The sequence below is a fragment of the Ornithinibacillus xuwenensis genome, from assembly GCF_039614845.1.
Classification (GTDB): Bacteria; Bacillota; Bacilli; order Bacillales; family Amphibacillaceae; genus Ornithinibacillus; species Ornithinibacillus xuwenensis.
Genome location: NZ_JBDIML010000002.1, coordinates 575,130 through 632,800, shown reverse-complemented (window position 1 = coordinate 632,800; position 57,671 = coordinate 575,130). Strand labels below are relative to the sequence as shown.

Annotated in this window: 59 protein-coding genes (2 of these 59 cut by a window edge); 2 read left to right on the top strand and 57 right to left on the bottom strand. The window is 38.1% G+C overall.

All coding sequences use genetic code 11. The features are described from left to right. From spoIID to ABC228_RS08795, 32 genes are all read right to left on the bottom strand, one after another. Positions 1–248: the 5' portion of a stage II sporulation protein D gene (gene spoIID / locus ABC228_RS08950; RefSeq protein WP_345824777.1), read on the bottom strand. The gene continues 913 nt to the left of window position 1, outside the view; 248 of the gene's 1,161 nt are visible here — the first part of the coding sequence; the start codon lies at positions 246–248; its stop codon lies off the left edge, out of view. A 1,462-nt stretch (positions 249–1,710) separates the two neighbouring features. Next, a complete protein-coding gene (locus tag ABC228_RS08945) occupies positions 1,711–2,721 on the bottom strand; it encodes an ABC transporter ATP-binding protein (RefSeq protein ID WP_345824776.1) in 1,011 nt (336 codons plus the stop codon). Beyond that, entirely contained in the window at positions 2,718–3,674 is a 957-nt protein-coding gene (locus ABC228_RS08940; protein ID WP_345824775.1) for a C40 family peptidase, read from the bottom strand. The genes ABC228_RS08945 and ABC228_RS08940 overlap by 4 nt, the downstream gene beginning before the upstream one ends. Before the next feature lie 39 nt (positions 3,675–3,713). Beyond that, entirely contained in the window at positions 3,714–4,814 is a 1,101-nt protein-coding gene (locus tag ABC228_RS08935) for a mandelate racemase/muconate lactonizing enzyme family protein (RefSeq protein ID WP_345824774.1), read from the bottom strand. Further along, on the bottom strand, positions 4,811–5,734 hold the full coding sequence (locus ABC228_RS08930) for a S66 peptidase family protein (protein ID WP_345824773.1): 924 nt from the start codon (positions 5,732–5,734) through the stop codon (positions 4,811–4,813). The genes ABC228_RS08935 and ABC228_RS08930 overlap by 4 nt, the downstream gene beginning before the upstream one ends. Before the next feature lie 235 nt (positions 5,735–5,969). After that, positions 5,970–7,634 (bottom strand): peptide ABC transporter substrate-binding protein, encoded by a 1,665-nt coding sequence (locus ABC228_RS08925; protein WP_345824772.1) that lies wholly within the window; start codon positions 7,632–7,634, stop codon positions 5,970–5,972. A gap of 17 nt (positions 7,635–7,651) precedes the next feature. Then, complete coding sequence (locus ABC228_RS08920; protein WP_345824771.1) at positions 7,652–8,653, bottom strand: ABC transporter ATP-binding protein; 1,002 nt, start codon at positions 8,651–8,653, stop codon at positions 7,652–7,654. A gap of 9 nt (positions 8,654–8,662) precedes the next feature. Further along, positions 8,663–9,616 (bottom strand): ABC transporter permease, encoded by a 954-nt coding sequence (locus ABC228_RS08915; protein ID WP_345824770.1) that lies wholly within the window; start codon positions 9,614–9,616, stop codon positions 8,663–8,665. A 1-nt stretch (position 9,617) separates the two neighbouring features. Then, on the bottom strand, positions 9,618–10,550 hold the full coding sequence (locus ABC228_RS08910) for an ABC transporter permease (protein ID WP_345824769.1): 933 nt from the start codon (positions 10,548–10,550) through the stop codon (positions 9,618–9,620). A gap of 121 nt (positions 10,551–10,671) precedes the next feature. Beyond that, positions 10,672–11,481, bottom strand: coding sequence for a serine hydrolase (locus ABC228_RS08905; RefSeq protein WP_345824768.1), 810 nt, complete (start codon positions 11,479–11,481; stop codon positions 10,672–10,674). Between the two features lie 24 nt (positions 11,482–11,505). Beyond that, positions 11,506–12,330, bottom strand: coding sequence for a M55 family metallopeptidase (locus tag ABC228_RS08900; RefSeq protein WP_345824767.1), 825 nt, complete (start codon positions 12,328–12,330; stop codon positions 11,506–11,508). A gap of 680 nt (positions 12,331–13,010) precedes the next feature. Beyond that, positions 13,011–14,321 (bottom strand): UDP-N-acetylglucosamine 1-carboxyvinyltransferase, encoded by a 1,311-nt coding sequence (gene murA, locus ABC228_RS08895; protein WP_345824766.1) that lies wholly within the window; start codon positions 14,319–14,321, stop codon positions 13,011–13,013. Between the two features lie 34 nt (positions 14,322–14,355). Beyond that, the gene (locus tag ABC228_RS08890; RefSeq protein ID WP_345824765.1) at positions 14,356–15,069 is read right to left on the bottom strand and encodes a YwmB family TATA-box binding protein; all 714 of its coding nucleotides are present in this window, start codon (positions 15,067–15,069) and stop codon (positions 14,356–14,358) included. Positions 15,070–15,168: 99 nt separating this feature from the next. Further along, positions 15,169–15,402 (bottom strand): DUF1146 family protein, encoded by a 234-nt coding sequence (locus tag ABC228_RS08885; protein ID WP_345824764.1) that lies wholly within the window; start codon positions 15,400–15,402, stop codon positions 15,169–15,171. 378 nt (positions 15,403–15,780) lie between these two features. Next, positions 15,781–16,179, bottom strand: a complete 399-nt coding sequence (locus ABC228_RS08880; protein ID WP_345824763.1) for a F0F1 ATP synthase subunit epsilon — start codon at positions 16,177–16,179, stop codon at positions 15,781–15,783. Between the two features lie 72 nt (positions 16,180–16,251). Next, positions 16,252–17,664, bottom strand: a complete 1,413-nt coding sequence (gene atpD, locus ABC228_RS08875) for a F0F1 ATP synthase subunit beta (protein WP_345824762.1) — start codon at positions 17,662–17,664, stop codon at positions 16,252–16,254. A gap of 31 nt (positions 17,665–17,695) precedes the next feature. Further along, positions 17,696–18,550, bottom strand: a complete 855-nt coding sequence (gene atpG / locus ABC228_RS08870; RefSeq protein ID WP_345824761.1) for an ATP synthase F1 subunit gamma — start codon at positions 18,548–18,550, stop codon at positions 17,696–17,698. Between the two features lie 96 nt (positions 18,551–18,646). Then, positions 18,647–20,158: a F0F1 ATP synthase subunit alpha gene (gene atpA, locus ABC228_RS08865; RefSeq protein ID WP_345824760.1), complete on the bottom strand. Its 1,512-nt coding sequence runs from the start codon at positions 20,156–20,158 to the stop codon at positions 18,647–18,649. Between the two features lie 18 nt (positions 20,159–20,176). After that, positions 20,177–20,722 (bottom strand): F0F1 ATP synthase subunit delta, encoded by a 546-nt coding sequence (locus ABC228_RS08860; RefSeq protein WP_345824759.1) that lies wholly within the window; start codon positions 20,720–20,722, stop codon positions 20,177–20,179. Next, a complete protein-coding gene (gene atpF, locus ABC228_RS08855) occupies positions 20,719–21,234 on the bottom strand; it encodes a F0F1 ATP synthase subunit B (RefSeq protein WP_345824758.1) in 516 nt (171 codons plus the stop codon). Before atpF ends, ABC228_RS08860 begins: the two co-directional genes overlap by 4 nt. Before the next feature lie 125 nt (positions 21,235–21,359). Then, positions 21,360–21,578, bottom strand: coding sequence for a F0F1 ATP synthase subunit C (gene atpE / locus ABC228_RS08850; protein WP_345824757.1), 219 nt, complete (start codon positions 21,576–21,578; stop codon positions 21,360–21,362). A gap of 91 nt (positions 21,579–21,669) precedes the next feature. Beyond that, positions 21,670–22,392 carry a F0F1 ATP synthase subunit A gene (gene atpB / locus ABC228_RS08845; protein WP_345824756.1) on the bottom strand — a complete coding sequence of 241 codons (723 nt, stop codon included), beginning with the start codon at positions 22,390–22,392 and terminating at the stop codon, positions 21,670–21,672. Positions 22,393–22,409: 17 nt separating this feature from the next. Continuing rightward, positions 22,410–22,784 (bottom strand): ATP synthase subunit I, encoded by a 375-nt coding sequence (locus tag ABC228_RS08840; RefSeq protein ID WP_345824755.1) that lies wholly within the window; start codon positions 22,782–22,784, stop codon positions 22,410–22,412. 3 nt (positions 22,785–22,787) lie between these two features. Further along, positions 22,788–22,916, bottom strand: coding sequence for an AtpZ/AtpI family protein (locus tag ABC228_RS19130; RefSeq protein ID WP_345824754.1), 129 nt, complete (start codon positions 22,914–22,916; stop codon positions 22,788–22,790). A gap of 544 nt (positions 22,917–23,460) precedes the next feature. Further along, positions 23,461–25,677, bottom strand: coding sequence for a S8 family serine peptidase (locus ABC228_RS08830; RefSeq protein ID WP_345824753.1), 2,217 nt, complete (start codon positions 25,675–25,677; stop codon positions 23,461–23,463). 182 nt (positions 25,678–25,859) lie between these two features. Beyond that, positions 25,860–26,972, bottom strand: a complete 1,113-nt coding sequence (gene wecB / locus ABC228_RS08825) for a non-hydrolyzing UDP-N-acetylglucosamine 2-epimerase (RefSeq protein WP_345824751.1) — start codon at positions 26,970–26,972, stop codon at positions 25,860–25,862. A gap of 27 nt (positions 26,973–26,999) precedes the next feature. Then, positions 27,000–27,629, bottom strand: coding sequence for a uracil phosphoribosyltransferase (gene upp, locus ABC228_RS08820; RefSeq protein WP_345824750.1), 630 nt, complete (start codon positions 27,627–27,629; stop codon positions 27,000–27,002). A 357-nt stretch (positions 27,630–27,986) separates the two neighbouring features. Next, positions 27,987–29,222, bottom strand: a complete 1,236-nt coding sequence (locus tag ABC228_RS08815) for a serine hydroxymethyltransferase (protein WP_345824749.1) — start codon at positions 29,220–29,222, stop codon at positions 27,987–27,989. A gap of 66 nt (positions 29,223–29,288) precedes the next feature. Beyond that, positions 29,289–29,864, bottom strand: a complete 576-nt coding sequence (locus ABC228_RS08810) for a TIGR01440 family protein (protein WP_345824748.1) — start codon at positions 29,862–29,864, stop codon at positions 29,289–29,291. A gap of 214 nt (positions 29,865–30,078) precedes the next feature. Next, a complete protein-coding gene (gene rpiB, locus ABC228_RS08805) occupies positions 30,079–30,534 on the bottom strand; it encodes a ribose 5-phosphate isomerase B (RefSeq protein WP_345824747.1) in 456 nt (151 codons plus the stop codon). 42 nt (positions 30,535–30,576) lie between these two features. Further along, a complete protein-coding gene (locus ABC228_RS08800; protein ID WP_345824746.1) occupies positions 30,577–31,869 on the bottom strand; it encodes a methyl-accepting chemotaxis protein in 1,293 nt (430 codons plus the stop codon). 21 nt (positions 31,870–31,890) lie between these two features. After that, positions 31,891–32,493, bottom strand: a complete 603-nt coding sequence (locus tag ABC228_RS08795; protein ID WP_345824745.1) for a low molecular weight protein arginine phosphatase — start codon at positions 32,491–32,493, stop codon at positions 31,891–31,893. 403 nt (positions 32,494–32,896) lie between these two features. Between ABC228_RS08795 and ABC228_RS08790 the strand changes: the two genes are divergently transcribed. After that, positions 32,897–33,094 carry a DUF2187 family protein gene (locus ABC228_RS08790; RefSeq protein WP_345824744.1) on the top strand — a complete coding sequence of 66 codons (198 nt, stop codon included), beginning with the start codon at positions 32,897–32,899 and terminating at the stop codon, positions 33,092–33,094. Positions 33,095–33,158: 64 nt separating this feature from the next. Here ABC228_RS08790 and ABC228_RS08785 read toward each other — a convergent pair whose 3' ends face one another. Together ABC228_RS08785 and ABC228_RS08780 are read right to left on the bottom strand one after the other, a co-directional pair. Then, entirely contained in the window at positions 33,159–33,707 is a 549-nt protein-coding gene (locus ABC228_RS08785) for a manganese efflux pump MntP (protein ID WP_345824743.1), read from the bottom strand. A gap of 142 nt (positions 33,708–33,849) precedes the next feature. Beyond that, positions 33,850–34,290, bottom strand: a complete 441-nt coding sequence (locus tag ABC228_RS08780; RefSeq protein WP_345824742.1) for an RrF2 family transcriptional regulator — start codon at positions 34,288–34,290, stop codon at positions 33,850–33,852. 140 nt (positions 34,291–34,430) lie between these two features. On the opposite strand from ABC228_RS08780, the gene hmpA reads away from it, so the two are divergent. Continuing rightward, entirely contained in the window at positions 34,431–35,657 is a 1,227-nt protein-coding gene (gene hmpA, locus ABC228_RS08775) for an NO-inducible flavohemoprotein (RefSeq protein WP_345824741.1), read from the top strand. A gap of 72 nt (positions 35,658–35,729) precedes the next feature. Here hmpA and ABC228_RS08770 read toward each other — a convergent pair whose 3' ends face one another. The 23 genes from ABC228_RS08770 to meaB form a co-directional block, all read right to left on the bottom strand. Further along, positions 35,730–36,764, bottom strand: coding sequence for an L-threonylcarbamoyladenylate synthase (locus ABC228_RS08770; protein ID WP_345824740.1), 1,035 nt, complete (start codon positions 36,762–36,764; stop codon positions 35,730–35,732). A 224-nt stretch (positions 36,765–36,988) separates the two neighbouring features. Continuing rightward, complete coding sequence (locus ABC228_RS08765) at positions 36,989–37,390, bottom strand: GNAT family N-acetyltransferase (protein ID WP_345824739.1); 402 nt, start codon at positions 37,388–37,390, stop codon at positions 36,989–36,991. Positions 37,391–37,508: 118 nt separating this feature from the next. Next, positions 37,509–38,117: a stage II sporulation protein R gene (spoIIR, locus tag ABC228_RS08760; RefSeq protein ID WP_345824738.1), complete on the bottom strand. Its 609-nt coding sequence runs from the start codon at positions 38,115–38,117 to the stop codon at positions 37,509–37,511. 301 nt (positions 38,118–38,418) lie between these two features. Beyond that, the gene (locus tag ABC228_RS08755; protein WP_345824737.1) at positions 38,419–38,718 is read right to left on the bottom strand and encodes a hypothetical protein; all 300 of its coding nucleotides are present in this window, start codon (positions 38,716–38,718) and stop codon (positions 38,419–38,421) included. Positions 38,719–38,783: 65 nt separating this feature from the next. Next, positions 38,784–38,978: a hypothetical protein gene (locus ABC228_RS08750; protein ID WP_345824736.1), complete on the bottom strand. Its 195-nt coding sequence runs from the start codon at positions 38,976–38,978 to the stop codon at positions 38,784–38,786. A gap of 27 nt (positions 38,979–39,005) precedes the next feature. Further along, the gene (locus ABC228_RS08745; RefSeq protein WP_345824735.1) at positions 39,006–39,194 is read right to left on the bottom strand and encodes a DUF4177 domain-containing protein; all 189 of its coding nucleotides are present in this window, start codon (positions 39,192–39,194) and stop codon (positions 39,006–39,008) included. A 78-nt stretch (positions 39,195–39,272) separates the two neighbouring features. Beyond that, complete coding sequence (locus ABC228_RS08740) at positions 39,273–39,494, bottom strand: hypothetical protein (RefSeq protein WP_345824734.1); 222 nt, start codon at positions 39,492–39,494, stop codon at positions 39,273–39,275. A gap of 191 nt (positions 39,495–39,685) precedes the next feature. Next, positions 39,686–40,543, bottom strand: coding sequence for a peptide chain release factor N(5)-glutamine methyltransferase (gene prmC, locus ABC228_RS08735; RefSeq protein ID WP_345824733.1), 858 nt, complete (start codon positions 40,541–40,543; stop codon positions 39,686–39,688). 1 nt (position 40,544) lies between these two features. Further along, positions 40,545–41,615 (bottom strand): peptide chain release factor 1, encoded by a 1,071-nt coding sequence (gene prfA, locus ABC228_RS08730; RefSeq protein ID WP_345824732.1) that lies wholly within the window; start codon positions 41,613–41,615, stop codon positions 40,545–40,547. Positions 41,616–41,910: 295 nt separating this feature from the next. Beyond that, entirely contained in the window at positions 41,911–42,864 is a 954-nt protein-coding gene (locus ABC228_RS08725) for an NERD domain-containing protein (RefSeq protein ID WP_345824731.1), read from the bottom strand. A 306-nt stretch (positions 42,865–43,170) separates the two neighbouring features. Then, positions 43,171–43,791, bottom strand: coding sequence for a thymidine kinase (locus ABC228_RS08720; RefSeq protein ID WP_345824730.1), 621 nt, complete (start codon positions 43,789–43,791; stop codon positions 43,171–43,173). A 181-nt stretch (positions 43,792–43,972) separates the two neighbouring features. Further along, the gene (locus ABC228_RS08715) at positions 43,973–44,218 is read right to left on the bottom strand and encodes a type B 50S ribosomal protein L31 (protein WP_345824729.1); all 246 of its coding nucleotides are present in this window, start codon (positions 44,216–44,218) and stop codon (positions 43,973–43,975) included. A 169-nt stretch (positions 44,219–44,387) separates the two neighbouring features. Further along, positions 44,388–45,668 (bottom strand): transcription termination factor Rho, encoded by a 1,281-nt coding sequence (gene rho / locus ABC228_RS08710; RefSeq protein ID WP_345824728.1) that lies wholly within the window; start codon positions 45,666–45,668, stop codon positions 44,388–44,390. Between the two features lie 424 nt (positions 45,669–46,092). Beyond that, positions 46,093–47,064 (bottom strand): class II fructose-bisphosphatase, encoded by a 972-nt coding sequence (gene glpX, locus ABC228_RS08705; protein ID WP_345824727.1) that lies wholly within the window; start codon positions 47,062–47,064, stop codon positions 46,093–46,095. A gap of 92 nt (positions 47,065–47,156) precedes the next feature. Beyond that, positions 47,157–48,446, bottom strand: coding sequence for a UDP-N-acetylglucosamine 1-carboxyvinyltransferase (gene murA / locus ABC228_RS08700; RefSeq protein ID WP_345824726.1), 1,290 nt, complete (start codon positions 48,444–48,446; stop codon positions 47,157–47,159). A 136-nt stretch (positions 48,447–48,582) separates the two neighbouring features. Continuing rightward, complete coding sequence (gene fsa / locus ABC228_RS08695) at positions 48,583–49,230, bottom strand: fructose-6-phosphate aldolase (RefSeq protein WP_345824725.1); 648 nt, start codon at positions 49,228–49,230, stop codon at positions 48,583–48,585. A gap of 116 nt (positions 49,231–49,346) precedes the next feature. After that, positions 49,347–50,201, bottom strand: a complete 855-nt coding sequence (gene fba / locus ABC228_RS08690; RefSeq protein ID WP_345824724.1) for a class II fructose-1,6-bisphosphate aldolase — start codon at positions 50,199–50,201, stop codon at positions 49,347–49,349. 141 nt (positions 50,202–50,342) lie between these two features. Beyond that, on the bottom strand, positions 50,343–50,702 hold the full coding sequence (locus ABC228_RS08685) for a response regulator (protein WP_345824723.1): 360 nt from the start codon (positions 50,700–50,702) through the stop codon (positions 50,343–50,345). A gap of 232 nt (positions 50,703–50,934) precedes the next feature. Beyond that, positions 50,935–52,545: a CTP synthase gene (pyrG, locus tag ABC228_RS08680; protein WP_345824722.1), complete on the bottom strand. Its 1,611-nt coding sequence runs from the start codon at positions 52,543–52,545 to the stop codon at positions 50,935–50,937. Between the two features lie 262 nt (positions 52,546–52,807). Next, entirely contained in the window at positions 52,808–53,332 is a 525-nt protein-coding gene (gene rpoE, locus ABC228_RS08675; RefSeq protein ID WP_427902217.1) for a DNA-directed RNA polymerase subunit delta, read from the bottom strand. 429 nt (positions 53,333–53,761) lie between these two features. Next, positions 53,762–57,004, bottom strand: a complete 3,243-nt coding sequence (gene icmF / locus ABC228_RS08670) for a fused isobutyryl-CoA mutase/GTPase IcmF (protein WP_345824852.1) — start codon at positions 57,002–57,004, stop codon at positions 53,762–53,764. Then, positions 56,982–57,644 (bottom strand): TetR/AcrR family transcriptional regulator, encoded by a 663-nt coding sequence (locus ABC228_RS08665; protein WP_345824720.1) that lies wholly within the window; start codon positions 57,642–57,644, stop codon positions 56,982–56,984. The genes icmF and ABC228_RS08665 overlap by 23 nt, the downstream gene beginning before the upstream one ends. A 4-nt stretch (positions 57,645–57,648) precedes the next feature. After that, positions 57,649–57,671 carry the 3' end of a methylmalonyl Co-A mutase-associated GTPase MeaB gene (gene meaB / locus ABC228_RS08660; protein WP_345824719.1) on the bottom strand. 910 nt of this gene lie beyond the right edge of the window, so only the last 23 of its 933 coding nucleotides appear in the window; the start codon falls outside the window, past its right edge — the gene reads right to left on this strand; the stop codon is at positions 57,649–57,651.

Genomic DNA, 57,671 nt, shown 5'->3' with positions numbered 1-57,671 from the left:
CTCCCGGAAATGAATGGAACAACAACCAAGGATGGAACGACTAGAATAATAAATACTATTCCAAAAATAAATGTGGTTGGCAACCCCCATCTTATTCGCCCATTATTCATACCCACATTCTTCCTTGGAAGCTTTTGTCTTGGGTTTGTTGGCATTTTCTTTTGAAATCTTTGGTGATTGAATGTACTTTTTTTCTTCTTGATTTTTTGAATTTGTTTGCTTGTATAGTTACGGTTTCTCAAAAGCATCCTCCTTTGCAGGCTTATTCGATTATTTTTTTCATCTTATCTAGCATTCCTACTATTAAACTTATACAGATAGTCAAAACAATAGAACTAGAATTTTAAAAATCTATTGAATGAAAATTTAATAGGACAAGCAAATTCAATAATACAAAGGTGAATGTTAATTCTTGTGTTGTAGAGTTGTAATTTGGAGATAGTTGGTACTATTTTGGAATACCACTTTGGATTTAGGAGGATATGGATCTTGAATACTTTTTTCATCTTGTATATGAAGCTTCATGACAACCCCTCTCATGTACTTTTTACTGTGGAATTTTGTTTGAAACACGCATGAGTACCACTCTCATGCACTTTTTGCTGGGGAATTTTGCTTGAAACATGCATGAGAACCTATCTCATGCGCTTTTTGCTGGGGAATTCTGCTTGAAACATGCATGAGAACCCCTATCATGCGCTTTTTGCTGAGGAATTTTGCTTGAAACATGCATGAGAACCCCTATCATGCACTTTTTGCTGGGGAATTCTGTTTGAAACATACATGAGAACCTATCTCATGTGCTTTTTGCTGGGGAATTCTGTTTGAAACATACATGAGAACCCCTCTCATGCACTTTTCACCGCGGAATTCTCTCCAAAACATGCATGAGAACCCCTCTCATGTACTTTTTACTCCGGGTTTCTTCTCAAAACATGCATGAGAACCCCTCTCATGCACTTTTCACCGCGGATTTCTCTCCAAAACATACATGACAACCCCTCTCATGTACTTTTTGCTCCGGATTTCTCTCCAAAACATACATGACAACCCCTCTCATGTACTTTTCACCGCGGATTTCTCTCCAAAACATACATGAGAACCCCTCTCGTGCACTTTTTGCTCCGGATTTCTTCTCAAAACATACATGACAACCTCTCTCATGCACTTTTCACCGCGGAATTCTCTCCAAAACATACATGAGAACCCCTATCCTGCACTTTTCACCGCGGAATTCTCTCCAAAACATACATGACAACCCCTATCATGTACTTTTCACCGGGGATTTCTCTCCAAAACATACATGAGAACCCCTCTCGTGCACTTTTTACTCCGGATTTCTTCTCAAAACATACATGACAACCTCTCTCATGCACTTTTCACCGCGGAATTCTCTCCAAAACATACATGAGAACCCCTATCATGCACTTTTCACCGCGGAATTCTCTCCAAAACATACATGACAACCCCTCTCATGTACTTTTCACCGCGGAATTCTCTCCAAAACATACATGAGAACCCCTATCATGTGCTTTTCACCTCCAATTTCTCCTCAAAAGCATACATGAGAACCCCTATCATGTGCTTTTCACCATCAAATTCTCCCCAAAGCACAACCTCTCCTCTCATGCACTACTCTCAAACAACAACCATAGCTAACGGAATTAAACGCTCAAACAAAAAGGCACCCATGTAATGGATGCGCAACTATTATCGAATATGAACAATCGGTTCTGGCTTATGCTGTTTTTTCACATTTTCATTATATAAGTGGCATGCAACAAAATGATTATTCTCCACTTCCTGCCAATCTGGTTTTTCTTTTGAGCAGATGTCCATTGCAAATGGACAACGTGTTCGGAATACACATCCGCTTGGTGGATTTATCGGACTTGGAAGTTCTCCTTGTAGTATTATTCTCTCTCGTGATTCTTCAATATCTGGATCAGGAATTGGAATTGCTGAGAGTAATGCCTGCGTGTATGGATGTAAAGGGTTGGAATACAGACTATTACTCACAGTTAATTCCACCATATTCCCCAAGTACATGACCCCGATACGGTCTGATATTTGTTTTACCATTGACAAGTCATGTGCAATAAATAGAAATGTTAATCCTTTTTCTTCTTGTAGTTCCTTTAGGAGATTTACAACCTGTGCTTGAACCGACACATCTAGTGCGGAAATTGGTTCGTCTGCAATAATGAAATCTGGATTAAGTGCTAGAGCCCTTGCTATACCAATGCGCTGACGCTGTCCTCCACTAAACTCATGCGGATAACGGTTGGCATGATCACGATTCAACCCTACCTCTTCTAGTAATTCGTAGACTCTTTCGTTCTGTTCTTTTTTACTTTTATAGAGCTTGTGGACTTCCATTGGTTCTGTAATTACCTCCCGAACCGTTGAGCGGGGGTTCAGAGATGCATAGGGATCCTGGAAAATCATTTGCATTTTCTGACGTAGCTTCATAAGATCCTTTTCATGAAGCGCATGAACATTATTTCCATTAAATAAAACATCGCCTTCCGTCTTATTGTACAGGCCAATAATAGTTCTACCTATGGTTGATTTACCACATCCTGATTCTCCAACAAGTCCAAATGTCTCCCCTTTGTTAACATGGAACGTAACATCATTTACTGCCTTTAACAATCGTCCTTTTCCTAAGTCAAAATACTTTTTTAAATTCTTTACTTCTAATAGCTTCTCCTCTGTCATTCACACACACCTCCTGTTTCCCAGTAGCGTCTTGCCATACAAAGCTCTTTTTCATATTTCGTATTTGCTAGAGTTGTAACCTCAATTTGCTTTCCTGTCTGGGGGGAGTGTAACATTTGCCCGTCTCCATAATAAAAACCAACATGATGAATATTCCCCTTTCCTTCCTGATAAGCGAAAAACAGTAAATCTCCAGGAGACAATTCATCGAGCGGTATCTCCTTTCCGTTCGCAGCTTGATCAGAAGCATCTCTACTAATCGTATAACCATTTGCCTTGTGCATCGCATAGGCGAAGCCTGAACAATCATACCCAAACGAACTCATACCACCCCAGAGATATTCCAATCCGATAAACCGCTCTCCTGCTGTAATGATACTTGATCCACTTCCTGACTCTTTGCCTTTCTCAGTTTCAAACAGGGTAATATCACGACGGGGTAAGAATAGATTTCCATGTGGTGTTACGACTTGTATTCGCTGTTTATTGGAATCCATCATCGGGAGGCAGGTCATATAGCTTAGCTTTAATACTTTTTCACCAGTTTCTGTTTCAAGCCATGTATGGTTTGCAGAAACCGCTGCCATGATAGGTTTGTTCCAATCTCCTTGATGTACTTTACTTAATTGTTTTAGCGGAACCCACCCAGGATAGCCATCTTCAGCTTTTTTAGATGGCTGACTTGGAATCGTAACGTTAGCCCATTCTCCTTTAGTTTCTGTTACGATGGCAATTTCTCCATATAATAGCTGTGATTGAACTCTATTTTCGTCACATAGTGCTAGCTTATCGTCATAGGATTGTCTAGCTAACCATTGATCTATATCTGTCGGATTGGAAGTAGCGGATTGATCCAGCTCACGAGCTGAAGTTGGATTGGTCCATACAGTAGCTACCTGTACATTTGTCACGTAAAATGAATCCAAATATTGAGCAAACGTTTGTTTGAACATAATAGACTGCTCCTTTCAAGTTTGATACGATTTTATTACTCACGATTCTTTAACTACATATTCCTCATTCAAGCCCCGAATTCCTAGGCCTTTATTCTGTCCTAATTCTATTAAACTCTTATGATAGGTAACGCCACCCTCTATTAAGTCTCCTGCTAACATCAGTGGAGCATCAAAATCATAGTATTTGACATTGGGCTGGCTCGCTGCAAAATGCGCTGCAGCTGTGATACCGATTTTAGATTCAATCATGCTGCCTACCATACATGTAACACCATAAATATTTGCGAGTGTTGCTATTTTCAATGCTTCATGAATTCCTCCTGCTTTCATCAGTTTAATATTGATTAGATCTGCTGCGCCTAATTCCAATACTCTTCTAGCATCATTTGAAGAGAATATTGATTCATCAGCCATGATTGGAATAGTAGTGTTGTCTGTAACATATTTCAGTCCCTTCAAATTAGAGGCTTTCACTGGTTGTTCTATAAACTCAATCTTCAAACCTAAATCTTCCATTTTTCCAATTGCTTTTACCGCTTGCTTGGCATCCCAGCCTTGATTTGCATCAAGACGAATCATAATGTTGGGACCTACTTGTTCTTGAATGGCGTGAATTCGTTTAATATCTTTATCAATATGATCCTTTCCAACCTTTGCTTTTAAAATTGTAAACCCGTCATTTACGTAGTTACTTGCGTCTGAAGCCATTTCCGCTGGACTATTCACACTGACTGTATAATCTGTGTGAAGCTGATGATGATATCCACCTAAAAACTGTGCAAGACTACTATTATAGTGTTGAGCAATACAGTCATAGATTGCCATATCTATTGCTGCCTTCGCACTTGTATTGCCAACCACAGAACCATGAATTACTTCAAATATTGCCTCACGATCAAGGCATGATTTCCCAATTAAAACAGGCTTCAATATTTCAGTTAGCGTATAGTCAATGCTAGCCAATGAGTCACCTGTAATAACATGGGTTGGTGGTGCTTCACCCCACCCGATAATATCGTTATCACAGGTTACTTTTACCACAATAGCCTCCGCAATTGTTACGGTACGAAGTGCTGTTTTAAATGCTTTTTTTAATGGGACTGCTGTATGAAATGTTTCAATTTGCTTAATTCTCATGTATTAGCCACCCCCGGAGAAATCAATAGGTTTTTTTTATATGTATTAATGGTCGCATGAACACCAAGTGGAATTGCAAAATGAGGAAAACAATGACCAATTTTAAATCCAGACATAACAGGGCATGTTAAGCATCCAAAATAATCCAGAAATACGTCATATAATGTTAAAGAAGGCAGCTTTTTAGGCTCTGAATTGGCAAAATCACCAATCACAATTCCTGCCACTTGATCTAGCTTACCAGCTTGTTTCAATTGATTTAGCATTGCATCAACTCGATATGGCACTTCATCAATGTCTTCGATTAATAAAATATTGTGTTCTGTATCAATCTCATATTCCGTTCCCAACGTATTAACAATTAAAGAAAGATTACCACCGACAATCTGACCAGTAGCTTTCCCTTCCACTAATACATCAAGGTTGGAAATAGCTTCCGTATAGTATAGCTCTGTCGGGTAAAATAATTGCTGAAACATACTCGCTGATAGATTATCAAATTTAGAATCTGCTACATCCGATGAAAGCATCGGACCATGGAAGGTAACAAGCCCAGTTTTATTTCGTATTGCAGTATGTAAAAAGGTAATATCACTATAGCCCCAAATAATCTTGGGATTACGAGCAATTAAGTCATAATTGATTGAATCTAGTAATCTACCAGTTCCATAACCACCACGTGCACAAATAATTGCTTTTATCGCTTCATCACCAATCATCTCATGGAAATCAGCAAGGCGTTCTTCATCCGTTCCAGCTAAATATCCATGTACACAATCAATATGCTTTCCCAATTTCACACGCAGGCCTATGCTTTCAAAAAAAGGAATTGCTGTTAAGAGGCGTTTTATATCTGGAGGACTTGCAGGGGCAATCACACCAATTGTATCTCCATTTTGTAAGGGCTCTGGCAATATCATTTGTGTTCCTTCCTTCCTTAATAGGTCTATGATGAAAAAGGAGCGGCCCATAATAAGTTTAGTATGAGCCATTCCTTTTCTAGTTAGCTGCTACTCGCCGAAATAATAATTGGAAATAACGAATTATTGTTCCTTTCACCGAATTATCCAGAGTTTTGCCGTATCACACTCCACTTAGTCCGAATAATCCTTCCATATCACCGAAATCGGTATTGTTCGGTTAACAATAAATTTGTTATTTCTTATCTGCATATTTTAGATCAAAGTATCCAACTGGATGACGTAAAATTCCTTCCACACCATCCGCTTCCAAAACGACCGTATTATAATAGCGAATCGGTGTTGCAATCATTTCCTCTGCTAGCATTTTCTCAGCCTCATACAAGTATTCCCAGCGCTTTTCATCGTCGGTTTCTGATTTACCTTTTGCAATTAAATCATCATATGCATCACTTGCAAACCCAGTACGATTCATATAAGAATCCGTGATGAAGCTTTCGAGGAAGTTAACTGGATCATTGTAATCATTGATAAATGAGCTACGAGACATTTGTAGCTCTAAATTTTGTTGTGCTTCTACAAAGACGCCCCACTCCATATTTTCTAGTTTTACTTCAATACCTAGATGTTCTTGGAACATACTTTGTAATGCTTCGGCTACTGCTTTATTCGTATCACTAGTGTTATAGGTTAACGTGATTTCTGGTAACTCATCATAGCCTTCTTCTGCCATACCATCTTCTAAATATTGCTTCGCAAGTTCCGGATCAAACGATACTAAATCACCATTAGCATCGCGGAAATCAGCACCTGTTGGGCTAGTAAATCCTGGAGAAATGTAGCCATATGCAGGTTCTACACCATTTTTCACAACAAACTCCGCAATATCTGCACGATTAATCGCATAGGCAAATGCTTTACGAATATTTTCATTCTGGAATGGTTCCGTTGTTACATTAAAACGATAGAATTCTAGTCCGCCATAAGGGCCGATAAATACATTATCACCATCAATGAGCTGGTCAGACATTTCTGGTGGGATACTAGCAGTATCTAATTCGCCGCTTTCAAACATTTGATATTGTGTGTTCGTATCATTTACCATGGCGAAGTGTACCTTATCAAGCTTGACCGTACTTGCATCCCAATAGTTTTCATTTTTTACAAATACCATTTCCACATCATGTTCCCATGACTCAAGTTTATATGGACCGTTACCCACGAAACTATCAGCTTCTGCATGCCAGTTTGGATTTTCTTGTGCTACTTTATGATTGATTGGGAAGAATGCTGGATTCGTTAACACATCTAAGAAGAATCCTGTCGGTGCAGCTAATGTGACCTCTAGTGTTTTTTCATCAACCGCTTTTACTCCTACATCGTCAACAGAGCCTGCCCCACTATTGTATGCTTCAGCACCTTCGATAAAATAACCTAGAAAGGCAGCAGGTGATGCAGTTTCAGGATCTAACATATACTTCCAAGCATAAACAAAATCTTCTGCTACGACTGGGTCACCATTGGACCATTTCGCATCTTCACGAAGATGAAATGTGTACGTCAACCCATCTTCAGAAATATCCCATGTTTCAGCTGCTCCTGGGCCAGCTCGATGGTCTTTGTCCAAACGAGTTAAGCCTTCCATTAAGTTATTCAATGGATCCCAAGAAACAGCGTCAAAACCGATTGATGGATCTAGTGATGTCGGTTCAATCCCATTATTTAATCGAAGAACTTTTTCACCAGTGCCTCCATCATCTATTGATTCACCATTTCCCTCTTCTCCCCCTTGCTCCTCCGTTTTTTCATCTGGATCTTTCCCTGCACTTTCATTAGCAGTACAAGCAGCTAAGAAAAATACGATTAGGACAGCCATCAGTAAAAAGAGAAGTTTTCTCATCCTTTTTCCCCCTCACGTTATTTTGTGACCGTTGTGGCCAAGAGTTGTTTTGCCCGTTCATCCTTCAACCAACAATTCACGGTGTGTGAATCACTAATTTTTGAAGAATCCGGGTAAACTTTATTACACACCTCCATCGCAAATGGACATCTTGGTGTAAATGGACATCCTTGAGGAGGCGAGAATAAATCTGGTGGTGTACCATCAATTGGTTTTAATTTTCCCTTTACATCTAATCGTGGAACGGAATTTAATAAACCCTTTGTATATGGATGTTGTGGATCGTAGAAGATCTCACGCTTAGTACCAATTTCAATTATTTTTCCGGCATACATAACAGCAATCCGGTCTGCAATCTTTGCGACGACTCCTAAATCATGCGTGATCAATACGATGGAAACTCCAGTAGCTTCTTGAATCTTTTCAAATAACTCAAGTATTTGTGCTTGTATCGTTACATCAAGTGCTGTTGTTGGTTCATCCGCAATTAATAGCTCCGGTTCACAGATAAGTGCCATTGCAATGACAATACGCTGACGCATCCCACCACTGAATTGATGTGGATACTGCTTCATTCTTTCCACCGGATTGGGGATACCTACTAAATTCAACATTTCCAGTGCTCTTTTTCTAGCTTCACTTGCGTCTATTTTCCGATGCTGCTTTAACCCTTCTATAAGCTGAGTGCCTATTGTCAATGTAGGATTTAAAGCAGTCATGGGATCCTGAAAAATCATGGAAATATCGACACCACGAATAGCGCGCATCTTTTTTTCAGATAGCGTTGTTAAATCCTGATTCTTAAACAAAATGGTTCCATTTGAAATTTTTCCAGGTGGATTCGGAATTAATCGCATAATGGCATTTGATGTGACGCTTTTTCCACAGCCAGACTCTCCGACAATTGCAAGTGTTTCCCCTTTATTCAAATGGAAGTTCACACCTCGAACAGCTTTTACGGTGCCGCCATAGGTTTTAAAGGTAACGTGAAGATTTTTAACTTCTAAAATTTTTTCCACTTTAAGCACCTACTTCCTTAATTTCGGATCTAGTGCATCTTGTAATCCATCGCCTAAAACGTTAAAAGCAAACATCGTAAATGAAATAAAAAATGCAGGGAAAAACAATGTCCACCAATATCCTGAAAGAATTGCACCTAATGAGTCACTCGCCATGACACCCCAGCTCGCAAAAGGTGCCTGTATCCCTAGCCCAATAAAGCTTAAAAATGCTTCCGCAAATATTGCGGATGGAACAGTAAGCGTCATTTGAACGATTATGGGACCCATCGTATTGGGTAATAGGTTACGCCGAATAATGCGTGGTGTTTTCGTTCCAAATGACTTAGAGGCAAGGACATACTCATAATTTTTAATTTGCATGACCTGCCCACGCACAATTCTGGCCATTCCGACCCATCCTGTTACGGTTAGTGCTACAATAATCGTGGATAAACTCGGCCCCAATACTACTAGCAAAAGAATGACAACTAATAGATACGGTAATCCGTATAAAATTTCAATAATTCGCATCATGATATTATCGGTACGTCCACCTTTATAGCCAGAAATACCTCCCCAAATGATTCCAACGGTTACGTCAATTAATGCCGCCATAAAACCAACAAATAATGAAATTCTGGCTCCATACCAGGTTCGTGTAAATACATCACGTCCAAGGTTATCCGTACCAAACCAGTGATCGGCAGAAGGTGGTTTATACTGATTGGATAATTCCCCTGTATTTACTTCATATGGCGATACCATCGGACCAAAAATTGCCATCATGATTAGTAGAATTAAAAAGACTAATCCTAGCATTGCTAATTTATTTTTAACTAGTCGCCTCCATGCATCCTTCCAATAGGACAATGAAGGTCTGGAAACTAACTCTTGTTCATAGGAATCCTTTTTGCGCCATGTGAACCACTCATCTGGTACATTCTTTTTCGTTAGATGTTGGGGATTTTGATTGGACTTCATGTTATTCCCCTTCCTTCTTGTTCAATTTAATCCTTGGATCGAGTATTCCATATGCGATATCTACTAAGAAAAGCATCATAATTAAAAATGCACTATAAAATACGGTAGTACCCATGATGACAGGATAGTCTCGACTATTAATACTTTCAACAAAGTATTTTCCCATACCAGGAATAGCAAAGATTTGCTCGATAACAAAAGTACCAGTCAAGATTCCTGCTAAAAGCGTACCCATAATGGTTACGACTGGCATTAAGGCATTGCGAAGGGCGTGTTTGATAATAATCTTCCAGGGGGCTAGCCCTTTTGCACGAGCCATTTTAATATAATCCTGTGTTAACACCTCTAGCATGGTTGACCTTGTAAGTCTCGCAATAATTGCCATAGGCCCGGTTGCTAATGCGAGTACTGGTAACACCATATGTTTTGGGCTCGACCATGTCGCAACTGGAAACCATTCTAAATTAACAGCAAGCTGCTGAATCAATAATGTAGCCAATATAAAGTTCGGGATGGAAATACCAAGTACTGCTAACCCCATAGCTAAATAATCAATGATGCCATTATGTCTAAGGGCTGCAAGAACTCCGAGTGTTACACCTGAAATAACTGCAACTATTATCGTTACAATCCCGAGCTCAAATGAAATGGGAAATCCTCTGCCTAGTAAATCATTCACGGTCTGATTTGGTTGTTTAATAGATGGACCAAATTCTAATGTTACAATCGATTTCAAATATAGTAGATACTGAATATGATAAGGTTCATCAAGATTGTAATGTTTTTCCAAATTTTGCTGGACAATTTCATTTGAATTTTGCTCACTATTAAATGGTGATCCAGGCACCGAAACCATGAGTACAAATGTTAATGTGATAATAATCCACAACGTAATAACCATAATTAAAAGTCTCTTTAATACATATCGAAGCATTGCCTCCAACTCCTGTATCCATTACGCATTTGCGCAAATAATATAGATATGCTTTTGAGATAAGCTATGATTCATTTAAAATAATTATTCAATAAAACTTTTTATGGAATAAAATCCCATATCAAGATTCATTCTCTAAATATCGATAGATTTCAAGTCCAATATTACCGAACTGTTCTAATGATTTTATATCATCCAAGCCCATTGAAAGTATGGAAGCAATTAGCTTTCTTTTTCCTACATAGAAAATGCCGACATCATGACGAAAACCTGGAATATAGCCAGTTTTATGTGCAATTTCCCATCGTTTTAGCTCACCTATCAATCCCTCATGCTGCTCTGGTAATTGACTTGGTAATGTATGATTAATTTGTTGTTTTTTCATGATTAATATCATCTGTTCACAGGCATGGATGGAGATTATTTGTCCTGTCACTAACTTTCTTAACAAACTGTAAACCTCGAAGGCTGAAATTTCATTAGCCCCTACACGATCTACGGAAACGGTCATCATCTTGTGGAAAAACTTACTTTTTTCCATACCAATATCGACCATAATTTGCTGAATCTTTTTGGCACCTATTAAATCAATTAGCATATTGGTTGCTGTGTTATCACTTTGAATAATCATTAGGGTTACTAAATCGTATATTGTGAATTGGGTTCCTGGTGTCATATGTTGAAGGACACCCGCTCCCCCAACAATCGCTTCACGTTTCAACATCACTTTATCACTTAAGGTTATTTCATCATGATGACTAGCATGAAAGACTGCAATCATTATAGGTAGCTTGATGACACTAGCAGCATAGATTAACGCATGCTCATTCATCTTCCAAGTTTCTTTTGTATCAAGATCCTCTAACACAATTCCCCATGTACCACCTGCGTGTGTTGTTATAGCTTCAATCTTTTCAGTGAGTACCTTCATCTTTATACACCCCTAGTTAATTAGTTAGGCATACTTCGTATTCAAAGCAAGCTCAATCATCACTAATAATGCGCGGTACGCCTCTAGGATATCTTTTGCCTCAAACTTCACAATTGTAGTACCTGGAATGATCTCTGTACCGGGCATTAAACTCGCCCACTCTGCATTTCCATAATTGGTAAATTCGATTTTTAATGTTGGATTAGAAGGAGGATTTAAAGGCTTTACGTGATGACGGTTTTCTATGGCCTGGCTCACTTTCGCTTGTAATAATTCACCCGCTTTTTTTGGTGTTAAACTTTTGGTTGCCGATCGAGATATAGCTTCTTTTACAATTGCCGTAGTTACATTTGGTATGAGGCTCTCTGCCTCTTTTGCCGTTTCATCATCGCCCGATACTAGTAAAACAGGTACCCCATAATAGCCCGCAATCATGGCATTCATACCTAATTCGCCCACTTGCAAATCGTTAATATAAAAATTACGTACCGAATGAATCATGGAATGCGACATCACTCCAGGCATTCCAGCCCTAGAATGGTACCCAATAAACATTGCCCCATTAAAACTGCTATCAAGCCCTTGCATCATGGAATAGGTTTTTACATCACCGGTTATTAACTGTGCTTCTGGATGAAGCTGGTCAATTAATATATTATTCATCTTCGAGTGACTATCATTTACCAGCACTTCCTTACAACCAGATTGAAATGCAGTATTAACAACATAGTTCGTTTCATCTGTCATGATTTTTCGAGCCCGCTCATAGTTCTGTTCTGAAGCACTAACATACGTGTAGTCAGGCAATCCAGTTATTCCTTCCATATCAACTGAAAGATAGAGTTTCATAACATGTCCCCTTTGTGGTTTTTATTAAATTATATGTATTGGATGTTTAATACATGAGTGGTTGTTATGTAAGTATATGTATTGATAAGATAATGATTTTGGCAGTCTGTGCCGTAATATTGAGGAGGATTTGAAGATAAGTAATAAGTAAGTACTGGAATACAACTACCAAACTAGGATGCTGCTTTTTGAACCGGTATTTTGGTACTATGGTATCTATTGATTTATATCAATGCGAGATAATTTATAGTTTTAGTATATTCTGCGATAGATTGTAGGACTTTGCAGTAATTGTCGAAGTTTATTAAATGGAGAATGGTGGATGCTATTATTATGTATTGCTATAGCGTTTTTCTTGAGTGGAATGGGTTGGTACTAGTGTTTCGGCCTCTTGAAACAGGCATGAGGACTTGTCTCATGTACTTTTCACCACGGTTTTCACTCTCAAAACAGACTTGACAGCCTCTCTCATACTCTTTTCACCGCAATCTTTACCCAAAAACAGGCATGAGGGCCTCTCTCCCCCGCTTTTCACTACGATGTCACTCTCAAAACAGGCATGAGAACATGGATCAGCAGTATGAAACCACTAGTTAACAAACTATGCTGTTTAACTACAAAAAAAAGTGAAGCATCGACACAATGCTTCACTTTAATATACATGTAAGACATATTAATTTTTACGATAGTTCTGCGACATAGCTAACTTCTAAAGGATCAACAACATCGCCATTTTCATTAACTCGCTCAATATCTGCTCCTAAGCTTGCTAATTTTCCAGCAAAGTTTACATAGCCACGGTCTAGGTGCTTTAATTCTGTTACTCTCGTTAATCCATCAGCTCGAAGCCCAGCAAGAATCAATGCAGCTGCTGCACGTAAATCTGTTGCAGCTACTTCTGCACCTTGTAATTCAGATGGTCCATCAATAATGACGCTTCGGCCTTCTATTTTCATTTTTGCATTCATACGACGAAATTCTTCTACGTGCATAAAGCGGTTTTCAAATACCGTTTCTGTAATGACACTAGTTCCGTGAGCGCAGAGCATTAGGGCCATCATTTGTGATTGCATATCTGTAGGATAACCTGGATGTGGTAGTGTTTTAATATCCGTAGCTTTTAGTGCATCTGGACCAATTACACGAATACCATTTCCTTCTTCAAGAATTGTTACACCCATTTCTTCTAACTTCGAGATAACCGGTCGTAAGTGCTCACTTACAGCATTTTCGATTAATATATTTCCACCAGTAATTGCTGCAGCAACCATAAAAGTTCCAGTCTCTATACGATCTGGAATAATAGAATGCTCTGTACCATGTAGTGTTTCAACTCCATCAATACGAATGGTTTCTGTACCTGCACCTACAACCCTTGCACCCATTTTATTTAAAAAGTTTGCTAGATCTACTATTTCTGGTTCTTTTGCACAATTTTCGATAACTGTTCTTCCTTCAGCAAGAGCAGCAGCCATCATAATATTTTCTGTTGCACCAACGCTTGGTACATCTAAATAAATTTTTGCACCTTTTAGTCTACCTTCAACATGAGCCTCTACAAAGCCATTTCCAACATGAACTGTAGCTCCCATTGCTTCAAAGCCCTTTAAATGCAAATCGATCGGACGCGATCCTATTGCACAACCACCAGGCATTGCAACATTTGCATGCCCATAACGAGCAAGTAGTGGACCCAAAACAAGAACGGAGGCACGCATTTTTCGAACATACTCAAATGGCGCTTCCGTTATTAATTCCTTTGAAGCATCAATTACAACTGTATTATTATTAAAATCAACATCTGCATTCATATTACGTAACACTTCATTAATTGTATAAACATCAGCTAGAACTGGGACGTCGTGAATAACATTTCTCCCTTCACTAGCAAGAATACTCGCAGCAATTACAGGTAGGACTGCGTTCTTTGCACCCTCTACGTGCACGTTACCATTCAATTGCTGTCCGCCTCTTACGATGATTTTATCCATATTCCAAATCTCCTTCAGATCCATTTTCCCTATATTAATATTCATTTATTAGGATAGGTGTTCCAATTATGTATTGGACATCACCACTGCCAATATGTTTCGTGACTAATTGTACATTTACTGGCTTATCCTGAATGGTAATTTTATTTCCCCATAAAGAGGTATACCCATATATAATTTCTAAGTTTTGTGTCGAATTTATAGTGTCTTTTTGTGTATTTTTATGTCTTATTTTAAGCTTTTCAGTAAAATTCTCTACTATATTTTCCTTTTCAATTATAGCACTAGCCTTTGTCGACATACAAGAGAATATTTTAACATCTTCTGTAAAAAATTTGCTAGTTAATGAATGCAATGTTTCAAGATAGGTAGATTTGATACTTTGATTCCAGCTGTCACTTTGAATACTTACGATAAACTCTGGTTGGTACTGCTTGTTCTTTGGAAATACTGCACTATACTCTACGTTTATATTACCCGATTTGTGTGTGTCTCTAACTAAATAAATTTTACTGTTTTTATTTTCTTCTATTGTGACTGAATAACTGCTTCGAAGAACTCGTACGATTTCTTCTAGTTTTGAAAGATTCATATGTTCTTTAACGGTTACTTCCCAGTTATTCACTTCTAATTTATTTTCCATTACGAATGAAGCCATTTCGATCAACTCATTCGTTTGTCTCTCTTTAGCAGTAACGGTATTCGTAAATAATAAGACCATTAAACTAATTAATACAATGCGTTTCATAAAAATATCCCCCTTGTTCTACTTTTATCCAGTATGAACAAGAGGGATTCATAACATACATATATTTTGATAGATTACTAGTTTAACCATTTTTTGTCTTTATTGAAGAAGGTAAACTAGGTCCTGTGACCATTGTAGAAATTCAAGAAAGAATCTACTTACACTCGTTCCAATGACAATTGTGAGAAATAATACTAAAATCTTTGCTTCTGTACCTCGTCCTTTTCGAATTAATGGTTCAAAATTGATTGTTTGCATTAATCGCCACGTAATATAAATGAATATAATGTGAGAAATAATACTCATTATTGCTACTTGTCCAATTGATAACATATTAACCACCTTATATGAATATTTTTGTTCTATTTGTACTCTGCCATTCAATACGATAGATGTCAACTGTCGTGTAAAACATGGATCAACTTCGACAATAGTTAAGATAATGTAACTATTATTGCATTTCCCGGGAAATATCGACATCCATGGAGAAGTTTGTTTAATTTCCCTGAAGTAATATTTTCCATTTGAAAATAATATGTAATCCAAGCTTGGAATATTGTAATAAGGATTATGTCTATGTATCTTCATGAGCAGCTTCTTTAATTGTGAGCTGAAAACAATTTCCTTACTAGATATCAGTTAGTCGTTTGAGTATTGGTAATTCAATTAAAAAATCTCCCGTACCATAGGATACGGGAGATTTTTACATATTTATCTTTGAGCAATATCTAATCGATTGACTGCTCTTCTGAGTGCTAATTCTGCCCTAATTCGATCGATATGATCTTCGTTTGATTGAAGACGGCCTTCAGCACGTTGTTTTGCTGCTTCCGCACGTGCGACATCGATTTCTGAAGGTTTTTCTGCAGATTGTGCAAGTATAGTTACTTTATCTGGACGAACCTCCAAAAATCCACCGTTAATGGCTAGCTTATCTTCACTTGAATCACGCTTTAAACGAACAGCGCTTATTGCAAGTGGAGCAACCAATGGAATATGCCCTGGTAAAATACCGAGTTCACCATTTTCTGCTTTACAGCTAACCATTTCATACGTATCTTCTAATACAGGGCCATCAGGAGTAACAACACTCACAGTTAGTGTTTTCAATGTAACCCCTCCTTAGACTGGCTAGAAGGTAATAAAGGACGAGTCTTTATCCAAAAGCCAATAGTCTACTTATTATTCCATGCTTTTAGCTTTTTCTACTACTTCTTCAATACGACCAACTAGACGGAATGCGTCTTCTGGAAGATCATCGTATTTCCCTTCAAGAATCTCTTTGAAACCTTGTACAGTTTCTTTTACTGGTACATAAGATCCTGGTTGACCAGTAAATTGCTCTGCAACGTGGAAGTTTTGAGATAGGAAGAACTGGATACGACGTGCACGAGCTACTGTTAATTTATCTTCATCAGATAATTCATCCATACCTAGAATCGCAATGATATCTTGTAATTCACGGTATTTTTGAAGTGTAGCCTGTACTTCACGTGCTACTTCGTAATGTTCTGCTCCAACGATTTCAGGGTCTAAAGCACGAGATGTAGATGCTAATGGATCCACCGCAGGGTAGATACCTTGCTCAGATAGTTTACGGTCTAAGTTTGTAGTCGCATCTAAGTGAGCGAATGTTGTAGCAGGTGCTGGATCCGTATAGTCATCGGCAGGTACATAAATCGCTTGGATTGATGTAACGGAACCTTTATTAGTTGATGTAATACGTTCCTGTAATTGCCCCATCTCAGTAGCAAGTGTAGGCTGGTAACCTACGGCAGATGGCATACGGCCTAATAGGGCTGATACCTCTGAACCTGCTTGTGTGAAACGGAAAATATTATCGATGAATAATAGCACGTCTGCGCCTTTTTCATCACGGAAGTATTCTGCCATTGTAAGTCCTGTTAATGCAACACGCATACGTGCTCCAGGTGGCTCGTTCATCTGACCGAATACCATCGCAGTTTTAGCAATTACACCAGAGTCCTTCATTTCGTAGTATAGGTCGTTCCCTTCACGAGTACGTTCTCCTACACCAGCAAATACAGAAATACCACCGTGCTCTTGTGCGATGTTATTGATTAACTCCTGGATTAATACGGTTTTACCTACACCGGCTCCACCGAATAAACCGATTTTACCACCTTTAATATATGGTGCTAAAAGGTCAACGACTTTGATTCCTGTTTCAAGAATCTCCGTTTCTGTTGATAGTTCTTCAAATTTAGGAGCTTGACGGTGGATTGGGTCTAGACGAATATCACTTGCTAGTTCTTCATCCAAGTCAATTTTTTCTCCTAATACGTTAAATACACGTCCTAATGTAACGTCACCAACTGGTACAGAAATCGGTCTACCTAAGTTTTCCACTTCCATGCCACGTTTTACACCATCTGTTGATGCCATCGCAATCGTACGTACTGAATTGTCACCAAGATGAAGTGCAACCTCAAGTGTTAACGTTCCACTATTTTTTGATTCATCGTTTGTGTCAAGATTCACAGTTAATGCGTTATAGATTTCAGGAAGCTGGCCGTCTTCGAATCTAACGTCAACGACTGGTCCCATTACTTGAGTAACGCGTCCTTTGCTCATCGATTTCCCTCCTAACTTACTTTCATCACTTCTATTCTAAAGCGCTCGCTCCGCCGACAATCTCTGTGATTTCCTGTGTGATTGCTGCTTGGCGTGCACGGTTATAGGACAAGCTTAAATCATCAATTAAATCAGATGCATTATCACTTGCACTACGCATAGCTGTCATACGTGCAGCATGCTCACTTGCTTTTGCATCTAGTAGCGCACCGTAAATAAGACTTTCAGCATACTGTGGTAGAAGTACAGCTAGAATCTGTTCTTCTCCTGGCTCATATTCATACTGGCTACTTGATCCAGAACTTTCCATATTCTCAATTGGTAATAACTGATTCGTTGTTACAACTTGAGATATTGCACTTACGTAATGATTGTAAATAATTACTAATCGGTCAATTTCTCCATCACTATACATTTGTACAGTTTCAGAGGCAATCTCTTTTATCTCAGCAAATGAAGGCTGATCTGGTAGACCAATAATACTTTTTGCTACCGGAAGATTGCGCTTCTTACAGAAGTCTACAGCCATTCTTCCAATTGCAATAACGGTATATTCATCCGAAGATTGATGGTTATTTTGTATTGTTTGATTTAGATTCCGTAAAATGTTTGCATTATATCCACCTGCTAATCCACTGTCAGCAGTTATTGCGATATAACCAGTCTTTTTCACCTGACGCTTTTGAAGCATTGGATGATCTGCATCGGTTTTATTAGCAATACTTGCAACAACTTCTTGCATTTTCTCACTATAAGGTACAAATGACTTTGCATTTTGCTCCGCTTTATTCATCTTGGAAGCCGATACCATTTCCATCGCTTTGGTGATTTTTTTCATTTTTGTTGTGGAATCAATACGTTTTTTAATATCTCTAAGTGATGCCAAGCTCTTTCACCACCCTTTCATCGATGAAGTAGGTAGCATATTGCAGTGATCGATAACACAACAATATGCAAATACATACTTCATAAAAATCATCTATTATTTTTCAGAAGTTAAAAATGTTTTCTTGAATGATTCAACTGCTTCGTTCATATCGTTTGCTTCTGGAAGGTTTCCAGAGTCACGAATTATTGCTAATAATTCAGAACGGTTAGAATCTAGCCATACATTGAATTCCGATTCAAAACGAGTAATATCTTCTACTGGAATGTCATCTAAGAATCCTTTTGTTAGTGCATAGATAATCATAACCTGATATTCAACCTTTAACGGTTTATGCAATCCCTGTTTCAGTACTTCTACTGTACGTTGACCACGGTTAAGCTTCGCTTGAGTTGCTTTATCAAGGTCAGAACCAAACTGAGCAAATGCTTCTAGTTCACGGAATGAAGCTAGGTCTAGACGCAGTGTACCAGCTACCTTCTTCATCGCCTTGATTTGTGCGGAACCACCAACACGTGATACCGATAGACCTGCGTTAATCGCTGGTCGTACACCAGAGAAGAATAAATCAGATTGTAAGAAGATTTGTCCATCTGTGATGGAGATTACGTTTGTTGGAATGTATGCAGAGATATCGCCTGCTTGTGTTTCAACAAATGGAAGAGCAGTTAAAGAACCGCCACCCTTTGCATCACTTAGCTTCGCTGCACGCTCAAGTAAACGAGAGTGTAGATAGAATACATCCCCTGGGAATGCTTCACGACCTGGAGGACGACGAAGCAATAGGGAAAGCTCACGATATGCTGCCGCTTGTTTTGATAAATCATCATATACTACAAGCACGTGCTTGCCATTGTACATGAACTCTTCACCCATGGTTACACCTGTATATGGTGCTAGGTATAATAATGGTGCTGGGTCAGATGCACCAGCAGATACAACGATTGTGTAGTCTAATGCACCATAACGGCGGAATGTTTCAACTGTTCCACGAACAGTTGATTCTTTTTGACCAATTGCAACATAGATACAAATCATGTCTTGGTCTTTTTGGTTTAGAATTGTGTCAACAGCTACAGTTGTTTTACCAGTTTGACGGTCACCGATAATAAGCTCACGCTGTCCACGTCCGATTGGTACTAGTGCATCGATTGCCTTAATACCAGTTTGTAATGGCTCATGTACTGATTTACGATCCATTACACCAGGTGCAGCAGATTCGATTGGACGTGATTTTGAAGTTTCCATAGGTTTTCCACCATCAATTGGTTGTCCTAGTGGGTTAACAACACGACCAATTAGCTCCTCACCAACTGGTACTTGCATGATACGTCCTGTACGACGTACTTCATCGCCTTCTTTAATCTCCGTATAAGGGCCAAGGATTACGATCCCGACGTTAGACTCTTCCAAGTTTTGCGCCATACCCATTACACCGTTAGAAAATTCAACAAGCTCCCCAGCCATGACATTGTCAAGACCATGAGCACGTGCGATACCGTCACCAATTTCAATAACTGTTCCGACATCACTTACTTCAATATCTGAATCGAAATTTTCGATTTGCTGTTTTATCAGTTTACTGATTTCTTCAGCTTTGATGCTCATACCATTTCACCCCTATCATCAAATGTTCGCAAGTTTAATGTTTTGCTCAATACGACGTAATTTACCACTAATGGTTCCATCGTAAATGGTATTACCCATTCGAATTTTAACTCCTCCAACAATGGAAGGGTCTACTACGTTTTCAAGCTTGATCATATTCTTATTCAGACGTTTTGCAAATGAGTTTTCAAGCTCAGCCTTTTCTGCATCTGACAACTTACGAACAGAATATACTTTTCCTTGTGCAACTCCGCCTGCATCGTTTACAAGCTCGATAAATTGATCAATTATTTCAGAAGCAATATCTGTACGATGGCGTTCTACAAGAAGCTTCAATGTATTTAACACATCAATAGATACTCCTTTGAACACTTCACCCAAAAATTGTTTCTTGTTATCGTTTGTAACACGTGGATGCAATAGGAATGCATTTAATTCACTGTTCTCTTGGAGAACCTGCTTTACAACCGTCAATTCCTCAACGAATTGGTTCAGTAAAGACTTTTCAATTCCGAGTTGAAAAAGAGCATCTGCATAACGTTTGGCAACAACTGCTTCACTCATCGCTCTTCTCCTACCTCTTTAATGTATTCGTTGATCAACTTCTCTTGATCTTGTGCACTTAGTTCTTTCTCAATTACTTTACTTGCAATAAGAACAGATAAGGACGCAACTTGATCTTGAAGTGCTTGAAGCGCTTTTTCTTTTTCGTTTTGAATTTCTTGTTGTGCTGCTTTTTTGATGCGATCTGCTTCCATGCGAGCGGATTCAATAATATCTTGCTCCTGCTTCACACCAGCATTTTTTGCATCCTCTATAATCTTTTGTGCTTCTAGTTTTGTTTGCTTTAATTGCTCATTTGCTTCATTTGCTGCTTTTTCAGCCTCAAGACGGCTTTGTTCTGCAGCATCGATTTCACTCGCTACATATTCTTCACGCTTTTTCATCATGTCCATAACTGGACCCCAAGCGAATTTTCTTAAAAGTATAAGTAGAACAACAAAGAAGAATAGCTGTGTTAGCATATCTCCTGCATGAAATCCACCAAGCGCTGCGTGTATAGTGAATGCTTGCACGTAATTCACTCCTTTCAACCTGATTCATACAAATCTACATTTAATTCATAGTTTATGGTTCAAGTAAAAACAACGGCGAAGTTCTATGGAAGACAATCTTCGCCATTTTTTGTTAATTAATTCAATTAGCTACCCATTACCATTAATGCGATAACTACCGCGATAATAGGCATTGCCTCTACTAGACCAATACCGATAAACATTGTAGTTTGAAGTTGACCTTTAAGCTCAGGTTGACGAGCGATACCTTCAACTGTTTTACTAACGATTAATCCGTTACCAATACCTGCACCAAGTGCCGCTAAACCTACTGCTACTGCTGCTGCTAATGCTCCTAATGACATAATATAAAATCCTCCTTAAGATATAAAATAATTTTTTTTTAATAATTTCCGGTTTTAACAGGAATTCTATTAAAACTGGTTAATTAAAATTCTAATGTTCTTCACTTACTTTGTGTGAAATGTACACCATTGAAAGCATCGTGAAGATAAATGCTTGGATTCCTCCAATGAAAATACTAAAGCCTTGCCATGCTAAGAATGGAATTGCTCCACCAATAAATCCCCAAACTCCAGAAGTTGTTAATCCAACTAATAACGCTAGAAGTACTTCACCAGCATATAGGTTACCGAATAGACGTAGACCTAAAGTTAGTGTGTTCGAGAACTCCTCAATAAGTTTAATTGGGAAAAATGGCCACATTGGTTGGATATAGTCTTTTAAATAGGCTTTTCCACCTCGAAGCTTAATTCCATAGAAATGAGATAATATAATTACCATTGCAGCTAGAGTAAGGGTAATGCCCGGATCTGCTGTTGGTGACTTCCACCAAACATCTCCGTGATATACGCCGTTTGTAATAACACCCAACATATTTCCGACTAGGATATAAGTGAAAAGTGTTAATGCTAATGGTAAGAATAGCTTTCCAGTTTTCCAATCCATTGTGTCATTGACGATTCCTTTTATAAAATCAAGAATCCATTCCATGACATTTTGTGCACCAGATGGTTTCATTTGTAACTTTCTAGCGCCTAAAACGGATAGGACGAAAACAATTAAGGATGTTACGATAATCATAAATACATTCGACAAATTGAAATCAAGCCAACTAATTCCAAAGACGTCGTGTACTATCGGTGCCCCATGATCCATACTTATTCACCCCTCTTTCAAGCACTATCCTTATTTTTGTACATCATAAAATCTATCATAATGACCAAATAAGAAGTCATTAATCCAATTATCACTGCAATCATATTAAAATACTCTTCATATCGAAGCGCGATAATGACTGCTAATGCTGCGGCAGCAAACCTTGAAATTGTACCTAGTCCTCGTGCTTTCTGTTTCTTTGCTATTGCTTCTGTAAATTCACTTATTTTCTTTTGTAATAGATATAGATTGTAGAAGCTTATGGTACTTCCTAAAAGAAGCCCGAGGAAAATACTTAAATAAGGAGTAAAACCTGCCCCAAGTACGAGAATTGCTAGAAGGTAAAACATCCATTTACGCTGTCGGGCCATTGTTTTTTCATTGTTAGTCATAAACTACTCTTCTCCCGCTCCTGTAAATTTCTTAACAACTGTAACCATTCCATAGATTCCAGTAGCAAGTCCTAGTAGAAGACCTATAATTGTGAAGGTAGGCCTTGTGGATACTAGTTTGTTGACATACATACTGTGTAAATCTTAGGAAACCTTTGCGTCGCCCAAGCCTTTGGGCGAATGCATTAGTTGCCCTTATACAAATAGACGGTTAACCATTTTACTATTTGTCAAGAATAGTTCCACCTGCTAAATTAGCAGAAACCGCACTTGTTCATACAACTGCTTGATGTGGCTTTTTCCCCACATGAAAAACTCCTCTTACAAGTTACATAGGGGGATACTAATTTCGGAGAGGCTCAAACTGCCAACTCTATGTATTATTTCAATGAACTACATACGAATTGCAGTTTAATGAAAACCTTATCATTCCACACTAAGCAAGTGTACCTTAGCAATAGTTTATTTGTCAATTGGTTTACCAGTTATTTTTACATATTTCGTACTTTCCAAATTTATCTAGACAAATACTATTTTTGCTAATTATGAAGCTATAATTATTCTATTTTATTATAACGAATGAACACCCTTTCTTTCGTGACATTTTTGTGAACATGGCATAAAAAATTGCGTATATAGGAGAGACTTGCTTCCGTCTCTCCTATAAATAATTTACTTAAAGGTCGGGGGCAATAATTAGCTCTGTCTCATAGCTTTCGTATTCCCCATTTTCAAGCTGTAGGGTAATAACCGCCAAATACCTTCCCGGTTTTCCAACATCTTTTTTCCTCATGTATCCTTCATTCATTCCAACCTTGACGTCTTCCATTCGGAACAAAGTCCGATCAAACAGTAGGGTAGTTGGATTGTATAACTCAACTTCTACACTTCTCACAGCTTCTGTTAAATAGACGCGATAAACAAATTCTTCATCAGAGAATGGCTTTAGTGAAAATTCAAAGCCACTTGCTTTTGGATAGTCTGCAGTCTTATTAATAAATAGATATGGTAAATGATACGTATTGTTATCTGACGTTAGCTCCAGCCAGCCCTGATGGATTCCTTTTTCCAATTGAGGAGATGTAACACTAAGTTCGATTGGAATCTTTCTCTTCTCCCCCGCTTCAACCGTGAATGAAAGCGGTAGATTCCAGCTTAATCCTTTTTGTTTACTTGGGATTCGAAAGGAATATTGCTGTTTTTTATTGGTTGTATTTTCTATTGTTATTTCTTCTTTCTCGGATCTTCGATACCCATCTATCTTTCCGAATGATAAGGATGAATGATGAATAATCGTTGGTGTTTCAATTGCCTGTTGTGGATCAATTCTTCCGGCGCCTTGAATAATCGGTTCTACCGGATTTCCATCCTTATCCTCTATTCTAATGGCAGTAGTCTTTAGTGCACCAAATAGCTGGTCATTGTTCCAATCAGGATGTGCTTCTTTCATTAAAGCTATCACACCGGACACATGTGGTGCAGCCATACTAGTACCTTGTAACGGCAAATATCCTCCAGGTACAGTGCTTAAGATGTTCGTTCCTGGTGCTAGTACATCTGGTTTAATCTCCCAATTCACTGTAACTGGTCCTCTTGAACTAAATGCAGCTATTCCACTTCGGGTTTCTTCATAAATCGTATCCATATATGGATGATTGTTTTGCGTTGCATATTTTACCAGCCATTCTCCTTCTTCCTTTGAAGCCGAGACAACTGGTATCTTTATTGGTACATCACGACCTGTAATAGCTCCTTGGAAACTACCTTCTTCATTGTTGTAGATGATCACAGCGATAGCTCCTTTATCTTCCGCTGCTTTAGCCAAATCATAAAACGGGATTTTCCCCCTTTGAATTAAGGCTATCTTCCCATCAAGCTCAGCTGTATTACTTGGCACGATTTCGTAGTCCATCGAGAATTCCCATGGTACAGATCCCATCATGGGAATAAGGGGGATTTTTCTGTCAGCCAAAGAATCATATAGCATTGGCACCCTCTCGGATTCTGCAAATGCTCCAACGGCTAATGCGTTGGAAGCAGTAGCCGGAGCTCCTACTGTCCAATTATCTGGGCCGCTATTCCCATTTGCTATAACAACGGCAATACCGAGCTCAGCCGCTCGATTAACAGCCTTACTTGTAGGATAATCTGGACCATTTACTGAATTCCCAAGTGACAAATTAATAATATCCACGCCATCCCGAACTGCCTGTTCCATTGCTGCAATTACCTGTACAGATGTACCGCTTCCACCTGGGCCTAATGCCCGATATGCTCTAATTTCTGCATTTGGTGCCACACCTTTCATACTTCCATTTGCTGCAATAATACCGGCCACATGACTCCCGTGTTCAGTGGGCATTCCTTCCGATTGCAGAGTTTCCATTGGATCATCATCCAAGTCTACTAAATCATATCCACCTATGTAATTTTTTTGTAAATCTGGATGATTATAATCCACTCCGGTATCGATTACCCCTACGGTGACCCCATTGCCAGTATAACTAGTATTATTTAACGCAGAGGGCAAGACAACATTACCATCGGTTTTCAGGTCTTCCATTTCTGTGTATTTTTGTTGGGTGTTGCCATTATTCGTTTGATAAACCTGTACGGTATGAACTGCCTTCACAAAATCAAGTGTACCCATCTTTGCTAAGTCATCAGGGGATCCTTTCAATGCGAGGCCATTAAACAATTTTTCATATGTAGCAATCACCTCAATAAAAGGGTGATAGGATTCTAAATATTGTCTATGTTCTTTTGGGTCTCCACCTACTTCAATAATAATCGACTGCTCATTCTCCTCTGCCGCTACAGCTGTAGATATGAGAAGAAAGTATCCCAATACTACAATGAAGAAAGCCATTCCAAAACGATAAAAGCCTTTCATGCTTTCTTTCCCCTCCTTCTCTACTAGCATTTGTATATAATGAAGTAATGATACATTTCATGTATAAAAACCAAGCGATGAGTATCTGTACAATAGATAGTTATTCAGGTATAAATTTACGTAAAACCGCTTCTAAAATAAAAAAACAGGAGATTCCCTATTAGGAAATCTCCTGAAATTTTTTACTTAAAATAGTTTTTTATAGCATCTGCAATTCGACGAGAGGCCTCACCATCACCATATGGATTCGAAGCCTTTGCCATTTCAGCATGTGCTTTTTCATTCGATAATAACTCATCTGCTAAACGGAAAATAGTATCCTCATCCGTTCCAGCTAGTTTCAACGTTCCAGCCTCAATTCCCTCTGGGCGTTCTGTTGTGTCTCGAAGAACAAGTACCGGAACACCAAGTGATGGCGCCTCTTCTTGCACCCCACCAGAATCCGTTAAGATTAAATGTGCTCTTGATGCAAAATTATGAAAATCAACCACATCCAATGGTTCAATCAATTGAATTCGTTCATCATTAGCCAAAATCTCATTAGCAGTTTCTCTAACTACTGGATTTAAATGCACCGGATAGACAATATGGATATCGTCGTGTTGTTCCACTAATCGTTTTATAGCACGAAACATCTGTTTCATATTGTTCCCTAGGTTTTCTCTACGATGTGCCGTCATCAATACAAGGCGCTTATCACCAATTCCATCTAAGATAGGATTAGAATAGCTTTCATTAACAGTAGTTGAAAGTGCATCAATCGCCGTGTTGCCGGTCACATATATTTGATCTTCCGACTTATTTTCCTTCAAAAGATTCTGCTTCGACTTTTCAGTTGGTGCAAAATGTAAATCAGCCAATACACCTGTGAGCTGACGATTCATCTCTTCTGGATACGGAGAATGTTTATTCCATGTTCTTAAGCCCGCTTCCACATGTCCGACAGCGATTTGGTTATAGTATGCAGCAAGTGACGCAGCAAACGTCGTACTTGTATCTCCATGAACAAGAACAATATCTGGCTTTGTTTCCTTCATTACGTCATCCAAGCCTTCTAATGCACGAGTTGTAATTTGGGCAAGCGTCTGCTTTTGCTTCATGATGTTCAAATCATAGTCTGGGGTAATGTTAAAAATAGTTAACACCTGATCTAACATTTCACGATGCTGAGCTGTTACTGTAACGATTGGTTCGAATTCCTCTAATCTATTTTGTAGCTCCAATACGAGAGGGGCCATTTTAATGGCTTCTGGTCTTGTCCCAAAAATCGTCATTACTTTGATGCGCTTTTGCATTCTATATCCACCCCGATATCACAAATATTATTTTGTACCAAACAAGCGGTCACCAGCATCCCCTAGACCGGGTACTATATAGGCATGATCATCTAATTTTTCATCGAGTGCAGCTAAATATATATCCACGTCTGGGTGCTCTTGCTTGACTGATTCAACGCCCTCTGGCGCAGCAATCAAACACATTAGACGAATGTTTTTTGCTCCACGTTTTTTTAGTGACTGAATCGCATCATTCGCAGAACCACCTGTCGCTAGCATTGGATCAATCACGATTAATTCACGCTCTTCAATATCTGAAGGCAATTTTATGTAATATTCCACCGGTTTTAATGTTTCAGGATCACGGTATAACCCAACATGTCCAACCTTTGCAGCAGGTATTAATTTCAGCATTCCGTCCACCATACCTAGACCCGCGCGTAGAATTGGGATTAAACCTATCTTCTTACCAGCTAATACCTTTGTATTTGCCGTTGTAACTGGTGTTTCAATAGTTGTTTCCGTTAGCGGTAAGTCTCGCGTAATTTCAAAAGCCATTAGCATCGCAACTTCATCCACTAGCTCACGAAATTCCTTCGTCCCTGTATGCTTATTTCGAATATAAGATAGTTTATGCTGGATCAACGGATGATCTAAAACATGTACATTTCCCATTCGGCGACCACTCCTTCATTATTAGTTATATCTTTAAAATTGTACTGAAAAAACTGCACTTATTCAAGGTTTACGTCGAAATTTGGTTTATTTTGGGTAATGCGTATGTTGGTTTGTAAATTAATGAGAATTTATAGGGGATTTGGCTATTAAACTAGTATTATTTTTACAGTTATAAAACTAGATTGATGTCGGGGAGAGATTATATCGGCGGTTTGGATGACTAATTCAGCGATTATATCTTTTTATCGGCTTATTTGCTATTTTATCAGCGATTCAACTGGGTATATCAGCGAATCGTAAAAAGTTATCCATACAACAAGAGGACACCCAATATGGTGTGTCCTCTCAATTATCTTATGCATATAATGGTGATTTTTCCGTTAAAGCTAGCACACGATCTGTTGCTTCCTTTAGAACAGCTTCATCTTCATGGTTTTTCAATGTTAACGAAATAATTGCTGCGATTTCACGCATTTCTGCTTCTTTAAAGCCTCGTGTCGTAACAGCTGGTGTTCCAATTCGAACACCACTTGTTACAAATGGGCTCTCCGTATCAAATGGAATTGTGTTTTTGTTGACTGTAATTCCAATTTCATCTAGCACATGCTCTGCCACTTTTCCAGATATTCCAAGTGGTGTTACATCTAGTAATAACAAATGATTATCCGTACCACCAGAAACAACTCGAATCCCTTCTTTTACGAGAGCTTCTCCAAGCGCTTTTGCATTGGAAATGATTTGTTTACAGTAGTTTTTGAATTCATCCGAAAGTGCTTCCTTGAATGCTGTCGCTTTAGCTGCAATGATATGCATTAATGGCCCACCTTGCATTCCTGGGAATACTGCTTTATCAATTTTTTTCGCATATTCCTCTTTACAAAGAATCATTCCACCACGTGGACCACGTAATGTTTTATGCGTAGTTGTCGTTACAAAGTCTGCATATGGAACTGGGTTTGGATGTAATCCAGCAGCAACAAGTCCAGCTATATGTGCCATATCTACCATTAAATAAGCACCGACTTCATCAGCTATCTCACGGAATTTTGCAAAATCAATCAATCTGGAGTATGCGCTAGCACCAGCAACAATTAATTTCGGCTGAACTTCTCTTGCCTTTTCCAGAACCGTGTTGTAGTTTAATTGTTCTGATTCTTCATCCACACCATAATCAACGAAGTTATATAAAGTTCCACTAAAGTTAACCGGGCTACCATGTGTTAAATGCCCACCGTGGTTTAAGTTCATTCCAAGAACTGTATCACCTGGCTCTAACACAGAGAAGTATACTGCCATATTTGCTTGAGCACCTGAGTGAGGTTGTACATTGGCATGCTCTGCACCAAATAAATCCTTTGCACGATCACGCGCTAAATTTTCGACCACATCAACATGTTCACAGCCACCATAATATCTTTTTCCTGGATAACCTTCTGCATACTTGTTTGTCAACACAGAACCCATTGCTTCCATTACTGCTTCCGATACGAAGTTTTCTGATGCAATTAGTTCAATTTTCGTTTGTTGACGCTTCTTTTCAGCTTGCATTGCCTCGTACAATTCTTGATCTGCTTGTTTCAAATGTTCCATTAGTAGTATCCTCCCTGTGTATCCATTTTTTTGTATATAATGAACTAGCTTCTAGTCATCACAACTTTATGTACAAGAATTTGAATCCTTTGATTCTTCATAGATCGCCCGTTGTCCGCCAATTAATTTTGGTCTGGTTTTTGCAGCATTAAGGCGGGCATTACCGATATAGCGATGATTAAATCTAACCGGAACAGCAACATGTTTGAGGTGCATGCCAATCATTGTCTCCCCAATGTCAACCCCTGCATGGGCACTGATATGCTCCACTACTACAGGCTCCTCCATCCGCTTATAAGCAAATGAAGCCATGGAACCTCCTGCTTTTGGAACAGGAATTACTGACACTTCATCTAGCTGAAATTTCTCCATTGTATCCCTTTCAACTACTAGTGCTCGGTTTAGGTGCTCACAGCATTGAAAAGCCAGATGTATCCCTGTCTTCTCTTTTAGCTGCTTCATTGCTGAAAATATATAAGCAGCAATCTCTTCACTTCCAGATGTACCAATACGCTCTCCAGCAACTTCACTTGTTGAGCAACCGATTACAAAAATAGAATCCTTTATTAGAAAATCTTCTTTTGTTATTTCGGATACGAAAGATTTTAAGTCGTGCTCTATCTTATTGAAGGTGTCTTGCATTCTACTCATCACCTTATACCTGGAATGATTTATTTCAAGGCCTACTTACAAGAATCTCACAACAATATTCATGATGAAAGATTCCTCGACCTTCTTCAAAAGTGAAACACTATTCAGCAGGAATTTTTCTATCCCCGCTGAATCTAAGCATTGCTTGGACATAAACCAAACTTATTCAGGTTTCACAATAAATGTTTACAGCTGTGATTTTATTTCACTTGACGGAAGAATTACTATCCTCATATGTTTTTATTTTATCGAGACGGTTCGCATGACGTCCACCATCAAAATCAGTCTTAAGCCAAGTTTTTACAATCTCTCTTGCCAGTCCTGGACCAATAACCCGCTCACCTAGCGCAATCATGTTTGAATCATTATGTTGACGAGTTAATTGAGCACTATATACATCATGTGTTAATGCACAACGAATACCGTTTACTTTATTGGCAGCAATCGACATTCCAATTCCTGTACCACATATAAGGATGCCACGGTCAAATTCTCCATTTGCTACACGTTCTGCAGCAGGTAATGCATAATCTGGATAATCTACGGAAGTCTCACAGCTACACCCTGTATCTTCATATTCGATACCCATTTCTTCTAGTAAGCTTTTCACTTCATTACGTATTGTCATACCTGCATGGTCGCCTGAAACAATAACTTTCATTCTGCTCGCTCCTTTTTCGCTGGTGTTTTATTTATGAACCTACTAATTAACTTTAAATTTTTGGATTTGTTGATTCAACCCATTTGCCTGTGACTCTAAATCATGAACGAGATCGTCTACTTTACCAATTGTAGCAGCTTGTTCCTGAATAGATGCATTAACTTCCTCTGTTCCAGCTGAAGTTTCCTGTGCAATTGCCGCAACCTCTTGTGACTGTGAAGCCGTTGCTTGTATGGACTCTAATTGCTTATTGACATAGGTTAAGATTCCATCAATCTCTTTTGCAACATCTTCTATGGATCCAGACATTTGCTCAATAGCTGCGTTTGTGACTGACCCATTTTCTGCCTCTTTTTGTGCATACTGTACGTTTTGATTGATCTTCTTAACAACTAAATTGACGTCCTCTTGAATTGCTTCAATAAGCTCTGAGATACGTTGAACAGCCTGAGCGCTCTGATCTGCTAGTTTTCTAATTTCCTCTGCTACAACAGCAAAGCCTTTCCCATGCTCACCAGCTCTAGCTGCTTCAATTGAAGCATTTAGCGCAAGAAGGTTTGTTTGTTCAGCGATCTCACCAACCATTGTAATAATTGATTCAACCTGCAACGCATTTTGCTTTAAATTATCTACGTCCTTTAGTGACACTTCTTGATCAGTCGCTAGTTTTTGAATTCCTTCAACTAATTGATTGACTACCTTTTTACTGCTGTTCAATGTTTCTAGCATTGTATTGGACTTTTCTTTCGATTCTCCGGCTTTTTCTTGTACTTTTTCTGCCAGTACTGTTGCTTCTTCTACTGACTCCACTGTATTTTGAATGGCCAAGGAAGAACTTTCTGCGCCTTTTGAAATCTCATCAATTGAGGCACTAATTTGGCTAGAATGCTGCGCTACCTCACTAGAAGCCACTCGTAATTGAACCACAGATTGGTTCGTGCTCTCAAAATGCACATCTATATTATGTACCATTTCCCTGAGATTCTTAAGCATCTTATCAAATGAAGTACTAAGAGCCTGGATTTCATCATCAGACTTTGGAATAGCAATTTCTTGATTCAAATTACCATCAGCTGCATCTGAAGCAACTTTTGCAAGACGGTTTAAAGGCCTTGTAATAAATCGTGCAGCAAAGTATGCTAACACCCCTGACCAGAATATACCTAATGCTAGTATAATGACCGTGTAAAGCTCCATTGATACTTGCCAAAATTCCACAACATAATCATAAAGAAAATACAGAAAAAAAGCACTAGTGGTGTACGTGATGATTGCCAAAATTGTGGTGAAAAACACTAGTTTTAACCTTAGACCAAAACGATATTTTTTGCTCATTCTGTTGTCCCCCAGCTTTTTCTATTTATATTTTTTCAGTAATAACTCGATATAACCCTCTAATTCATCTAATGTCTGTTGATAGGTGCTAAGGTCGCCACCAAATGGATCCGAGATATCGTAATTGATTAGATTACTTTCTAGCTGTTGAATTTTCTCGGCTTCAGGCTGCAAATGCTCTCTTAGCTTTTGTTCGAGTAATAGGTTGTCAAGCTTATGTTGGTTTTCCTTTATAAAACTCGATCGTTTCATTTCGTATTCGCCATAAACCTTCTTTAATTCATCCCATACCTTTTTATCGGAGTCAGAAACAAACTCCTTAAGGGTATAGTACTTATCTTGAAAATTTGGAAACTGCATAATTAGTGATTGCTTATGCTGAGTCGTCATCGTTAACACAACATCTGCCCAATTAAGGAGTTTTTCCTCAACCGGATTAGATAGATGATTTAACGGTATCCCCTTGATGTCTAACGCATGTAGTGCATGTTTCGACGCGCGTTGATTTTTCGCAGCAAAAATACCAGCTGATTTTACTTCTGCATCTGGCTTTTTAAATTTTAATAAAGCTTCAGCCATCGGACTACGGCAAGTATTCCCTGTACATACAAATAAAATTTTCATGAAAGTACCTCCATTTTCAATCCAGGCAACATTAACAAGACACCGTTTTCAATATACTTGTAATCATTATCATTTCTACCTAAAATATAACACAGAATAAGTTGTGTATGACAGAAAAAGAAGAAATATCATCTTCAGTAATCTGCATTATTCACAAATAGTTCATTTTACCCAGGAAAAAATAAGTAAATTGTCAAAAAATGGCGAAAAAACCTAGAAATTATAATCCAAAAGTATTACTATATAGTTAATCAAGTAATCGTAATTTGTTACCTTGTAACTAAATTTAGAGGGTGAATGATTAATAATTTGTCTTATCAATCATTAGAAACACTTCTAAATCATAAGTTGTGTTAACAACATTATTCTGCAATGCGAAAATCTTTCGGGAGGGGAACAAGGGATGAAGGAGTCAACAGTAACTGCAAATGTAGGGGACACGGTCCTTTTCGACAGAAAGAATAATCAGTATGAAGGAAAAGTATTTCAAGTAAGAGAGAACAGTGTGTTAGTTGAATTATCAAAGGATGCCGCTAACATCTTAGGATACGAAATGCCGAATACCGTTGTTAGACACGGAAAATATATGATCATATCTTAATATATTTGCGACATATCATAAATGACCGTCCCCTTGTTATTAGGAGACGGTCATTCTACGACGATTAAAATATGATATAAAGCCCAAATACACTTAAAATGCTCCCACCTAATATCTCACTATAGGCACCTAATACGCCATGAACTTTTCTTCCAAGAATCATCCCCGCCCATGTAAGCACCATACTAGCGACTCCAAACATAATCAATGTCAGGGCTGTTTTCACTCCGGAAAGTCCAAGACTAAGACCAACAGAAAAGCTATCTAAACTGACACTTAAAGCGAAAACAATAAGTTTAAAGCCATTTGTTTGGACAACTCTTCCTTCCTCATGATTAAATGCGGAAAACAACATGTGGGCACCAATACCAAAAAGCAGTAATCCTCCTGCTAATGTTGTTAATTCCCCAATCTGAGTTGAGATAAATTTGCCAACAATTATCCCGAGAAATGGCATAATGATATGAAACAAACCAATAACAATTCCAATAAAAGCAATGCGCTTCAGCCTAATTTTCTGCATCCCAATGCCGAGACTGATCGAAAATGCATCCATTCCTATAGCCACTGCCATAAATAATAATGATATGAACTCTGTCAATGTGTGGGTCATGAACCATCCTCCTAGGACATGCTTCTAAACTATATGCTTGTCCTAGGAGGTTTATGATAGTGAATGGGTATGTTTTAACGATGTGATGTGAATAAGCAATATGATAGTATTTCCGTTGCTAGGATGTAGCCACTTTACACCATTATTTATTTAGGCTCATTAAACCCAGTAATTCTTCTTCATTTTCAATTAAATCCTTTAATGTGACGTCATCTAAAACCCGGTAAAACGCATGTAATGCTTTATTTAGAACGTGCTTTAATGTACATCCAGGAGAAATAACACAATGATTCGTTCCCTTATCAAAGCATTCTAGTAAGGTAAAATCACTTTCTAGTACTCTAATTAATTTACCAATATTAATTTGATCCGCTTCCTTCGCTAATCGAATCCCACCATTTCGGCCACGAATACTTTCAATTAGTTCAAGCTTTGCCAAGCTATGAACGATTTTTCCTAAATGATTGTGAGAAATGTTATAGACATCTGATATTTCCTTTATACTTGCCAAGTCATCTTTTGACTTTAATCCCACAAAAATCAATACTCTAAGGCTATAATCGGTATATTTTTTAAGTTGCATGCATCCATTCTCCTTGTGTATTGCTTCACAATATTGTAACACAAATCTTCGTTTGCCTGGTTGTTGATCAACTAATTTAAAGTATACAATAAACATGTATTTTAAATACATCTTTTAATTTAAAAAGGGAGTGCATGTTTATGGCAACCTCAACAGTAAAATTAGATCAAGATACCATTCGTATTATTAAATCAACCGTTCCGGTATTAAAAGAGCATGGTGTAATTATTACGAAACACTTCTACCAAATGATGTTTGAAAACCATCCAGAACTAAAGAATATCTTTAATCAAACGAATCAGCGGAAAGGTGACCAACCAAAGGCACTAGCAAACACAGTTTATGCTGCTGCACAATACATCGATAATCTAGAAGCTATTTTACCAGTAGTAAAGCAAATAGCTGAAAAACATAGAAGCTTAAATATTAAGCCTGAGCATTATCCTATAGTTGGTGAGAATCTACTTCTTGCTATTAAGGATGTTTTAGGCGATGCAGCAACCGATGAAATCATTTCTGCTTGGGAAAAAGCATACGGTGTTATCGCTGATGCCTTTATTTCGGTTGAAAGAGAAATGTATGAAGAAGTAAAACATACAACAGGTGGTTGGATTGATTACCGAGAATTTAAAGTTGTGAAGAAAGTTCAAGAAAGTGATGTTATAACATCCTTTTATTTAGAACCAGTGGATGGAGAAGTCTTTCCAACATTTAAAGCTGGACAGTATATTACAGTGAAGGCCGTAATGGAAGATCAACCATATGAGCATTTGCGGCAATATAGCTTGTCCTGTGCACCAGGTGAAAGCTATTACCGTATTAGTGTAAAACGAGAAGAGGCACTGGGAGATTACCCTGACGGTATTGTATCGAACTACTTACACAACAGTGTTCAAGTAGGATCTATCCTACCGATTAGCGCGCCTGCAGGGGACTTTGTACTAGATGAAGATGATCCTAGACCACTGGTTTTAATTAGTGGTGGTGTTGGATTAACACCAATGGTGAGCATGCTTGAAACAACGATTAAGAATAATCCAAAACGAGAAGTGTTCTACATTCATGCCGCACAATCAAGTACCTATCACGCTATGAAGGATCGTATTCTAGAAATTTCAGAACAGCATCAACAAGTGAAAAGTTTCACGCTATATGATAAACCTATAGAAGGAGATGTCTATGACCGAGCAGGATATATCAATTCTGATTGGCTTAACGCCATTCTTCCTACAAATGATGCAGCGTTCTATTTCTGTGGACCAAAAGGATTTATGCGTGCCACCTATCAAATATTGAACCAAATAGGAGTAAAAGAAGAAGACATCCATTACGAGATCTTTGGTCCATCTGAAGATATTACAAACTAACAGGAAAAAGCTGTCTTTTAAGGGATATAGATTATCCTTTAAAAACAGCTTTTTATATTACTAGAGATCAAGCTATTCCTTTATATACTTAGTCGCAGCCTTCTGTAAACGATTCATAATCGCCTGTCCAATTCCAATTTCAGGATACGTTTCACATAGTATAATATCTACTTCACCTTGTTTAAACCTACGTAGCCCTTCATAAAGATTAGCCGCGATATCCTCCAGAGACTCGCCTAGGGAAATTTTTTCCGCACCTTCAATTTTCTCTATTGTATCCCTACTTGCTAGAACACCAACTCGCTCCCCTTTTGTTGCCAATTGTTCGACGACTTGTTGTACTTTTTCAGAGCCACCTTCCAATAACCACATTGGAACTTCAGGTGCATAATGTGTGTATTTCATCCCAGGAGCTTTCGGTTTATCTGTGGAATCTGTGCTCGCCAGTGCTGGGTCTACTATTACCTTCCCAACAACTTCCTCTAGCTCTTCTCTAGAAATTCCTCCTGGTCTAAGAATGACTGGAATAGCTTGTGTACAGTCAATAACTGTAGATTCCACACCTACACCTGTTGGTCCACCATCTACTAGACCAGCGATTCTTCCTTTAAGATCTTCCCAAACATGATTTGCTGTTGTTGGACTTGGTTTTCCTGATAAATTTGCGCTTGGTGCAGCGACTGGAATATTACAGGTTTTCAATAGGGCGATTGCAACTGGATGACTAGGAATTCTCACACCCACTGTCGATAAACCCGCTGTAACGTTTTCGGCACAGCTTCCATTACTAGTTAGAACATATGTAATCGGTCCTGGTGAGAATGTATCAATTAACTTATACACATAATCTGGAACATCCTCTACTAAATCTAATAGCTGTTCCTTTGTCGCAACATGTGCAATGAGTGGATTATCCTGTGGACGACCCTTTGCATGGAAGATTTCGGCTACGGCATTTTTATTCGTAGCATCTGCTCCTAATCCATACACTGTCTCTGTAGGAAAAGCAACTGTCCCACCAGCTTTTAATATTTCTGCTGCCTCAAGTAACATTGCCTCATTTAATTTTCCGTTCTTCTCCAATTTCCATCGTTTGGTTTCAGTCATGAAAACTCCCTCTTTTCTTCACTCATTTTATCTGATAGATATCGCATACGCAAAATATTTAGTTATCCACAAACAAAATAAAAAAATCTGCAGAATTATCCACAGATTTTTAATAAAAACCATTTATTTAGGAGGTTATCCACTTGTTATGCACAGGAAATTTAATTATATACAACTTATCCACAAGTTGCATTGCCAATTCTGTGTATTACTAGAATAACTATTTACGAAACATCATATGCCCACCAATTTCCTTCTTTTCGACTAAAGTTATTCACTGTAATTGCTTCTTTCTGTGGATGGAATTGCAAAGCATCTAATAAAATATCCACAACCGGTTGATGACTATGTACATAAAGCTTTTTTGCTTCCATACCTTTTACCATGACAATAATGGTTTCCAGTAATACCGGAAGATTTTGGGCTGCTTCTTTTGCTATATAAAGCTGCTTTAACCAATAGGAGCCATCTTCTAATGTGGATAGGACAAAGCATCCCTTAATTTGTTCATTTACCTCTACTACGTAGCCATCTTTTAAGAGGCTATCTTTATTAATGTGTTCTGTTGTTCGTAGAAATTCTTCTACCTTCTCAATTGGCATTTGACTTGCTACAGTTAGTTTCATTTTTTCCCCACCTCTATTATTATTGATAGAAAACGACAGCTAAATATGGATTCAACATTAACGATGCAAAGTTTGTGTTACTCTCGCTTTTCTATCATTTTATGCAGGTTTAGGAAATCTATGACAATCCTAACCATTCAAATAGGAAAAATTTTATCTGAAGTCCTTCTGATTCTTCTTTTTCTACTTCATCCTCAAAACCGCCAGGACTGGCTTCAGCAACACTTATACCGTTTGCAAAATCCAAGAAGCAAAGTGGCGGGAATAATACACACCACCAATTAGAACCATTCCCTTCACCAATGGTTATTAAAATGGCCTCATACTCTCCTGCTGGATATAAATACGATCCATAAATCTTCGTTGGAAAACTTACACTATCGTTGTATTCCACATCGAAATCTCTATCTTCACCAGCATCCTGTAAGGTCTGTTTCACAATGCTATTAATTTCAGGAACTCTACTCTCTAATAATTCGCGAGCCTTATTAATATCCGTAATTTCAGCTACCCACTCTGTTATAGCTTCATTAACCTTATCTCGCACTAATTTTTTGATTCGTTGGTCTTCCTCACTATCACTATTTGCAAGAATTCGAAGACGAATAGCATCATCCGGAATTACTTCATAATCATCCGTATTATTTTCATTTCCTTGTCCTTTAGTTGGCAAAGATAATGCAATCATTATTATCATGATAATTACTATAAAAACTAGTTTCTTCATCGATCCTGCCCCCCGTTCTTTGATTTACTCACAGTATGGACAGGGAACAATTTATTTAAACTAGTAAACTATTATTTTTTTGCAATTCTAGTAATCAAGCGTAGCTACTATTTGCCTTGAAAAAGCTATAGTTTCTATGCGAATCGTTTCCCTTAGGTTAAAAATATTTTCTTAATAGTTACTAAGTCTTTTTTATTTGCACATTACTGTACTAATAACCATCTATTGATCTGGAATGGAGAGCTTAAAACAAAAAAATGCACTAGCTCTATATCACAGAATAGAACTAGCACATATTTTGTTAGCCAAGAACAAGCCCCATAAAGAACGGCGAAATAATTAATAATATTGAGACACTAATTAATGTCTTTGTTACTGACTTTGGCAGCTTTACACAGCCTGTACCCTTGTACCATCCAGAGAACTGAAGTTTATTACGGTATAGAACAAAAAGTAATACTAAAATTGCCAGAGCCCCTAACCAAGCATAGGACTGTGTTGTTTGATTAATTGTATAGAGGTTTTGAATAATTGCCCCACCTAAGCTTCCTAGAATTGCAAATATAAAAATAATGCGAAGTAATTCTAATAGAATTCTCATTATTATTCTCCTATATAATTTAATGAAACTGAATATGCCTTTACAAATGAAGCTACCATCTTCAATTAGTGACTACGATATAATTTCTTCAGCAACACGTTATTTCCAACTATCCCAATTCCTCCCGTTAAGACAAATACAATTGGCACCATTACTAGTACAGCGGCAGATGGCAATTCGAATAATAGCCTGTATAAGCCAAAAAGACAGATCATAACTGAACCGATTAACGCAATAATTGCTCTTGTTTTTTTGCCCATAAAGCACCTATCCTTACATGATTATTCTTATTCCTTCTTTCGTTTAAAGATTAACTCAAAGAAAGAAGGTGTCCCATAGCCTTTTAATCCTGGTGCAAAGATTTGCACTAACTCCCATCCTTCTCTTTCATGCTCAATTATCACTTCATGATAATCTTCTTCTGGGTTTAATTTAAATGATGATAAATTGATTTTAACAAATTTATGTTCATACACTCTAATAACCTCCAATATCGTGATAATTTCATTACGTATCTTCATGCTAATAGGTTTCAATGCCATTTAAGCCAAGTATTACTGTCTTTCATCTAAATACTGTTTATATGCCATTTGAACTTTATCTTCCTTAGGCAATGCTTTGGAAAGTCTTTTATGTATATCATTAAGTAAGTATAGGCCTCGAAACAAGCAGCCCACAATTATTCCAAAAGCGAGAAGGGCACCTATAAATGGTCCAAACCAGGATAACAAATATCCTAATACCAAGCTCAAAATGATTGCTATAAGCAAATACATGGAATCCCCCCTAGATTACACTAACAATAAATTCAATCCTTATAGATAAATGTTAACATATCCTGATGGGTAATAAAATTGAGGAAAACAAAAAGCACAGCGATTTGGTATCACATCCCAAAGGATAGAATTTAAGCTCTTGTGATGTGGCACCAAGTCTGTGCTTATTAGAAATATAGTTAGATCGCATATTAAGTTGTTAAATTAGAGGCAGAAACAATTCGATCTTTTCCATTGATATCTTTTATAACCGTTACGTTACTACTTGGATAAATTCCCCTGATCAATTCGGATACTGCATGCCCTTGCAAATGACCAATTTCAAATGCCATATGACCTCCTATACGGATAGCTCCAAGGCTTTGAGCAACGATTTTTTTATAAGCAGCTAAACCGTTATCCTCAGCAAATAGTGCTAGCTCGGGATCATAGTTTACGACTGTATCTGCGAGGGTTTTTTGCTCTTCTTCTGCGATATAAGGTGGATTGGAAACTGCGATATCAGCTTTTAGATTCCTTTCTACAAAAGGCTGAAGAAAATCTCCTTCGAGAAAATTCACATTCGCATGTAGTGCTTCAGCATTGCGCTTTGCAACCTCTAATGCTTTTTCCGAAATATCAATTGCATATACAGTTGCATTTGGGATTTCTAGTGCTAATGTTATCGCAATAATCCCGCTTCCTGTACCAATATCCACTATGGTTACTGGACTGTTCTTCTCTATTTGATTTATCACATGAAGCACTAACTCTTCCGTTTCAGGACGTGGAATTAATACATGCTCATTAACTTGAAACTTCCTACCATAGAATAGTTCATATCCCATTAAATGTTGAATCGGTATACCTGTCTTCACATGCTTTTCGATATCAGCACGAAATTTTTCCACGATGCTTGCTGGAATACCCTCGCGCATCTGTGCAAAGAAATCGGTCCTTGATACATTTAGATGATATTGAAGTAAGAGCTCTGCAACTCTTACTTCACGATTATTTTTTTCTAAAAAAAGAGAAGCCCACTGAAGGACTTCGTATTGTTTTTGTGTCATATTACTCACCAATTTGTTCCAGTTTTTTCGCTTGTTCTTCCATCACTAATGCATCGATAACCTCATTAAGCTTTCCTTCTAATATCTGGTCAAGCTTCTGAATTGTTAGACCTATACGATGGTCTGTTACACGATTTTGTGGGAAGTTATAGGTACGAATACGTTCAGAACGATCCCCTGTTCCAACTGCTGATTTACGTGTTTCATCATATTCAGCCTGTGCTTCCTGCTGGAATTTATCATATACCCGTGCACGAAGAATTTTCATCGCTTTTTCTTTATTCTTAATTTGTGACTTTTCATCCTGCATGGACACCACGATACCAGTTGGCATGTGGGTCAAACGAACAGCAGACATTGTCGTATTAACACTCTGTCCTCCAGGGCCACTTGATGCAAATGTATCCACGCGTATATCTTTTTCATGGATTTCAACCTCAACCTCTTCTGCTTCCGGTAGAACCGCAACAGTTGCAGTTGATGTATGGATACGACCACCTGATTCTGTCTCAGGGACACGTTGCACACGATGGGCTCCATTTTCATACTTTAGCTTGGAATATGCGCCATTTCCTTTAACCATGAAAATGATCTCCTTATATCCACCAACACCAGTCGTATGTGCTTCCATCACTTCTGTCTTCCAGCCCTGACTTTCCACATATCGAGAATACATACGATATAAGTCGCCAGCAAATAAAGCTGCCTCATCTCCACCAGCAGCACCACGAACCTCCACGAAAACATCCTTATCATCATTCGGATCCTTCGGTAAAAGAAGAATTTTCATTCGTTCTTCCAATTCCGCTTTCGATGCGCTCAGTTCTGAGATTTCGGACTTCACCATATCATGCATTTCTTGATCAAGATCGTCCTCCAGCATTTCCTTCGCATCTTTCAGCTGTTCTGTTACATCTTTATACTCACGATATGCCTGGACAACGTCTTCAAGCCCTGCCTGTTCCTTAGAATACTCACGCAATTTATTCGTATCACTAATTACTTCCGGATCACTTAGTAATTCATTCAATTTATTATAACGATCTTCCAATGATTGCAAACGATCTATCATCACGGTCACCTCTCTGTCGATTAACAGTATAATTATAGTATACTCGGGGGTAGAGGTCAAAATTCTTTTGGTGAGTGGGTTGGCGCTGGGGAGTGGGCTAACCTTTATCGTGGAGTAAATAGCTGAGGATGTCTAAACAGAAGGAAACTTTTTTATCAGCGGAAGTTACGCCATATATCAGCGGTGTTACGCCATATATCAGCGAATATTCATATATATCAGCGGTTTTCTTATTATATCAGCGTATAAAACAATTTATCAGCGGTTCTCTTATTTATATCAGCGAATCAACCATTTAAAGCATATAGATGCTCCCTTTATTTCGGCCCATTTGTTTATAACCACTCATCTGCAGTATCCTTTTGGTTACGTGTGAAGAAGTAATATAAAGAAAGCTCCTAGCATCCTGATTCGTTATCGAGTGGTTAATCAAATATTTATAATCAAGCAATGCTGCTTCGTGTGCATCAATAGAAGTATGTTTACAATGTGGGCATTGCCATTTTTGTTTGTGCCTAATCATAGGTAATTCACCACACCCTGGACAAATAACGCCTTTCAATATATCACACTTTAAGACATTGTATTTTTCTAATACACTCTTCTCATATTGCTGATGTGACTCTATTAACTTTCTCGATATATTACTTAGTTCTTGTTGACTAAAAATCGAATTAGTATAATGTTTATCGAGCTCTTGAATTATCGGGAATAATTGATTATTGTGAATAACTTTTTCAGGGATGGAATATGGTGGAATAGCTTTTAGTATCGTAGTTGGAAAACTAATTACTATAAAAAAATCTAGAGGAGTATTCATAATTCCGCTTTTATTTAACCATCTTTTCAGCCTATACTGCTGGAGTTTTGCCTGAGGCAATGGATTCGGAAACCCTTCTTCACGTCCATCATCACCAATTCGGATTACTTGTCCATTTTCTCCAAATAAAATTGAACCGTACCAATTTTTAATTTCTAATATTAAGCAGAATTTCTCAGATATTATTAGCGTGTCAATTTGGAAAAAACCTTGTTCATCCTTAAGTCTTAAATCATGTAAAATCAAGTATTGGTTCTCATCTAAAAAACTTAGAGGAAATTCGATTTCCTTTTCACCTCTAGATTGCCTTCTTCTTTTTTTGTATTCAATTAATACTTCGCCTTTTTTAGGGTGTGTGTCAGGCAACCTATTTAATAATGCGTGTAGCTGTAGTAATTCGACTAATTCACCTCGTTGTTTTGTAATCACTTATTTATCACCTCTCCTCCATTAATAAACTTCTTTATCCAGTGCTAATAATCCTCTATTACTGTAAAAATTGCATATTAAGTTTATTTTTTATCTGAAAATATAATTTTGGACAGATGGATGGATAATCAATAGCAACAATCTAATTCATTTATCAGCGGTTTCATTTCATTTATCAGCGAATTTATATTTTTATCAGCGTTCATTTATATTTATCAGCGAATTGCAGTTTATATCAGCGAATAAAACAATTTATCAGCGAATCGCCTATTTCAACAAACAAAAAAACGCCCTCTCTCGGGCGTATTAATCTGCGACGTTCATCAGCTTGCGCATGCTAGTGCTTGTTGGGCGGTTTGGGACGTCATGGTGGTGGCGGCATCTTGGTTCATAGGATTCAGATGCACCAACTAGAATAATTGGGTCGTTATAGGATGCAGGTTGTCCATTAATCAAGCGTTGTGTACGACTTGCGGGAGATCCGCAGATTGGACAGATTGCATTTAGTTTTGTAACAGATTCTGCTAGGGCCATTAGTTCTGGCATCGGGCCGAATGGTTCGCCACGGAAATCGAGATCCAGTCCGGCTGCAATTACACGGATACCTTTATCTGCTAATTTCTCAGCTACATAGACGATATCTTCATCGAAGAATTGGGCCTCGTCAATTCCGACGATATCGACATTTTCATCAACATTTTCTAAAATATCCGCGGAGCTATCAATAGGACGCGCCATGATGGAATTTCCATTATGGGATACAACAGATTCATCGTCATAGCGATTGTCAATAGCAGGCTTGAATACTCTGATAGTTTGGTTTGCATAGGTTGCTCTGCGTACTCTTCTAATTAGTTCCTCGGATTTACCAGAAAACATGCTGCCACAGATAACCTCTAGCCAGCCACTTTGATTCATAACATACATGTATCGGGATCTCCCTTCATTTCTACTATGTTTTATGTGAAAAATAATGGTATAAGTTCGAATTTTTTTAAATAAAAAACAGGCAAAGTATTAGACAATTTGCCTGTTTCCTATCGGCATGAGTAAACTCACCCTATACGTATCATCTGGCTAGGTTGCGAAATAGCAACAACATGCCAACTTATTTCATATTATATTTCTTCTTGAAGCGATCTACACGTCCACCAACAGTGTCAGCTTTTTGTTTACCAGTGTAGAAAGGATGTGATTCTGAGCTGATCTCAACACGAATTAGTGGGTATGTGTTACCATCTTCCCATTCGATTGTTTCTTCTGAGCTCTTTGTTGATCCGCTTAAGAATTTAAAGTCAGAGCTTGTATCTAAGAATACAACTTTCTTGTAATCTGGATGAATGTCCTTTTTCATATCTTTCCACTCCTTCTGCCCTGAATCCTTTGGAAACAGAGTTATTTTAAGAGCCGTCATAGGTATGTTACCTTTTCTAAACTCACTAAAAAATTATAACAGTGTGTGCTTCTGTTTGCAATAGCTATTCCGTTAAATATAGAGAATTTATTTCTTGTAGCTAGTATAACTATCTATTTGTACGTTTACGATTCATTTCCTCTTCCATCTTTTGTAAAAATTCCTCATTATTTTCAGATGCCTTCAGTCTTCTTAAAAAGCGCTCAAGGAAATCAGGTGTATCCTGCATCGTTTTACGAATTGCCCACATCTTATCTAATTGTCCTTTATCAACGAGTAGCTCTTCTTTACGAGTTCCGGAACGTAAAATATCAATCGCAGGGAATATTCTACGGTTTGCAAGATTTCGGTCTAAATGTAATTCCATATTACCGGTACCTTTAAATTCCTCATAAATAACATCATCCATACGTGAACCAGTATCAACTAGTGCTGTCGCAAGGATTGTAAAGCTACCGCCTTCTTCAATATTTCTTGCTGCACCGAAAAAGCGTTTTGGACGGTGGAATGCGGCAGGATCAATACCACCAGATAATGTACGACCACTAGGTGGGATAACCAAGTTATATGCTCGTGCCAGCCTTGTGATACTGTCCATTAACACGATTACATCTCGCTTATGCTCTACAAGACGCATAGCACGCTCTAGAACTAGTTCAGACACTTTGATGTGATTCTCTGGAACCTCATCAAATGTTGAGCTTACGACATCAACATCTGGATGGACAGAACGTTCGATATCGGTTACTTCTTCTGGACGCTCATCTACTAACAAAATAATTAACTTTGCTTCGGGATGATTGATGGAAATACTATTCGCAATCTCCTTTAAAAGCATTGTTTTACCAGCCTTTGGTGGTGCTACAATTAATCCACGCTGTCCAAAACCAACTGGAGCCATAAAATCCATAATTCTTGTAGATAGCTTGTTCGACTTGGTTTCTAGCTTCATGATGCGATCCGGATATAAAGCCGTTAATGCAGGAAAGTGCACTCGCTCTTTTGATGAATCAGGATCTTCACCATTAACAGCATCTACATGAAGTAGCCCATAATAGCGTTCATTTTCTTTTGGAGGACGAACCTTACCGGATACTTTATCCCCATTTCGCAAATCAAATCTACGTATTTGGGAAGCTGAAATATAAATATCCTCCGCACTCGCAGAATAATTAATAGGTCTTAAAAATCCAAATCCCTCTGATGGTATGATTTCTAAAACACCATCCATGAATAAGAAGCCATCTTTCTCCGCTTGCGCTTTTAGTATTGAAAATATTAGTTCTTTTTTGGTTAGCTTCGCATAATACGATACTTTATATTCTCTTGCTAGCGCATAAATTTCTTTTAAAGTTAATTCCTCAAGTTTGCTTAACGTTAGTTCAGCCATTTTCACCACGCCTATTCCTTAAACATATTTACTATTTTGATAGATACATCACCGACATTATGTAATACACACACGTACAGCAAGGAATCCTAATAACACTATAAAGATTGATAAGGCTTATCTGATTAGTTGATATGAGATATTACTTCCTGATGAGATTTCATTTGTAGAAGGGAAGAATATTTATAGAAGCTAGAATAGAAGTTTTATGGGTAGCTCAAGATTAACAGTACCCATCGTATTTACTTTATATGTTTATATTAACCAAACAATTCTTATCTTAAACATTTACAATGTTAAACGTTTTAATAGGAATATTCAACACTTTTTTGAAGACAGTACCTAAATAGAGGGGTTGGAAAACATTGGTATTATAATTCCTGTTACAACAACAATGTTCTCCAATTATAGTATTATAAGTAGGTTATTCTGGTTTTATTACTAAATTCGGCTTTTTCTTTAAGCTGTGTTCACCATCGATAAAGCGAACCGTACCGCTTTTTGCTCGCATAACTACGGTTTGCGTTTTGGCTTTTTGCCCTTTAAATTGAACACCCTTTAGAAGCTCGCCATCTGTCACTCCTGTAGCAGCAAATATTGCATCGTCACCACCACAAAAGTCATCCATATAAAAAATCTTATTGATATCACCGATGCCCATTTTCTTACAACGTGCAATTTCTTCGTCATTTTGTGGAACAAGCTGTCCTTGCATTTCTCCACCTAGACATTTAAGTGCAATGGCTGCAATAACACCCTCCGGTGCGCCACCAATACCCATAAATAAATCAACACCAGTTTCGTCAAAAGCAGTATTGATTGCTGCGGCAACATCACCGTCTTGTATTAATTTAATTCTCGCACCTGCTTCACGAATTTCATCCATTACTTTATGGTGTCTTGGACGGTCCATAATAATGACAACGAGATCTTCTATATCTTTATTCTTTGCCTTTGCTACGGCCTTTAAATTATCTATTGTTGGTGCATTAATATCAATTTTGCCAACAGCTTCTGGTCCAACAGCGATTTTCTTCATGTACATATCAGGAGCATGAAGCACTTGATTATGATCACCTATTGCAATTACTGCAAGGGCATTCGTTGTTCCTCTAGCAACTATATTCGTACCTTCTAATGGGTCTACTGCAATATCCACTAGAGGTCCTGTACCAGTTCCAAGCTTCTCACCAATGTATAGCATTGGTGCTTCATCCATCTCGCCTTCTCCGATGACAACAGTTCCCCGCATCGGAATAGTATCAAAAACATCACGCATTGCAGTGGTAGCAGCATCATCTGCTTCTTCTTTCTTTCCTCTTCCCATCCAGCGGGCAGAAGAAAGTGCTGCAGCCTCTGTAACGCGTACGATTTCCATTGTTAAACTTCTTTCCATAATTTCCATCTCCCTTTATTAAATAACCTCATCCCAAAAAGCCTATTTATTAAAAGCAGACGGGTCCATCTATGGAATGATCCAGAACCCATTTAGGAGTTCTGAAATTGTAAGACTTCTTCCTCTGACATATCTTCTCGCCATACATTTGCACCAAGGCTATTTAATTTCTCTGTCATGTTCTCATAGCCCCGATCAATATGCTCTAAGCCGGTAATTTCGGTAATACCATTAGCCATTAGTCCCGCAATAACCAGTGCAGCACCTGCACGTAGATCACTTGCTTTTACTCTGGCACCTTCAAGCTGTGCTGGACCTGAAACAATCACAGATCCACCTTCTACTTTAACGGTAGCATTCATTCTTCTAAGCTCATCAATATGCTTTAGACGTGCTGAATAGATGGTATCGGTTACGACACCAGTATTATGTGCTTTTGTCAAAAGACTGGTAAATGGCTGTTGAAGATCTGTTGGAAAGCCTGGATAAACCAATGTTTTAATGTCCACGCTTTTGAGTGGGTTTTTTCTTGCTGCAATGTATAGTTGGTCATCTGAATCCTCTACGGTGATACCCATTTCTCTTAGTTTCGCTAAAAGTGATTCTAAGTGCTGTGGAATGACATTATCAATAATTACTTCATTACCAGCTGCAGCGGAGGCAATCGCATATGTTCCAGCCTCGATACGATCTGGAATTATTGTATGACGGCATCCATGTAAGGAAGGCACTCCTTCAATCCGAATTACGTCTGTTCCAACACCTTTTATTTTCGCTCCCATATTGGTTAACAATGTGGCAACATCAATTATCTCTGGCTCTTTCGCTGCATTTTCAATAATGGTCTTACCCTTTGCTCGAACAGCTGCAAGCATGATATTAATCGTGGCGCCTACACTAACAACATCTAGATAAATTCTGGCACCGGTTAATTCTTTCGCCCGAAGATAAATCGCACCTTGCTCATTGGTTACTTCTGCACCTAATGCTTCAAAGCCCTTAATATGCTGGTCAATTGGACGTGGCCCTAAGAAACAGCCTCCTGGTAGTCCAATTACTGCCTTTTTAAATTTACCTAGCATTGCACCCATAAAATAATAGGATGCCCTAAGCTTTTTCACTTTTCCATTTGGTAATGGCATGGAAATCATATTTTCCGGATTAATATGAATGGTTTGTCCATCCCACGACACATTTCCACCGATTTCCTCTAATAAATCACTTAGTGTATATACATCCGAAATCTCTGGCAGTCCTTCTATTGTAACCTCCGAGTCAGCCAAAATTGCTGCTGGCAAGAGTGCTACTGCACTGTTTTTTGCTCCACTGATGCGTACCTTTCCATTTAAGACATGACCGCCTTCAACTATCATTTTTTGCATATCAAAACCCCGCTTTATGAGGTTGTTCAAATTTTATTTGAACACACATTTTTAAAATTATTCTAGCCTTTATTACTTTCATATTGGCTTGTAATCATCTTGTTCATAGTTTGGTCAATATAGCTTTTATTCATGCTTATTGATTCGACTTATTCCAATCCGCAAGAAATTTTTCGATACCTTGATCTGTTAATGGATGCTTCACAAGCTGACCAAGCACATTATATGGTACGGTAGCTATACTTGCTCCATGTAAAGCAGCATCCGTTACATGTAATGGATGTCTAATGCTCGCTGCTATAATCTCCGTGTTAATATTGTGACGATCAAAGATTTCCGAAATAGTTGCAATTAATTGCATCCCATCATGTCCAATATCATCTAGACGTCCTAAAAATGGTGATACATATGTAGCACCTGCTCTTGCAGCAAGTAGAGCTTGGTTTGCATTGAAAATTAGAGTAACATTCGTTTTTATGTTTAAATCACTAAACGCTTTTACTGCTTTTAGCCCTTCCAAAGTCATTGGTACCTTTACTGTGATGTTTGGTGCAATCGCAGCAAGCTCTTTCCCTTCTGCAATCATTCCAGCTGCATCTTCTGCAATAACCTCTGCACTAACGGATCCTTCTGTCACTTCAGCAGTAATCTCTCTTAAGCGATCATGAAAGGATACTCCTTCTTTTGCAACTAGGCTTGGATTTGTTGTAACCCCTGCCAAAATTCCTAATTCGTTTGCGGAACGAATCTCTTCAATATTTGCAGTATCAATAAAGAACTTCATCTATTCTACCTCCCCGAATAATTGATAAGCATTATTTACAGAAAGCCCTGCCAGATTAGCTATTATACATATATGCATAGCCGTTAAAATCTGGTAGGGCATTCCTACTTTACATGTTAAGCTTGATTAGAAGAACCAAATTCACGCATTTTACCGATTACGGTTTGTTTAATTGCCTCTGTACCTGGTCCTAAGTATTTACGTGGATCATAAAGATCAGGTTTGGCATTTAATGCTTCACGTACAGCTTTTGCTTGTGCCATTTGATTTTCTGTATTTACATTAATTTTAGCAGTACCTAACGATACAGCTTTTTGAATATCCTTTGTTGGGATACCAGTACCACCGTGTAATACTAATGGAACTTGTGTTAAGTTTAAGATTTCTTCCATTTCTTTAAAACCTAAATTTGGTTCACCTTGGTATGGTCCATGTACAGAACCAAGTGCAGGTGCCAAGCAGTCAATTCCAGCTTCTTTTACAAGACGTAGGCATTCCTGTGCATCTGCATAGTTAATACCACCGATAACACCGTCTTCTTCTCCGCCTACAGTTCCTACTTCTGCCTCAACCGATACACCGTGAATATGAGCTAGCTCTACAACTTTTTTCGTTAGCGCAATATTTTCATCAATTGATGAATGTGATGCATCAATCATGACAGATGTAAACCCTGCATGGATTGCTTGTGCACATTTTTCAAAGCTTGAACCATGGTCTAAATGAATAGCTACTGGTACTGTTGTACCGTACTCTTCCATTTGAGCTTTAACCATTGCGACTACAACTTTGAAGCCGCCCATGTATTTTGCAGCACCTTCCGAAACTCCAAGAATTACTGGAGATTTCTCTTCTTCAGCTGCTTGCAGGATAGCTTGTATGTACTCCAAGTTATTTATATTGAATTGTCCAACTGCATAGCCGTTATTTTTACCTTGTTCTAGCATCTCTTTCATGGATACTAATGGCATTTGATTTCCTCCTTCGATGATGAATGTGACATCTATTCGTTATTGTTTACTTACTATATTAGAATACCAAAGTCAAATGCCAAGGTGCAAGGTAATAGAGCTAAAGTTAATACTCGCATACTTTTTAAAAAATTTAATTAATTATGCCAATAATTGATTAACAAATTCTCTTACTTCTAGAACATTAAATGGCTTTGACAAGACTTTCTTTACAATTGGAAAAGTAATAATTTCATCTTTTATGTTTTCAACTAATCCACTCATGACAATAGTGGGAATGTCAATCTTCTCTCTCTCTAATTGTTTTAATACTTCTATTCCGTCTAAAATCGGTAGCTTATAATCCATAATTAAAAGGTCAATCGTATGTACTTGTAATAAATCCAGCGCTTCTTTACCTGTCTGCGCCGTATAAACCCCATGGCCTTCGCTTCCCAAGAGGTCTTCTAATAGTAAGCGGATACCCACTTCGTCATCTACAATCAATATTTTCTTTTCCATTTTATGACAATATCCCCCTTTATATTAACTAATTCGATATAAAGCACAAAATACCCTTCTTTTTAACGAACATTTTATAATAAGAATTAGTAAATAAGTAGTATGACCTTTCTTTATACCCGATTGTCAACAAGATGAAACTATATAGTTGAATATATCAAAAAAGTCGCGAATCGTACCTATTAAGGTGAAATTCGCGACTTTATTACCATATATTTTTTTAGCAGATAATTTATTTATGGTTATTTTGTTCTACTGCTGCTCCAATAAATCCTTTAAATAAGCTTTGTGGCCTAGTTGGACGAGATGTAAATTCAGGGTGGAATTGGCTTGCAACAAACCAAGGATGATCTTCAATTTCAATTGTTTCCACCAAACGACCATCTGGGCTTGTTCCGGAGAAAATAAATCCGTTTGCTTCCATTTGCTCACGATATTCATTATTGAACTCATAGCGATGACGATGACGTTCCTCTACAATAGATGCTCCATCATAAGCAGCTTTTGTTTTTGTACCGTCCTTTAGCTTACAAGGGTATAACCCTAATCGAAGTGTGCCACCCAAGTTCTCAATATCTTTTTGTTCCGGCAATAAATCGATTATTGGATGTGTTGTAGTTGGATTGATTTCTGCTGAATGTGCATCCGCATAGCCAAGTACGTTTCGAGCAAATTCAACGGTTGCTAATTGCATCCCTAAGCAAATACCAAGGAAAGGAATTTTATTTTCACGAGCAAAACGAATCGCTTCGATTTTTCCTTCAATTCCACGATCACCAAAACCACCAGGTACGAGAACACCATCTACATGTGTTAGCTTTTCCCTAATCGTAGCTGTATCCATCTTTTCAGAATTTATCCAGTGAACCTGAATATCGGCATCATACGCATACCCAGCATGTTTTAATGATTCAACAACTGAAATATAGGCATCTTGTAGCTCCACATATTTACCTACTAACCCAATGTGGATTTTCTTGGATAGATTACATACACGATCTACTAACGCTTTCCATTCTCCCATATCAGCCGGTTCTGTATCTATTCCAAAATGCTCACATACCAGCTGATCTAGGCGTTGATCCTGCAGTGCTAAAGGAACTTGATATAAATTATCGGCATCACGCATTTCAATTACTGCTTCTTCTCGAATATCACAGAATAGGGCAATTTTATCCTTCATATCCTGACTAATTTCATGCTCGGTTCTGAGGACAACTGCATCAGGCTGAATACCTAATGAACGTAGTTCTTTTACACTATGCTGGGTTGGTTTTGTCTTCAATTCACCGGCTGCTTTGATGTATGGTACCAGTGTACAATGGACATACATCACATTACGCTTACCAATATCACTTTTCACTTGTCGAATTGCCTCGAGAAATGGCAGTGATTCAATATCGCCGACAGTTCCTCCAATTTCAGTAATAACAACATCTGCACCTGTTGCTTCACTAGCACGAAATACTTGATCCTTTATTTCATTGGTAATATGGGGGATAACCTGTACGGTGCCACCTAAGTAGTCTCCACGACGTTCTTTACGAATAACATTGGAGTAGACTTTACCAGTTGTAATATTGCTATATTTATTTAAATTAATGTCAATAAAGCGTTCATAATGCCCTAAATCAAGGTCTGTTTCTGCACCGTCATCCGTTACAAACACTTCACCATGTTGATACGGGCTCATTGTTCCTGGATCCACATTTATATATGGATCAAACTTTTGAATCGTAACCTTTAATCCACGATTCTTTAATAACCTTCCTAATGATGCTGCTGTAATTCCTTTTCCTAAAGATGACACTACGCCACCTGTGACAAAAATATACTTAGCCACGATTATCCCTCTTTCTATTCATGATAATTAACTAATGAGAACGACCACTGTTTGTATTAGTTTGTGCACAATCCTCTATAAGAATCATAGAAATGAAAAACTCCCCAGTGGTATAAATCACTAGAGGATTGATTCCCAATAAAAGCTTGTATAAAACACAAAAAGCGCCTCCCCAATTAGGGGAAACGCTTTGAATAAATAAATTTAAAGAGCCCAATATAAATTGTACTCACCTGCCCAATAAAAGTCAAGCAGTCATTCTTTATTTTTCTTCTTCAAGGTCGTCGTCCATTTCATCTTCATCGATTTCATTTAAATCATCTAAATCATCTTCAACGTCTTCGTCTTCGTCATCATCATCGAAGCCATCGAAGTCGTCATCCTCTAATTCATCAAAATCTTCGTCTTCATCATCATCTAGTTCATCAAAATCAACATCTAACTCTTCTTCATCTTCATCATCAAGACCAAGATCTAAATCATCCTCTTCGATATCAAGATCATCATCTTCAGTCTTCTTCTTCACTTTTTTCTTCTTCTTTGGTTCATTATGGATATCTTCATCCATTTGTTCAACAGGGTACCAGCGTTTTAGCCCCCACATATTTGATCCGAGTGTAATAAATCTTCCATCCACATTTAAGTCTGTGTAAAACTGTGCTAGCGCATCGTCTTTTTGCTCATCTGTGAAGTCTTTTAGCTCGGCAATTTTATTGAAAACATCTCTAAAATCTAAAGCCTTCTTTTCTTCTGTCATAATTTCTTTTGCCAATTCTAACATTGACATACTTTTGATTTCCTCGCGGCTAAGATTATCCAAGCTCACAATACCGCACTCCCTTTTCATTAGTTATACTGGCGATAAGCCTCATTTCTATTAAAAGTTAATTCCTCAAAGGAGGATTTACTCTTGATGATGTAAAAACAAACATTCAACTGTTTATGTATACGTGTTCTTTAAAAAGCATAAAGCCTATCATTCATTATAAACAAATCATAATGAATTATGCTATCAAAAAGCATAAATGAAATCAACCTTTATTATAATATATAAAAGTTGAGAGGACAGCCGTCTTCTCAACTTTTACATTTCATACGCTATCACTTTCGCATCATTAATTCATGTGCTGTTGCATCGTGAAGGAAAGCTACTATGGAACTTCTTTGAAACTTTGGAAGCGTAACTGTAGTCCATTGACTTCCTTCACCATTATATCTACATATTCCTTCTGTACTGACCGCCTACTTGGTAGAGGGCATTTGTGATTTGTCCTAGACTAGCAACCTTTACCGTCTCCATCAATTCCTCAAAGATATTCCCGCCTGAAGCAGCTGTTTCTTTTAAACGTTCCAAAGCAGCCTCCGCTTTATCCGCATGCTGTTCCTGGAAATTCTTCAATTCGGTAATTTGATGTTCCTTTTCTTCCTTTGTCGCACGTGCTAACTCCATAGAATCAATTTCTTCTTCTGAAGGAGGATTAGGATTAAGGTATGTGTTTACACCAATAATCGGTAATTCACCTGAATGCTTTTTCCCTTCATAATAAAGTGATTCCTCTTGAATTTTCCCACGCTGATATTGACGTTCCATTGCACCTAACACGCCACCACGATCATTGATACGCTCAAATTCCTGTAAAACCGCTTCCTCTACTAGGTCTGTTAGTTCTTCCACTATAAAAGATCCTTGTAGGGAGTTTTCATTCTTCGTTAATCCGAATTCACGATTAATAATCATCTGAATTGCCATGGCACGACGAACCGACTCTTCTGTTGGCGTCGTAATCGCCTCATCATAAGCATTCGTATGGAGTGAATTTGTATTATCTTGAATCGCAATTAATGCTTGTAGTGTTGTACGAATATCATTAAAATCAATTTCCTGCGCATGTAAGGAACGCCCAGATGTTTGAATGTGATATTTCAGCTTCTGACTTCGCTCATTCGCACCATATTTATCGCGCATGGTAATTGCCCATATACGTCTTGCCACTCGACCAATTACCGTATATTCAGGATCAAGTCCATTCGAGAAAAAGAAGGATAAGTTCGGTGCGAATTTATTGATATCCATTCCACGGCTTAGGTAGTACTCCACATACGTAAAGCCATTAGCTAGTGTAAATGCAAGCTGTGTAATTGGATTTGCACCAGCTTCTGCTATATGGTATCCAGATATGGAAACCGAATAATAATTACGGACATTTTTATCGATAAAGTATTGTTGAATATCACCCATCATTCGCAAAGCAAATTCGGTGGAGAAAATACAAGTATTCTGACCTTGATCCTCTTTTAATATATCCGCCTGAACGGTTCCACGAACAACTGATAACGTTTCTGCTTTAATTCTTTTGTACTCTTCATCTGAAGGCTGACGTCCATTCTCTTGCTTGAATTCTTCTACTTGCTGATCAATTGCTGTATTAAAATACATCGCTAATATGATTGGCGCAGGACCATTAATAGTCATGGATACGGAGGTTTTTGGATCCGTTAAATCAAAGCCACTGTAAAGCTTTTTCATATCCACTAGCGTACATATGTTAACGCCACTTTCACCGATCTTCCCATAAATATCTGGTCGATAAGCCGGGTCTTCTCCATAAAGAGTTACGGAGTCAAAGGCAGTCGATAAACGTTTAGCATCTTCATTTTTCGATAGATAATGAAAACGACGATTGGTGCGTTCGGGTGTTCCCTCTCCAGCAAATTGACGAGTAGGATCTTCACCCTTTCGTTTAAATGGAAATACCCCCGCTGTAAATGGAAATGCTCCAGGGACATTTTCCTTCAGTAACCAAAGTAAACGATCACCCCAGTCCATATATTTTGGAAATGCGACCTTTGGAATTTTTACGCCAGCTAATGATTCAGTCGTAATATCCATTTCAATTTCTTTATCACGAACTTTAAAGGTCATCGTATCTTGTGCATATGCCTGTTTCGTAATATCCCATGATTCAAGTAGCTTTTTCGCATTTGGATGCAAATTGAATTCATAGGCTTCGTATGCTTTTCTTAATGGTTCCTTTGTAGACTCATCTTCTACAACTTCGATTGCACCGTCTAGTTGATAAAGTCTTCTAGCAGTACCACTCTGTTCTATAGCCTGCTTATGATAGCTTCTTATATAGCTTGCAATCTCTCGTAAGTAATGGCGACGTTCATTGGTAATAATTAGATTTTGCTTTTCAGAGATAACATGCCTCTCGAAGTCAACTGACTCATTCCAGCTATACTGTTCGTTGATTTTATCAACTAATGCTGCGAATAAGGCATTAGTACCGGTGTCATTGAATTGACTAGCTATTGTTCCAAATACCGGAAACGTTTTGTTATCATGGTGAAATAGCATATGACTACGTTCATATTGCTTTCGAACTTGATTTAATGCATCCTCAGATCCCTTTTGTTCGAATTTATTGATGACAATAAAATCAGCGAAATCAATCATATCAATTTTCTCTAATTGGGTAGGCGCACCAAATTCAGAGGTCATTACATACATCGAAAGGTCGGTTACCTCTGTAATCGCTGCATCCCCTTGACCAATACCACTTGTTTCAACAATAATAAAATCAAACCCAGATGCTCGAACAACCTTAATAACATCACTTATTGCCTTTGAGAGCTCGCTTCTTGAGTCCCTTGTAGCAAGCGAACGCATGTAAACACGATCTGAGAAGATAGCATTCATACGAATACGATCTCCGAGTAATGCCCCTCCAGTTTTCCGCTTCGTAGGGTCAATCGAGATAATTGCAATCTTTCTATCTGGAATAATATTAATAAACCTACGAATTAATTCATCTGTTAAAGAGCTTTTTCCAGCTCCACCTGTCCCGGTAATCCCAAGTACGGGAACAGTGTTTTCAGTATGATTTTGAATTGCTTCCATTACTTTATGCTTTTCTTCATCACTTACTTTATCATTCTCTACATAAGTTATCATTCTAGCAATTGCTTGGCGATCCCCTTCAATCAGCTTCGCTATTTGCTTATCATAATCAAAAGGAGGTAAATAATCACATTGCTCAATCATGAAATTTATCATCCCTTGAAGGCCTAACTCACGCCCATCATCTGGTGAGAAAATTCTAGTTACACCATATTGATGAAGTTCTTTTATTTCACGGGGAATGATAACACCACCGCCGCCTCCAAATACTTTTATATGGTCTGCACCAAGCTCTTTTAATAGATCAATCATATACTTAAAGTACTCCACATGCCCACCTTGATAGGAAGAAATTGCTATTCCTTGCGCATCCTCCTGAATAGCGGCATGAACGACTTCTTCAACAGATCTATTATGACCAAGATGGATAACTTCAGCACCACTAGACTGTAGAATTCGACGCATAATGTTTATGGAAGCATCGTGACCATCAAACAAACTAGATGCGGTTACAAAGCGAACCGGATGCTTTGCTTTATATGACGTTACTTGTACCATCATCAACCCTCCAATTCAATTCTTCAGCATTTATTCCCATTGCACGTAACATAAAACTTAATTGCCTATCAATATATTCCTCGAGTGTAAATTCCTTCTGTAACATCCATCTACGAAATCCCCACATATGGCCTTCAATTAAAATATTATTGGCAAGTAAAGTCGTATCCTGCTTTGGTAAACGATGTGGAAGACATGCAATAATTGCTTTCTCCAGCATCAAAGCCATGTCTCGCTCTTTCTGTAATACATAACCTCTAGTCTCTTTACTGAGGGACTTTGCTTCTTGATACAAAATCAAGATTTCTTCCTGCATATCATCCATTAAATGAAAGTAGGAAGTAATGAGGTTGCATAAATTTTTTACGGATGGTTGTTTCAAATCAACAACCGCTTCTAAGCGTTTTAATACTTCGCCATGAATCGAATCACAAACGAGATACAGCACATCCTCTTTTGTTCGAATATATTCATACAAAGTACCAATGCTAAAACCGGACTCCTTCGCTATCTCCCTAGTTGTCGTACGATGGAATCCCTTTTCCTTAAAAAGTGTTAAGGCTCCTTTGATCATTTGATCACGGCGCTTCTTAATTAATTCCTCATCTTTTACAGAAGAAAGTACCTTGTTTTCTTTCACATGGCTATCTCCCTTCTCTTTTCCATT

What these genes read in the sequence shown, in the direction of transcription:
- ABC228_RS08945 (WP_345824776.1), bottom strand. Translation starts at nt 2,721, where the DNA reads ATGACAGAGGAGAAGCTATTAGAAGTAAAGAATTTAAAAAAGTATTTT.
- ABC228_RS08940 (WP_345824775.1), bottom strand. Translation starts at nt 3,674, where the DNA reads ATGTTCAAACAAACGTTTGCTCAATATTTGGATTCATTTTACGTGACA.
- ABC228_RS08935 (WP_345824774.1), bottom strand. Translation starts at nt 4,814, where the DNA reads ATGAGAATTAAGCAAATTGAAACATTTCATACAGCAGTCCCATTAAAA.
- ABC228_RS08930 (WP_345824773.1), bottom strand. Translation starts at nt 5,734, where the DNA reads ATGATATTGCCAGAGCCCTTACAAAATGGAGATACAATTGGTGTGATT.
- ABC228_RS08925 (WP_345824772.1), bottom strand. Translation starts at nt 7,634, where the DNA reads ATGAGAAAACTTCTCTTTTTACTGATGGCTGTCCTAATCGTATTTTTC.
- ABC228_RS08915 (WP_345824770.1), bottom strand. Translation starts at nt 9,616, where the DNA reads ATGAAGTCCAATCAAAATCCCCAACATCTAACGAAAAAGAATGTACCA.
- ABC228_RS08910 (WP_345824769.1), bottom strand. Translation starts at nt 10,550, where the DNA reads ATGCTTCGATATGTATTAAAGAGACTTTTAATTATGGTTATTACGTTG.
- ABC228_RS08905 (WP_345824768.1), bottom strand. Translation starts at nt 11,481, where the DNA reads ATGAAGGTACTCACTGAAAAGATTGAAGCTATAACAACACACGCAGGT.
- ABC228_RS08900 (WP_345824767.1), bottom strand. Translation starts at nt 12,330, where the DNA reads ATGAAACTCTATCTTTCAGTTGATATGGAAGGAATAACTGGATTGCCT.
- murA (WP_345824766.1), bottom strand. Translation starts at nt 14,321, where the DNA reads ATGGATAAAATCATCGTAAGAGGCGGACAGCAATTGAATGGTAACGTG.
- ABC228_RS08890 (WP_345824765.1), bottom strand. Translation starts at nt 15,069, where the DNA reads ATGAAACGCATTGTATTAATTAGTTTAATGGTCTTATTATTTACGAAT.
- ABC228_RS08885 (WP_345824764.1), bottom strand. Translation starts at nt 15,402, where the DNA reads ATGTTATCAATTGGACAAGTAGCAATAATGAGTATTATTTCTCACATT.
- atpD (WP_345824762.1), bottom strand. Translation starts at nt 17,664, where the DNA reads ATGAGCAAAGGACGCGTTACTCAAGTAATGGGACCAGTCGTTGACGTT.
- atpA (WP_345824760.1), bottom strand. Translation starts at nt 20,158, where the DNA reads ATGAGCATCAAAGCTGAAGAAATCAGTAAACTGATAAAACAGCAAATC.
- ABC228_RS08860 (WP_345824759.1), bottom strand. Translation starts at nt 20,722, where the DNA reads ATGAGTGAAGCAGTTGTTGCCAAACGTTATGCAGATGCTCTTTTTCAA.
- atpE (WP_345824757.1), bottom strand. Translation starts at nt 21,578, where the DNA reads ATGTCATTAGGAGCATTAGCAGCAGCAGTAGCAGTAGGTTTAGCGGCA.
- atpB (WP_345824756.1), bottom strand. Translation starts at nt 22,392, where the DNA reads ATGGATCATGGGGCACCGATAGTACACGACGTCTTTGGAATTAGTTGG.
- ABC228_RS08840 (WP_345824755.1), bottom strand. Translation starts at nt 22,784, where the DNA reads ATGACTAACAATGAAAAAACAATGGCCCGACAGCGTAAATGGATGTTT.
- ABC228_RS19130 (WP_345824754.1), bottom strand. Translation starts at nt 22,916, where the DNA reads ATGTATGTCAACAAACTAGTATCCACAAGGCCTACCTTCACAATTATA.
- ABC228_RS08830 (WP_345824753.1), bottom strand. Translation starts at nt 25,677, where the DNA reads ATGAAAGGCTTTTATCGTTTTGGAATGGCTTTCTTCATTGTAGTATTG.
- wecB (WP_345824751.1), bottom strand. Translation starts at nt 26,972, where the DNA reads ATGCAAAAGCGCATCAAAGTAATGACGATTTTTGGGACAAGACCAGAA.
- upp (WP_345824750.1), bottom strand. Translation starts at nt 27,629, where the DNA reads ATGGGAAATGTACATGTTTTAGATCATCCGTTGATCCAGCATAAACTA.
- ABC228_RS08815 (WP_345824749.1), bottom strand. Translation starts at nt 29,222, where the DNA reads ATGGAACATTTGAAACAAGCAGATCAAGAATTGTACGAGGCAATGCAA.
- ABC228_RS08810 (WP_345824748.1), bottom strand. Translation starts at nt 29,864, where the DNA reads ATGCAAGACACCTTCAATAAGATAGAGCACGACTTAAAATCTTTCGTA.
- rpiB (WP_345824747.1), bottom strand. Translation starts at nt 30,534, where the DNA reads ATGAAAGTTATTGTTTCAGGCGACCATGCAGGTATGACAATACGTAAT.
- ABC228_RS08800 (WP_345824746.1), bottom strand. Translation starts at nt 31,869, where the DNA reads ATGAGCAAAAAATATCGTTTTGGTCTAAGGTTAAAACTAGTGTTTTTC.
- ABC228_RS08795 (WP_345824745.1), bottom strand. Translation starts at nt 32,493, where the DNA reads ATGAAAATTTTATTTGTATGTACAGGGAATACTTGCCGTAGTCCGATG.
- ABC228_RS08790 (WP_345824744.1), top strand. Translation starts at nt 32,897, where the DNA reads ATGAAGGAGTCAACAGTAACTGCAAATGTAGGGGACACGGTCCTTTTC.
- ABC228_RS08785 (WP_345824743.1), bottom strand. Translation starts at nt 33,707, where the DNA reads ATGACCCACACATTGACAGAGTTCATATCATTATTATTTATGGCAGTG.
- ABC228_RS08780 (WP_345824742.1), bottom strand. Translation starts at nt 34,290, where the DNA reads ATGCAACTTAAAAAATATACCGATTATAGCCTTAGAGTATTGATTTTT.
- hmpA (WP_345824741.1), top strand. Translation starts at nt 34,431, where the DNA reads ATGGCAACCTCAACAGTAAAATTAGATCAAGATACCATTCGTATTATT.
- ABC228_RS08770 (WP_345824740.1), bottom strand. Translation starts at nt 36,764, where the DNA reads ATGACTGAAACCAAACGATGGAAATTGGAGAAGAACGGAAAATTAAAT.
- ABC228_RS08765 (WP_345824739.1), bottom strand. Translation starts at nt 37,390, where the DNA reads ATGAAACTAACTGTAGCAAGTCAAATGCCAATTGAGAAGGTAGAAGAA.
- spoIIR (WP_345824738.1), bottom strand. Translation starts at nt 38,117, where the DNA reads ATGAAGAAACTAGTTTTTATAGTAATTATCATGATAATAATGATTGCA.
- ABC228_RS08755 (WP_345824737.1), bottom strand. Translation starts at nt 38,718, where the DNA reads ATGAGAATTCTATTAGAATTACTTCGCATTATTTTTATATTTGCAATT.
- ABC228_RS08750 (WP_345824736.1), bottom strand. Translation starts at nt 38,978, where the DNA reads ATGGGCAAAAAAACAAGAGCAATTATTGCGTTAATCGGTTCAGTTATG.
- ABC228_RS08740 (WP_345824734.1), bottom strand. Translation starts at nt 39,494, where the DNA reads ATGTATTTGCTTATAGCAATCATTTTGAGCTTGGTATTAGGATATTTG.
- prmC (WP_345824733.1), bottom strand. Translation starts at nt 40,543, where the DNA reads ATGACACAAAAACAATACGAAGTCCTTCAGTGGGCTTCTCTTTTTTTA.
- prfA (WP_345824732.1), bottom strand. Translation starts at nt 41,615, where the DNA reads ATGATAGATCGTTTGCAATCATTGGAAGATCGTTATAATAAATTGAAT.
- ABC228_RS08720 (WP_345824730.1), bottom strand. Translation starts at nt 43,791, where the DNA reads ATGTATGTTATGAATCAAAGTGGCTGGCTAGAGGTTATCTGTGGCAGC.
- ABC228_RS08715 (WP_345824729.1), bottom strand. Translation starts at nt 44,218, where the DNA reads ATGAAAAAGGACATTCATCCAGATTACAAGAAAGTTGTATTCTTAGAT.
- rho (WP_345824728.1), bottom strand. Translation starts at nt 45,668, where the DNA reads ATGGCTGAACTAACGTTAAGCAAACTTGAGGAATTAACTTTAAAAGAA.
- glpX (WP_345824727.1), bottom strand. Translation starts at nt 47,064, where the DNA reads ATGGAAAGAAGTTTAACAATGGAAATCGTACGCGTTACAGAGGCTGCA.
- murA (WP_345824726.1), bottom strand. Translation starts at nt 48,446, where the DNA reads ATGCAAAAAATGATAGTTGAAGGCGGTCATGTCTTAAATGGAAAGGTA.
- fsa (WP_345824725.1), bottom strand. Translation starts at nt 49,230, where the DNA reads ATGAAGTTCTTTATTGATACTGCAAATATTGAAGAGATTCGTTCCGCA.
- fba (WP_345824724.1), bottom strand. Translation starts at nt 50,201, where the DNA reads ATGCCATTAGTATCCATGAAAGAGATGCTAGAACAAGGTAAAAATAAC.
- ABC228_RS08685 (WP_345824723.1), bottom strand. Translation starts at nt 50,702, where the DNA reads ATGGAAAAGAAAATATTGATTGTAGATGACGAAGTGGGTATCCGCTTA.
- rpoE (WP_427902217.1), bottom strand. Translation starts at nt 53,332, where the DNA reads ATGTCAATGTTAGAATTGGCAAAAGAAATTATGACAGAAGAAAAGAAG.
- icmF (WP_345824852.1), bottom strand. Translation starts at nt 57,004, where the DNA reads ATGGTACAAGTAACGTCATATAAAGCAAAGCATCCGGTTCGCTTTGTA.